Here is a 47,331-nt window from a genome sequence, read left to right on the forward strand (position 1 = left end):
CAATCTCGCCGACTTCCAGAACGCCGTGCCCGCGCTGCTGGAGCTGGCCATCGTCAACGAGGGCGATCTGCCGCTGCAGGCGCTGAGCCTGCATCTGGCCTCGGAGCCTGCCTTCATCAAGCCGCGCACCTGGCGCCTGGAGTCGGTGGCCGCGCACAGCACCTATGCGCTGACCGACCTGGATGTGGCGCTGGACGGCGCCTTGCTCTCGCGCCTGACCGAGGCCGAGCCCGCCGTGCTGCGGCTGGAGCTGCGCAGCGGCCAGCCGGCACAGACGGTGCTGGCCCGGCACGAACACCCGCTGGAACTGCTGGCCCGCAACCAGTGGGGCGGCCTGGGGCATTTGCCCGAGATGGTGGCGGCCTTCGTGCAACCCAACGATCCGGCCGTGGACCGCGTCCTCAAGGGCGCGGCGCAGGCGCTGGAGGCGGCGGGCAAGTCCGGCGCCATCAACGGCTATGAACAGGGGCCGCAGCGGGCCTGGGAACTGGCCTCGGCCATCTGGACCTCCGTGCTCCAGAAGAAACTCAACTACGCGCTGCCGCCGGCCAGCTTCGAGCATGCGGGCCAGAAGATACGCGGCGCGACCCAGGTGCTGGATGCGGGCCTGGCCACCTGCCTGGACCTGACGCTGCTGTTCGCCTCCTGCCTGGAGCAGGCGCACCTGAACCCGCTGCTGGTCTTCACGCGCGGCCATGCCTTCGTGGGCCTGTGGCTGGGCAGGCAGGAATTCTCGACCGCCGTGGTCGATGACATCACGGCCGTGCGCAAGCGGCTCAAGCTGCAGGAGCTGGTGGTCTTCGAGACCACGCTGGCCGCGCAAGGCCAGGCCGTGGCCTTCAGCCAGGCCATTGCCCAGGGCGCGCGCCAGCTGGCCGAAGAGCATGAGGACCAGTTCGAGCTGCTGGTGGACGTGCGGCGCGCACGCATGCAGCGCATCCGCCCGCTGGCGCTGGCCCAGCCGCAGGACGCCGCGCCCGAGGCCGGCGAAGGCCAGGCCGAGCCACGGCTCACCGTGGAGCCGCCGCCCGAACTCCTGGCGCAGGCGCAGGCACGCGAAGTGCCCACCTCCCAGCTCGATCCCAAGGACAGGCTGGCGCGCTGGCAGCGCCGGCTGCTGGACCTGTCGCTGCGCAATGCCCTGCTCAACTTCAAGCCCGGCAAGAAATCGCTGCTGCTGCAGGTGGCCGCGCCCGCGCTGGAGGACACGCTGGCCCGGGGCCAGGTGCTCAAGCTGCTGCCCAGCCCCGAGCTCATGCAGGGCAAGGACCCGCGCAGCCAGCCATTGCACGAGGCGCGCAGCCTGGAAGACCTGCGCGGCGCGCACGCCGAAGAGGCGCTGCAGCGGCGCGAGGTCTTCATCGACCTGGAGCCGCTGGAGCTGGACAGCCGCTTTGTGGAGCTGTTTCGCGGCGCGCGCAACGCGCTGCAGGAAGGCGGCGCCAACACCTTGTTCGTGGCCCTGGGCTTTCTGGTCTGGAGCCGGCCCGACAAGCCCGATGTGCGCGTGCGCGCGCCGCTGATCCTGCTGCCCGTCACGCTGGAGCGCAAGAGCGCGCGCTCGGGCTTCACGCTGCAGGCGCATGAGGACGAGCCGCGCTTCAACCCCACGCTGGTCGAGATGCTGCGCCAGGACTTCCAGCTGGAGCTGGGCGTGCCCGCAGGCGACCTGCCGCGCGACGAGGCCGGACTGGACATCACCGGCATCTGGGCCCGCGTGCGCGAGGCGATCAAGGACGTGCGCGGCTGGGAGGTCAGCGAGGACGTGGTGCTGTCCATGTTCTCCTTCGCCAAATACCTGATGTGGAAGGACCTGGCCGAGCGCGCCGAGCAGCTGCGCAGCTCGCCCGTGGTCGCCCACCTGATCGACACGCCGCGCGAGCCCTATCGCTCGGAGATCGCCTTTCCCGACACGCGGCGGCTGGACCAGGAGTTCGCGCCGCAGCAGGTCTTCAGCCCGCTGCCGGCCGATTCATCGCAGCTGTCGGCCGTGATGGCCGCTGCGCGCGGCAAGGACTTCGTGCTCATCGGCCCGCCGGGCACGGGCAAGAGCCAGACCATTGCCAACCTGATCGCGCAATGCCTGGCCGAGGACAAGCGCGTGCTCTTCGTGGCCGAGAAAATCGCCGCGCTGGACGTGGTCTACCGCCGCCTGCGCGAAGTGGGCCTGGGCGAGTTCTGCCTGGAGCTGCACTCCAACAAGAGCCGCAAGCTCGACGTGCTGGGCCAGTTGCAGAAATCCTGGGACTCGCATGGCCAGGTGGATGCCGAGGCCTGGGCCGCCAAGGCCAGCCAGCTCGGCCGCCTGCGCGAGCAGCTGTCGGCCTATGTGGAGCGCCTGCACCGGCGCCACGCCAACGGCTGGACCATCTACCGCGCCATTGGCGCCGTGGCCGGTGGCCAGGCGCTGCCGCGCCTGGGATTTCACTGGCCCACGCCCCAGGCCCATGACGAAGCGGGCCTGGCCCTTTTGCGCGAGACTGCGGGCCGCCTGCAGGCCAATGCCCAGGCCGTGGGCGCGCAGCATCTGAAGGACGGGCCGCTGGCCACGGTGCAGGCCAGCGACTGGTCCGTGCGCTGGCAGCAGCAGATGGTGGATGCCGCCCAGGCCCTGCACGATGCAGGCCAGGGCTTTGCCGAGGCGGCGCAGCAGCTGGGCCGGCTGCTGCGCATCGAGTGGCCGGCGCTGGGACGCCAGGCGCGCTCGGCGCTGGGCGTGATCGCGCGCGCGCTGCCTGCGGCCGCAGGCCGCAACCTGGCTTTCTGCGTGCTGCCTGACGGCGCGCGCATTGGCGAATCCCTGCAATCGGGCCTGCAGCTGCTGGCGCAGCACGGTGATCTGTCCGCACAGATGCTGGCGCCCTGGCCGGCCGAGCTGCAGGCGCGCCTGGCCCAGGCGCTGGACCTGCTGGCGCAGCGCCGGCGCCTGCAGGCCGGGCTGGGCACGCCCTGGCCCGTGGCCCTGGGCGACGAGCTGGAACGCGGCCTGCAGTGCATCGACGAGATCGCGGCGCTGCGCCAGGGCCTGTCCGTCAAGTACGGCGCGGGCGTGGGCCAGCTCAATGTCTCGCAGCTGCAGCGCGAATGGGCCAGGGCCGGCAAGTCCTTGTGGCCGCTGTCCTGGCTGGGCCGGCGCAAGGTGCGCGCGGCGCTGGAGGCCACCATCGAAGGCGCGGGCGAGCCGCGCGTGGCCGATGACCTGGCCGCCCTGGTGCGCATCCGGGGCCTGCGAGAGGAACTGGACCAGATCCAGCCCGGCGCCGCAGCCGACGGCCTGTGGGCCGGACACCGCACGCGCACCGACCATGCGCGCAGCGCCTTGAAGGCCAATGCGGCCCTGCTGGCCGCGCGCGCGCAGAAGTCCTTCTCGCTCGATGGACTGGAGGCCGTGGCCGAAGGCCATGGCGGCGAGCGCTGGGCTGCCGAAGTGCAGCGCCTGCAGGCCCTGTACCAGATCGACCGCCAGCTCGATGGCTACCTGCCGCTGGCCGATGCCAGCCACGGCCTGTGGCGCGGCCTGGAAACCGATGCCCAGGCCTTGCAGGACGCGCTGGCCTTCGAGCGCGAGCGCCTGCAACTGACGCGGCGCGGCAGCCTGATGGCATCGCACGCCGCCGTGGCCCAGGGCCGCTGTGGCGCGGCGCTGCAGCAGGCCCACGCGCAGCTGGCGGCCCGCAGCGCCATCGAGGAACAGCTGCTGGCGCTGGACGAGCTGCGCTTGCGCTGCCCCGGCGTCTGGGACGGCCTGGACACGCGCCCGCAAGCCGTGGAGCATGCGCTGCGCCTGCAGGGATCGCTGCAGGCAGGGCTGACCGGGCTGGGCTGGCAGGAGGCCGAGCTGGCCCAGGCACGCCAGGCGCTGCACCAGGTGCTGGCCTTGCGCAGCGCCGAGCTGGGCGAGGGCGCCGCGATCGGCATGGCCTGCCAGCAGTTGCTGGACAGCCTGGCCGGCCTGCACGCGGCCATAGACCCCTTCAGTGTGGCGGCAGCCCATGGCGAGCCGCAGCAGCGTGCCCTGGCCCAGCGCACCGCCGAGCAACTGGCGGCCACGGCGGGCGGCGTGCTGGCCGGGCAGGGCGGCCTGCATGCCTGGTGCGCCTGGCGCAATGCCCAGGCCGCGGCCCGCGCGGGCGGGCTGGGTGCGCTGGCCGACGCCATCGAGTCCGGCAGCCTGGAACCGGCCCAGGCGCCCCAGGCCTTCGAGGTCAACTACGCGCGCTGGTGGCTGGCGCTGGCCGTGGACGAGGACGAGGTGCTCAAGCGCTTCGTCTCTGCCGAGCATGAGCGGCGCATTGCCGACTTCCGCGCGCTGGACGATGAATTCACCTCCGTCACGCGCCAGTGGATACGTGCGCGGCTGTGCGCGGGCCTGCCGTCGGCCGACAGCATCCAGCGCAACAGCGAGTGGGGCATCCTGCGGCGCGAGATCACCAAGAAGCGCCAGCACCTGCCGCTGCGCCAGCTGCTGGAGCAGATCCCGTCGGCCGTGCTGCGCCTGACGCCCTGCCTGCTGATGAGCCCGCTGTCCATTGCCCAGTACCTGAGCGCCGAGACCAGCAACTTCGACATCGTCATCTTCGACGAGGCCTCGCAGATCCCCGTCTGGGACGCCATCGGCGCCATGGCGCGTGCCAGGCAGGTGGTCATGGTGGGCGACCCCAAGCAACTGCCGCCCACCAGCTTCTTCGGCCGCGCCGACACCTCCGACACCTTCGACGACGACACGCAGGGCGTGGAAAGCGACATGGAAAGCATCCTGGACGAATGCCTGGGCGCCAGCCTGCCCACGCGCAACCTGTCGTGGCACTACCGCTCGCGCCATGAAAGCCTGATCGCCTTCAGCAACCACCGCTACTACGGCGGCGGGCTGGTGACCTTTCCCTCGCCCGTCACCGATGACCGCGCCGTCAGCTTCCACGCCGTGCAGGGCCGCTATGAAAAAGGTGGCGCCCGCATCAACCAGCCCGAGGCCAAGGCCCTGGTGGCCGACCTGGTGGCGCGGCTGAAGTCGCCGGGGTTTGCGCAGTCGGGTGCCACCATCGGCGTGGTCACCTTCAACTCCGAGCAGCAAAGCCTGATCGAGGACCTGCTGGACGAAGAGCGGCGCAAGGACCCGGGGCTGGAGCCGTTTTTCTCCGATGCGCTGCTGGAGCCCGTCTTCGTCAAGAACCTGGAAAGCGTGCAGGGCGACGAGCGGGACATCATGTACTTTTCCATCACCTACGGGCCCGATATCTCGGGCGCGGTGTCCATGAACTTCGGCCCGCTCAACCGCGACGGCGGCGAGCGGCGGCTGAACGTGGCGGTGACGCGCGCGCGGCAGGAGCTGCGCATCTTCTCCAGCCTGCGCGGCGAGCAGATGGACCTGTCGCGCACCCAGGCGGCGGGCGTGCGCGATCTCAAGCACTTCCTGGAATTTGCCGAGCGCGGCCCGCGCGCGCTGGCCGAGTCGCACCATGGCAGCCAGGGCGATTTCGACAGCCCCTTCGAGGCCAGCGTGGCCCAGGCGCTGGAGCGCAAGGGCTGGCGCGTGCACACGCAGATCGGCGCATCCTCGTTCCGCGTGGACCTGGGCGTGGTGCACCCGGACCATGCGGGCAGCTACCTGGCGGGCGTGGAGTGCGACGGCGCCACCTACCACCGCTCGGCCACGGCGCGCGACCGCGACAAGCTGCGCGAGCAGGTGTTGCGCGGCCTGGGCTGGCAGATTCTGCGCATCTGGTCCACGGACTGGTGGGTCAACCCGGGCGGAACGCTGGAGCGCATCCACGCGGCGCTGACCGCGCTGCTGGAGCAGGACCGGCGCAAGCGTGCGGCCGAGGTTGTAGAGGTTGCCGAGGTGCCGCAGGCGGCTGCAGTCGCCAAGGCAGAGCCAGCGCCAGAGACGCCTGAGTCGTCCGAGTCCTCCGAGCCCTCCGCGTCCTCTGAGTGGCCCGAGGCATCCGTGGAGGACGGCGAGGCACATAAGGTCTGAAAGTCGGCCGTGCGCATGAAATGGGCACTTGCTGAAGCCAGAGACACCAAGGAAGGGCCGCCCCCGCACCGAGGGTGTCGTCCCCCTCCCCCGCAAAGCGGGTAGAGAGGGGGAAGGCGCGAAGCGCCTCAGGGGGTGTCAGTACTTGTCCGGAACGTACATGTGCTGGGGAACCGGGTTGCGCGTGTACTCCGGGTTGCGCGTGCGCTCGGGCAGCACGATGGCCGGGTGCTCTATCTCCTCGTAGGGCAGCTGCGTCAGCAGGTGGGAGATGCAGTTGAGCCGGGCCTTCTTCTTGTCCACGGCCTGCACCAGCCACCAGGGCGCCTCGGCGATGTGGGTGCGCTCCAGCATGGCTTCCTTGGCCTTGGTGTAGTCCTCCCAGCGGCGGCGGCTCTCGAAGTCCATGGGACTGAGCTTCCACTGCTTGAGCGGGTCGTGCACGCGGCCCAGAAAGCGCAGGTGCTGCTCCTCGTCGGTGATGGAGAACCAGTACTTCACCAGCGTGATGCCCGAGCGCACCAGCATCTTCTCGAACTCGGGCACGGAGCGGAAGAACTCCTCGTACTCCTCGTCGGAGCAAAAGCCCATCACGCGCTCCACGCCCGCGCGGTTGTACCAGCTGCGGTCAAAGAGAACGATCTCGCCACCCGCAGGCAGGTGGGAGACATAGCGCTGGAAATACCATTGCGTGCGCTCGCGGTCGTTGGGCGCGGGCAGGGCGGCCACGCGGCACACGCGAGGGTTCAGGCGCTGGGTGATGCGCTTGATCACGCCGCCCTTGCCGGCCGCATCGCGGCCCTCGAAGAGTATGACCACCTTTTTCCTGTGGTGCTGCACCCAGTCCTGCAGCTTGACCAGCTCGCCCTGCAGGCGCAGCAGCTCGCGGAAGTAGGTCTGGCGGCTCACGGTGTCGGCACCGTCCAGATCGTCGCCACCGCTGCCCAGGCGGGCGTCGTCTATCTCCATCTCCAGTTCTTCGTCGTAGCTGTCGAGCAGATCGCGTTCGATGCGCTGCATCAGCGAATCATGGTGGTCGGGCAGAAGTTCGTCGTACATGGTGGGGAATCCGGGCGTCCAGGAGTTGGCGCCTGGGATGGTGGCGTGGATGTGTGACGCGGCTGTGACGGTGCGGCTGGGTGAATACCCTGGCACCGCTCGCCTTCCCGCCGCCTACAGCCACCCCGCCTTGCGGAACTTGTAGTAGAGCAGGCCGCAAACACCCAGCACGAACAGCAGCGCGGCCGGATAGCCGTATTGCCACTTCAGTTCGGGCATGTTCTCGAAGTTCATGCCCCAGACGCCGAAGAAGGCCGTGCAGATGGCGAAGATACTGGCCCAGGCTGCCAGCCGCTTGGTGACTTCGTTTTCCTCGATGGACACCATGGACAGGTTCACCTGGATGGCCGTGCCCACGGTGTCGCGCATGGTGTCGATCTGGGCGTTGATGCGGCCCAGGTGATCCATCACATCGCGGAAGTAGTCCCTGGAGCCCACGCAGATCTGGGGGACGCGCCCGCCGTTGAGCTTGCCCACGGCTTCCAGCAGGGGGGCCACGGCGTGCTTGAGGTCCATGGCGCGGCCCTTGAGTTCATACAGCTGCTTGATGTTGTCGCGCGCCGCGCCCTTGGTGAAGATCTGCTGCTCGATCTGCTCCAGCTCCACCTCCAGCGCGTCGATGATGGGAAAGTAGCGGTCCACCACCGCATCCATCAGCGCATACAGCACAAAGCCCGAGCCATGGCGCAGCAGCTCGGGCTCGCTCTCGCAGCGCTCGCGCACGCCCAGGAAACCGCGCTTGCTGCGGTTGCGCACCGACAGCACGTAATTGGAGCCCACGAAGACATCGACCTCGCCGTGGTTGAAGTGGCCGGGCCGCTCGGGCTCGGGCTCCAGCAGGTGCATCACGGCAAACAGCGAGCTGCCGTACTCCTCCAGCTTGGGCCGCTGGTGGCCGTGCAGCGCATCCTCCACGGCCAGGGCGTGCAGGCCGAACTCCTGGCGCATCTCCTCCAGCTCGGCCGGCGTGGCGTCCGCCAGCGCCACCCAGACGAAGCAGCCGGGCCGCTCTATGTAGTTGCTGATGTCGGCGACAGGAATGTCCGCCAGCTTGGCCCCGTTTTCGTAGGCAACGCAGTTGATCAGCATGGGAGTTCCCTCGGTAATTCTGGTGCTGGTGATCCTGCCATAACGGGGGAGGGGGAAAAGCCAGTGCCCAAGCTGCCATCGAAACCGCCAGCAGCCCAGGTTTGCGCACCTGGTAACAATACGTGTATAACCTGTCACAACCTGCTGGGCGCCGCCCGGCGCTTGCGAGCCAAGGACTCAGATGATCTTTCGCCAGTGGGGAATTGCGTTGGGTGCGTTGGGCCTGTCGGCCTTGAGCGGTGTCTCTGCAGCCGGTGTGCTGGACAAGGTCCAGGCCGGTGGCGCGCTGGTGATTGCGCACCGGGAATCGTCTGTTCCCTTCTCCTACATCGACACCCGCAGCGGCAAGCCCGTCGGTTATGCGCTGGATCTGTGCCTTCGCCTGGCCGAGGCGGTGCGCAAGCAGACAGGCAGGAAGGACATGAAGGTGGAGTTCCTGATGGTCACGCCCGCCAATCGCATGGCCGTGATCGAGCAGGGCAAGGCCGACATGGAGTGCGGCTCGACCACGAACAACGCGCAGCGGCGCCAGACCGTGGCGTTCACGGTTCCCCATTTCATCACCGGCGCCCGGATGCTCGTGAAGGCCGACAGCACCATCAACGCGATGGAGGATCTCAAGGGCAAAAAGCTGGTTTCCACCAAGGGCACCAGCCCGATGGCCCTGGTGACGCAGGCCAACAGGCAGCGCCTGATGGGCATCACCATTGTGGAGGCCCCCGATCACGCGAGGGCCCTGGAGATGGTGGAGAAGGGCGAAGCCGACGCGTTCGTGATGGATGACGTGCTTCTCAACGGGCTGGCCGCTGCACGGCCCGATCCACGCGCCTTGAAGGTGGTGGGCAAGTTCCTGTCCACCGAACCCCTGGCGATCATGCTGCCGAAGGCCGATACCGCTTTCAAGAAACTGGTCGATGAAGAGATGAAGCGCATCATCACCAGCCGCGAAATCCACCCCATCTACGAGAAGTGGTTCCTGCAGCCGATTCCACCCAACTCCACGAATCTGAACCTGCCGATCAGCTACCTGCTGCGCGACTTCTGGAAGTACCCCACGGCGGACATTCTGCTGTAGGCCCGTGCAGGCGCGGCGCCGGATTTGTCGAGCCGCCAGCGCTTGCCCGCTTGCCCCGTTCGACGGGCGGCTGCGGCGCCGGGCAGATTCAGCCGAACACGGGGCGCATGAAGCTGCGCTCGTAGCTGAGGATGCAGCGCGTGTCCTCCGCGTAGCGGAAGGCCGCCTGGCATTCGGGGTCCTGCATGGACTTGATGCGGTACTCCTCGTACAGCGCCATGCTGGGAAAGCTGAACATGGCCAGCGCCACATTGTTGGCACCTTCGGACGGCAGGAAGTAGCCGTGGTGCTTGCCGCCGAACTTCTCGACCAGCGGAATCCAGGTCTTGCCGTAGTGCTCGAATTCCTTGGCCTTGAACGGGTCGATGATGTAGCGCAGGTAGCAGGTGATCATGGGGATGGAAGAAGGGGAGGAAAGGAAAGGGGAGGCAGGGAGGGCAGAGCCGGCTCTAGAGTTTGAACGAAGCCGTCAGGCGCGACAGCTTCTCCGATTCTTCCTGCAGCACCTGCGTGGCAGCCGAGGACTGCTCGACCAGGGCGGCGTTTTGCTGGGTCACGCGGTCCATGTCGGTCACGGCATGGCCCACCTGCTCGATGCCGCTGCTTTGCTCGCGGCTGGCCGAGGCGATTTCGGTCACGATGCCCGTGATGTTGCGCACCGTGGTGACCACCTCGCGCATGGTCTGGCCGGCCTGGTCCACCAGGGTGGCGCCGGCGTCCACGCTTTCCACCGAGGTCTGGATCAGCGTCTTGATCTCGCGCGCGGCCGAGGCGCTGCGCTGTGCCAGCGTGCGCACCTCGCCCGCCACCACGGCAAAGCCGCGCCCGTGCTCGCCCGCGCGCGCCGCTTCCACGGCCGCATTCAGCGCGAGGATATTGGTCTGGAAGGCAATGCCGTCGATCACGCCGATGATGTCCACCACGCGGCGCGAGGAGCTGTTGATCTCGCCCATGGTGGCCACCACCTGGTCCACCACGGAGCCGCCGCGCTCGGCCACGGAACAGGCGCCCGAGGCGATCTGGCTGGCGTGCTGGGCGTTCTCGGCGTTCTGGTGCACGGTGGCCGTGAGCTGCTCCATGGAGGCGGCGGTTTCTTCCAGCGAACTGGCCTGGCGCTCCGTGCGCTGCGACAGGTCCACGCTGCCCGTGGCGATCTCGCCGGCCGAGCGGTGGATGACGCCGGCCGTGTCATGGATGCGCGTCACCAGCTGGCGCAGCTGCTCGCTCATGCGCTGCACGGCGGCGATCACGCTGCCTTCGGGGGCCTGGGCTGCGCCCGCCAGCCCCGACTGCGACAGGTCGCCCGAGGCGATGCGGTTGGCAATCTCGGCCGCCACCGCCGGCTCGCCGCCAATGGCATTGAGCACGCTGCGCGTGGCCAGCCACGCGATCAGGGACAGCAGTGCGCCCAGCACGGCCAGCGCCGCCACCGACTTGGTGATGGTGGCGACAAAGGCCTGCTGGATGTCGTCCACATAGTCGCCAGCGATCAGGTCCCAGTTCCAGGCCGTGGAGCGCCTGGCATAGGCCAGCTTCTCGCTGGGCTCCTTGGCGCCGGGGCGGGGCCACCAGTACGTGAGGTAGCCGCTGCCCTGGGCCGACGCGCCCACGGCGGCAATGTTGCGGTACAGGTAGTTGCCCTTGGCATCCTGGAAGCCGCCCATGTTCTTGCCGTTGATGCCCGGGCTTGCGGGATTGTTCAGCACCACGGAATCCGTGGTGATGCTGGTGATGTAGCCTGCGCCGCCTGCATAGCGCAACTGGCCCACGCGGGCAATGGCGGTGGCCTTGGCTTCTTCCTCTGTCAGCTTGCCGGCCTTGGCCTCGGCGGCAATCGCCGCAATCAGGCTGTCGCCCGCATCGACGAAGTCGCGCAGCGCCTGCTGCCGGGCCTCGTAGGCCTTGTCGCGTGCCTGGTAGGCGTTGAAGAGGGTGAGCGCAAGCAGCGCGAGAAGGCAGAAAACCAGCGGTGCCAGCAGTTTCTGGCGAAGGGACAGGGCGGGCATGGTCGGGGAGTGCAGCAGAAGGCCAGGAACGCCACAATGCTACAGAAACTTACGGCGTGGTTGCATGTAATTACAAATAAAGCTGCGGTCCGCAGCACTGCAAAGGCGGGCGAAAATCGCGCCATGCAAGAAACCCCGCCTCCCGTCGCCCAGCCCCGCAATCCGCTGCACGGCGTCACGCTCGAAGCCATCGTCCTTGCCCTGGAGGCCCGCTACGGCTGGGCCGGGCTTGCGCGGCAGGTTCCGGTGCGCTGCTTTGCGCTGGACCCCAGCGTCAGCTCCAGCCTGAAGTTCCTGCGCAAGACGCCCTGGGCGCGCGAGAAGGTGGAGGCGCTCTATCTGGAGATGCTGCGCAAGGACAGGCCCAGGCCTGCTTCCCAAGACTGAAGGCGAAGCCGGTGGCCACCGGGCAGCCTGTCCGGTGCGCTGGCGCAGGTTCTGCCGATCATCGGCTCCCGCTGCATGCCTGCATCCCTGCCGCCGTGATTGCCGCCGCCCTGGACAAGCTCTGCATCACGCAGGCTCCGCGCCCAGCGCCTGGGCCAGGAACTCGGCCGTGACGCGCACCCGGGCCGTGCGCTGCAGGTCGGGGTGCATGACCTGCCAGACCTCGTAGTCGTCCGAGCGCTGGCGCTGCGGCCAGATGCGCAGCAGGCCTTCGCGCTCGCCCATGCTCACGGGCATTTCGCCCAGGCCTATGCCGGCCGCCACGGCCTTGCGCACCAGCAGGCTGGAGTTGGCGGCCATGGCGATCCTGGCCTGGCGTGCGGGCACGTCCACCATGGTGGGAACGGGCCGCTGCTCCAGGAAGGGACCGTAGACCACGAGGTGGTGGCCGCGCAGTTCGTCCTCGGCCACGGGCTCGCCAAAGCGCGCCACATAGGCGGCACTCGCAAACAGTCCTACCGGCCATGCCGCCACGCGGCGCACCACCAGCTCGGGCGCCTCGGGGCGGACGTTGCGAAACGCGATGTCGGCCTGGCGGCGGCCCAGGTTGAGCATCTGGGTGGACACCTCCAGGTCCACGCGGATGCCGGGCCAGCGCTGCTGCAGGCGCTCGATGGCGGGCAGCAGGAATTCGGTGGCAATCGAGTCGGTGCTGGTCACGCGCACCAAGCCGGCCGGGCTGTCGTCCAGGCCTTCGATGCGCGTGCGCAGGTCCAGCGCCGCGACCTCCATGCGTCGCGCCGCGCCCAGCGCTGCCTCGCCAGCGGCCGTGAGCAGGTAGCCATCCCTGGCGCGCAAAAACAGCTTGCTGCCCAACTCGGCCTCCAGCGCATTCAGGCGCCGGCCCACGGTGGCCTGGTCCACGCCCAGGGTGCGTGCGGCCGCGCGCAGGGAGGGGGCGCGTGTCAGGGCGAGAAAGATGCGGGTGTCATCCCAGTTCATGGCGGTTGGCGTGATGCAGATTTGCAGCACTGTAGAGCGAAATCGCTGCGTTCGAGCGGCTGGCGGCAGTCGTAAGCTCGGGGCATTCGTTTCTTCAACCTGTTTTTGGACACTCTTTCGCCATGAATGACGACGCCCGCATGCAAGCCATTGTTTTCGACGATTTCGGCGGCCCCGAAGTGCTCGTGGCCCGCGACGTGGCCCGGCCCGAAGTCCGGCCCCATGACCTTCTGGTGCGCAATGCCTCCATCGGCGTGAACCGTGCCGATGTCTCGCACCGCAAGGGCGCCTATGGCCGCGCCCACTTTGGCGAATCCGACCTCATGGGCCTGGAGATCGCCGGCACGGTGGTGCAAGTGGGCGCCGAGGTGCAGGGCTTCGCCGTGGGCGACCGCGTCATGGGCATCGTGGGCGGCGGCGCCTATGCCGAGCTGTCGCGCATCGACCACCGCATGGCCATGCATGTGCCCGAGGGCCTTTCGCTGACGGATGCCGGCGCGGTGGCCGAAGTCTTCGTGACGGCGCATGAGGCGCTGTTCCACCTGGCCCAACTGCAGCCTGGCGAAGCCGTGCTCATCCACGCGGCCGGCAGCGGCGTGGGCTCGGCGGCGGTGCAGCTGGCGCATGCGGCCGGGGCGCGCGTGTTCGCCACGGCCAGCGGCGACAAGCGGGCGGCTGTCATGGGCCTTGGCGCCGACGTGTTCATCGACTACCGCAGCGAAGACTTCCAGGCCGTGGTGGCCGAGCAGACCGGCGGCCAGGGTGTGGATGTGGTGGTGGACTTCATCGGCGCCCCGTATCTGGAGCGCAACCTGCGCTCGATGGCCATGGGCGGGCGCATGGTCTGCGTGGGCCTGCTGGGCGGCGCGCTGGCGGCGGCCGTGCCCATGGATGTGCTGCTGTACAGGCACCTGAGGATCTTCGGCACGGTGATGAAGTCGCGCCCGCCCGAAGTCAAGCAGGCCATGGTCCGGCGCTTTGCCCAGCGCTGGCTGCCCGCGCTGGCGGCCGGCACCATCCGCCCCGTGATCGACAGCACCTGGCCGCTGGCCGAGGCCGCGCAGGCGCACCGGCGCATGGAGTCGGGCCAGAGCGTGGGCAAGCTGCTGCTGATTCCCGGGCAGGGCGGTCAATAGGGCACTCAATAGGGCGCTCAATAGGGCGGCCAGGCCCCATCCCCCGCGTCCACGGTCGCGAACATGGTGCGCACGGTGTGCGTGAAATGCGGCCGCGTGATGTCGCTCCAGGCCGTGGCGCGCACCTGCAGCCAGGCCGGGCTGCCCAGCACGCCGGGGTTTTGCAGGTCATAGCAGGCCAGGGACAGCGGGCCGCCGTCGTGGTTCAGGTAGCGGCGTGAATGGATGTTGCCCTGCACGGCGGCCAGGCCCGGCATGTGTTCTTCGTCGTACCAGCGAAAGATCTCGGGCGCCCAGCCTTCGGCCGGGTCCATCTCCACCGTGTAGTGGGCATGGCGCTGCTGCCCGTGCGAGGCGCCGGGCCGGTCGAAGGCCAGCGTCAGCCTGGACGCCGCAAGGTTTGATGCGGCCGGCAGCATGGCCTGCGCCGCCGCCTGCACGGCAAGCACTGCAGGCCGCGAGACGCCCATGCGGCCCGGCAGCTCCACATAGACGTAGATGCGCCCCGTGCTGGCCGACCAGGCGAATCGCTGGGCGGTCAGGCGCACGCCCAGGCCTGCCGCCTGGGTGAGGGCGTCGCCAAACGCAGGACCGTAGGCGCTTCTTGCGAGTGCCTTGGCGCTTGCCAGGCAGGGCGCTGCCATCGTCCATCGCAGCAGCAGGCAGTCGGCAGGTATGCGGGAATCAGCCATGCCTTCAGTGCCCGATATGGAATGCGGTGAGAAAGCGCGAGACCATGTTGTAGGCCGCGATGGTGGCCACCAGGTCCACCTGCTCCTGCGCGCTGAAGCGGGCCTGCACCTGGGCGAACAGCGCGTCGGCGACGGTGATGTCGCGCGTCATGGCATCGGTCAGGCGGATGGCAAGGTGCTCTTGCTCGGTCCACGGCGCATCTGCGGCGCAGGGGATGCTGCGGGTCGCCTCGATGGCCGCATCGCTCTTGCCCGCCTTGTGGGCATGGGGCACATGGGCATTGAATTCATAGGGCGCGCCGTTGAGCACGGCCACGCGCAGGATGACCAGCTCGCGCAGCCCTGCATCCAGGCTGCTGCGATTGCGTACGGCCGACAGCATCTGCTCCCATCCGTGGGCGATGGGCGGGCTGTTGAGCAGCACCTGGTACAGCTCGGAAATGCGGCCGCGTTCGGCCAGGATGCGCGATTCCACAGCCGCCAGTTCGGGGCGGGTTCCGGGGAGTACGGGTTGGATTCTCATGGGGGCTCGCTTCAGTCGGGGGTGATGCCGTTGGCGCGTACCACGCGGCTCCATTTGAGGGTGTCGGCCTGCAGCGCCCTGGCCAGCTCGGCCGGCGTGCTGCCCACGACTTCGGTGCCAGAGGCTTCCAGGCGGCTTTTGACCGAGGGCGTGTTCAGCGCCCGCTGCACGGCCTGGCTCATTTTTTCGGTCTCGGCCGCTGGCGTGCCCTTGGGGGCGAACAGGGCGTACCAGTTGTCCGAATCCACGCCGGTGATGCCGATCTCGGCAAAGGTCCTGACCTCGGGAAAGCGCGGGTGGCGCCGGCTGGCGGCAATGGCAACGGGCTTGAGCTTGCCGGCGGAGATCTGTCCGATCAGCCCGGGAATGTCGCCAAAGAAACCATCGACATGGCCCGCCACCACATCCGTGATGGCGGGCGCGGCGCCCTTGTAGGGAATGTGGGCGAGCTGGATGCCCGCATGCTCTTTGAGCAATTCCATGGCCAGGTGCGGCACGCTGCCTGTGCCGGACGAGGCCATGGTCAGCGGTGTACGGGCCTGGCGTGCGGCTGCCACGAACTGCGCGCCGTTGCCGTAGGGCGCCTTGGCGTTGACCACCAGCATCTCCACGTTGCTGACCACCAGCGACACCGGTGCGAGGTCGGTGGCCGGCTTGTAGCCGAGCTTGGGGTACAGCGCCGGGTTGATGGCCACGGCGCCCACGCTGGTCAGCCACAGCGTGCGCGTGTCCGGCTGCGCGCGCGATACGTATTCGGCCGCAATGGCGCCGTTGGCACCGGCCTTGTTCTCGACCACGACGATGCTGCCCAGCTCCTTGCCCAACTGCTCGGCCAGCGTGCGCGCCACGAAGTCCACCGGGCCGCCCGGCGGAAAGGCCACGACGATGCGCGTCATCTGCGGCTGCGCGGGCGCAAGCGCGGGCCATGCGGCGCAAACCAGGGCAGCGAGGGGCGCCAGGGCCGCCAGCGCCATGGACAGGCAGCGCCTGCGGCGGGTGGAAGGGATGCTTGTCATGGATGTCTCCTTTTATGGGTATCTGTGGGCAGGGCGACCGGCGATGAGCCACAGGCGACAGGCGCCGTCTGCGGTCCTCAGAACCGGTACAGCCGCTGCGGGTTGTCCACCAGCAGGGCCTGCCGCAGCGCTGGCGTGGGCGCGATGTCGGCCAGCGCATCGACCAGCAGGCCGTCGTCGGGCACGTGCGTGTGGTTGGGGTGGGGCCAGTCCGTGCCCCACAGGCACTGCGTGGGAAAGCGCTCCACCAGCAGGCGCGCCAGCGGCTTGCCCTGGGCATAGGGCGGCTGGCTGTCTATGCGGTCCACGCCGCTGACCTTGACGTGGAACTGCGGCTGGTCGGCCAGCAGCTGCATCAGCGCCTGGAAATCTGCATGCCCTGCGCCCAGGCGCGCATCCACGCGCCCCATGTGGTCGATCACCACGGGCACGGCACTGGCCTGCAACTGCCGGCCCACCGTATGCACCAGGCTGCTTTCGAAATGCACCTGCAGATGCAGGCCGGCCGCGGCCAGGCGCGGGGTCAGTGCCAGAACGTCTTCAATGCGGGCGCCGGCCAGGTGCCGCATGAAGTTGAAGCGCACGCCCCGGAACCCCGCACCCGCCAGCCGCGCCAGCTCGCCATCGGACACATCGGCGGCCACCAGCGCCACGCCCAGGTAGTTGCCGCCACCGGCGGCAATCGCGTCCTGCACCGCACTGTTGTCCAGGCCGTGGCAGGCGGACTGCACGATCACGCAGCGCGACACGCCCAGGTGGCGGTGCAGTGCAAACAGCGTGTGCTTGCCCGCGTCCGCCGGGGTGAAGCTGCGCCCGGCCGCATAGGGAAACTGGGTGCCGGGACCGAACACATGCACATGGGTATCGCAGGCGCCCGCAGGCAGCTGCAGCGCGGGCTTGGAGGGGGACAGGGCGTAGGTGAGTTCAGGCATGGGGCTTTGCAACAAGGCAGCGACAGCGAAGGCTTGTGGCGATTGTGGGCGGGCTCGCCGCGAATGAGGCATAGACTTGGCTGATACCTGCTATCAGCCAAAAGCATGCTGAAAGCCCTTGCCAAGGAGAACCATGGACCTGACGCGCCTGAGCTATTTCGCTGCGGTGGCCGAGGCCGGCAGCTTCAGCCGCGCCGCCGCCGCCCTGCATTTGTCGCAACCGGCCCTCAGCCGACAGGTGCTGTTGTTGGAGGGGGAGCTGGGACAGCGGCTGCTGGAGCGCACCGGGCGCGGCGTGGTGCTGACCGAGCCGGGCCAGGCGCTGCTGCAGCATGCGGCCGGCATCTTTGCGCTGGCCGCGCAGGCCGAATCGGACATGCAGGACCGGCTGCGCAGCCCGCGCGGGCGCATCAGCATCGGCCTGCCGCCCTGGGTGGCGCGCTCCATCGCCGCAGACCTGGTGCAGGGCTTTTTGCAGCAGTACCCCGACGTCACCATCTCCATCGAGGAGAACCTGAGCATCAGCCTGCGCGAATGGCTGATCGCCGGGCGCGTGGACATGGCCCTGCTGTTCGATCCCCCGCACTCGCCGCAGATCACCACGGAGACCCTGCTGCGCGAGCCGCTGGTGCTGGTCAGCAGGCATGCGCTGCCCGCCAAGGTCCGCATGGCGGCGCTGTCCCAGCGCAAGCTCGTCATGGCGCGCGGCCCCAACGCGCTGCGCAAGCTGCTGGAGAGCTACACCGTGCCGCGCGGCTTGCCGCTGCACATGCTGGCCGAGGTCGATTCCGTGCACACCGTGCTCTCGCTGGTGGCCCGGGGCATGGGCGACTCCGTGCTGCCGCTGAGCGCCATCCAGGGCACGGCCTCGCCTTCGCAGCTGTCGATCGCGCAGATCATCTCGCCCGTCGTGCGCAACCGCCTGGTGCTGGCCATTCCGCGCGCACGCCCGTCCACCCGCGTCACGCGCTTTGCAGAGCAGCTGATCAAGCGGGTGGTGAGCGAGCGGCTGGGCTTGCCGGGTTGATACGACAGCTGTTGAACGGCCAGTGCGAAGCCCTGGCCCGCACTCAGCCCAGCTTGTGCCGCGTCCTGAGCAATCCCAGGCCCAGCGCGATGAAGGTGCCGCCCACGATGCGGTTGAACAGCCTGGCGTGCGCCAGCACGTGGCCCTTGATCATGGAGATCAGCAGCACATAGCAGGCGTGCGAGATCAGGGCGCAGACCGCGAACGTGGTGGTCAGCACCAGGTACTGCGTGAGCAGTGGCTCGCCCGGGATGACGAATTGCGGGAACAGCGCGGAGAAGAACAGGATGGCCTTGGGATTGGTCAGCGACACGCCCAGGCCCTGCGCCACCAACTGCCAGTTCCCGCGTTCACGCCGGTGGGCAGGCGCCAGGCCGGCGTCGCTGCCCAGCAGCGCGTCCTTGCTGCGCCAGCGCTTGACGCCCAGCCAGATCAGGTACATGGCGCCTGCCACCTTCATGACCAGAAATGCGTGGGCCGACATGCTGAGAATGGTGCCCATGCCGATCATGGCCAGCCCGGAAACCACGAAGATGCCCACCGAGCTGCCCAGCGAACTCAGGGCCGTTCGCCTGGCGCCCACGTCCACCGAGTTGGAGATGGCCAGCAGCACTGCCGGGCCGGGAGTGAAGCACATCAGCAGCGAGACGCCGCAGAAAACAAGCCAGTGGGCGATGGTCATGGTCGGTGCGAGGAGGCCGTGGGAAGACAGCCGGTATTCTCGTTCAATAACGCCCCCTGCGTGGCCCCGGGGTTGCCGGCCACCCCGGCCCGTGCAAACAGATGCATGGCCCAGCCCGCGCAGGCCGCCGCGCAGGCCCAGACCAGCCCCCAGCCCTGGGCCGACAGCAAGTGCGGAATGGCCAGCGGCACCAGGAAGCACACCGCGAACACCGAGGTATTGGCCATGCCCAGCGCCGTGCCCGCGCGGGCCGCGCCGGCCAGCCCGGCCAGCTGCGTGTAGGCAACGCCGTGCCAGGCGGACACGCAGATACCGCACACGCCCAGCATCACCATCAGCACCAGGCCCATGGCGGGCGACACTGCCGATGCGCCCGGATGGCTGCTCCAGCTCAGGGCCGCCATGCCCGCGAACAACGCCAGGGTGAGCTGGCAGCAGGCGCGCAGAAAGGCCGGGCGGTTCTGGCGCCTGTCGGTCCAGCGGCCGCTGCAGATGCGCAGGGCCATGGAGGCGAGCTGCACGGCCGACATGACAGCCGCCGCCACGCCCAGCCCCAGGTGGGCATGGTCATGCAGAAACACCGTTCCGAACGAGAGCACGGCGAACTGCGGGGCGCACAGGATGCCGATGCCGGCGGCCATGCGCCAGGCTTGCCGATCGCGCAGGGGCCCTGGCGCGGATGGCCCGGCCCGGCCTGGCGCAGCGGCCTTGCCTGAGGCCGGGGCATGCGATGGCTCCTGAATCCACAGCGCTGCAAACACCGCCGCCGCCAGGCACAGCGCCGCCAGCACGCCATAGACGGCGGCAAAGCCTGCATGCGTGGCCAGGCCGGTCAGCAAGGGGGCGCCAATGGCGCCGCCCAAGGGCACGGCGGTCTGGCGGATGCTCATGGCCAGGCCGCGCTCGCCTTCGGCAAACCAGCCCATGACGGCCCGGCCACTGGCACCGTTGACGCTGCCGCCCAGCAGCCCCACCAGCACCAGCCCGCCGGCCAGCAGGCCGAACGAAGGGATATGGTCCGGCGATGGCGAGGCCCAGAGCGCCATCGCCGCCAGGGCCAAGGCCGTGCCGCACAGGCCCAGCAGTAGCACTGGCCGGTCGCCCCAGCGGTCCGTCAGCAGGCCCCAGGGCAGTTCGCTGAGCGCAATGCCCAGGCCCATCAGCCCCAGCGCCAGGCCCAGCGTCTGCGTGTCCAGCTGGTAGCCCGAACGCATGAGGATGGCCGTCATGGGGATGCCGCTGAAAGCCACGGAAAACGCGGCGTTGGCGATGACGCCAGCGGCCAGCACCTTCCATCGGTGGCGGGGCGGGTGGGGGGAAGCCAAGGGGCTGGGATTGGCGCTGCGGCCGGCAGGAGAGGAGGTCATGGCCGGCAGTATGGTCAGCCCCAGCCATCCTGAAAATCACATAATTTCGTATCTACAATCCAGTTTTTCAGCACGATGAAGGCTTGGCAATGACACGTGTGCTCTATGACCTGGATGTGCTGCGCACGTTTTGCACCGGCGTCGAACTGGGCAGTTTCGCCCGCGCCGCGGACAAGCTCGGCCGCTCCACCTCGGCCGTCAGCGCCCAGCTCAAGAAGCTGGAATCCCAATGCGGCACGCCCTTGCTGCGCAAGTCCGGCCGGGGGCTGGTGCTGACGGAGGCCGGAGAAACCCTGCGCGGCTACGCGCTGCGCCTGCTCGAACTCAACGACCGCGCCGTGGCGGCCGTGCGCGGCAGCGAACTGCGCGGCCTGGTGCGCCTGGGCCTGCAGGAGGACCTGGGCGAAAGCGTGCTGCCCCATGTGCTGGGGCAGTTCGCGCGCGCCCATCCCCATGTGCACATCGAAGCCAGCGTGGCCCGCAGCGATGAACTGCGCGAGCGCATCGCCCTCGGGCAATTCGACCTGGCCCTGCTATGGGATGCGGGCGTGAACCACGCGTGCGTGCATGGGGAGCACATCATGCGGCTGCCGCTCCAGTGGATTGGCCCGGCATCCATGGACGCGGCCGACGCCGGCTGGGCACGCTGGCGCAGTGGTGCAGCGCAGGACGACGACGTGCTGCCCCTGGCCATGCTCGATGCGCCTTGCCCCTTGCGCGACATCGTGACGGCTGCGCTGGACAAGAAGGGCATGGCCTGGCGCCATGCCTTCAACAGTGCCAGCCTGTCCGCCGTCTGGGCCGCCACGGCTGCAGGCCTGGGCCTGTCCGTGCGCACGCCGTTCGGCCTGCCCGCGCACGTCAAGCCGCTGGATGCGCAGGCCCTGGGCCTGCCGGCCCTGCCGTCCATGGATCTGATCCTGGGCCGTGCCACGCTCGATGCGCCAGCGCCCGTGGACCGGCTGGCCAGCATCCTGGTCGATGCGGTGCGCGAGCATATGCGCGCGCAGAAACTCGATATATAGGGCTACTTCTTCGCAACCAGGCCACTGAAGTATTCATTGAGGTCGCGGAAATCCTTCACGGTCCAGGCATGGGGCGGCACCTTCACCCCGTTTTCCCGCAAGGTCCTGGGAATCAGGTCGCCATTGGGGCGAAGAATGACGGACGAGACGATCACGCCCGGATAGTCATGGAGCCTTTTTCTGAACGCGGCGGTCGCCAGGTCGGGGGTGGGTGGATTGCTCTTGTTGGCCAGCGGGCCCGTACCCTTGGCGTCTACCCCGTGGCACATGGCGCATCTGGACAGGTAGAGCTGCTTTCCATTGCTGTTGTCTGCAAGGCAGGGCAATGCCTGAACCAGCGCCACGGTGAGGAGACTGCCTACAGTCGTCCCGCCAATTGCCTGCGCCTGCGCCCGGCATGCCATGGGCAAGGCCCTTCATTTCCCCTGTGCGTATCGATTGCGCTCTTCGACGAATTTCCTGATTTCCGATGCCTCCATGGGCCTGCTGAAATAGTAGCCCTGTATCTCATCGAACCCCAGCGAAACCAGCAGATCGAAGACTTCGGCGCTGTCAACGCCTTCTGCCACAAGGCGGTAGCCAAGGTCCGAGGCCATGGTCATGATGGATTTGAGCACGGCCAGCGCCCGTTCATTGGTATCGACGTCGCAGACCATGGAGCGGTCTATCTTCAATATCTCGGCAGGCAGATTCTTGAGTGACGCAAGATTGGAGTAGGCGGCACCAAAATCATCCAGTGCGACCTGGATTCCGAGTTTTCTGATGTGCTGAAGCGCCTGGACCGTGCCATGGCCTGTCAGCACATCGCTTTCGGTGCACTCGATCACGATATTTTCCAGGGCAACGCCATATTGACTGCACATGGCGTTGAGGTAGTCCGGAAAATCGACCTCGTCCAGATTGCGCGGCGAGACATTGATGGAGACCTGGAGGTCGAGACTTTCCGCTTTCCAGGCCGCAACCTGCGCCAGCGCCGTTTTGATCACGAACCGCGTCAGGCCATGGATCAACGGCGTGGCTTCCACCAGGGGGATGAATTCGCTGGGCGGGATTTCCCCCATTTCCGGGTGCTTCCAGCGGATGAGAGCCTCCAGCCCCTTGCAGCTGAAACTGCGGTTGTCGAATTTGGGCTGGTACACCAGCCGCAGCTGCCCCTTGTCCAGCGCATGCCCAAAGTCCCGCAATAGCCGATAGGATCTTCGCTGGCGGCTGTCCTCGTTCTCCTCATAGCGGTGAAGTGACCGATGGTTGTGGCCAGCCTGCTGCACGGACACCATGGCCTTGCGAATGACATCATCGACCTCGGCCTGGGCCAGGCGGAACCGCACCACGCCTGCCCGGGGCTGAAGTTCGAACCGGAGATCGGCACTGGTGATGGGCTTTTGCAGGTGTTTCAGCAATTGCCTGACCAGGGCCTCTTCATCTTCTTGCCTGCCCGCGCTGATGATCCAGGCAAACCTGGCCAAGCCCACGTGGTACACGGTTGCGTGCGGCCCCGTCATGTCCGTGACGGCCTTCGCAATGTCACGCAGGAGCTGCTCGACATAGTTCAAGCCCAGCGCATTGCTCATTTCCAGCAGGCTGCAATGGTTGATCGCTTCCATCAATACCAGGCTGCGTGCCTCCTGCGGGGCCACAATGCAAAGGCTGTTCAGGTCGGACTGGAGCTGCGAGCGATTGTGCAAGCCCGTGACCTCGTCTACTTTTCCAATGCTGTGATGGTATTGGATCTGAGCCTGCACTATCGCAGCCATGGCGGCCAGTTGCCGGCCTTGCTCTTCAGAGAAGGTTCTGGGTCGGGTATCGATGATGCACAGGCTGCCGATGGCATGGCCGGATTTCATGATCAGGGGAACGCCGGCATAGAACCTGATGTTCGGTTGGCCGGTTACCAGCGCATTGCCTGAGAACCTGCGGTCAAGGTGCGTGTCAGGAATCACCATGATTCCTTCGTTTCTGATGGTGTGGTCGCAGAAGGCGTCCGTGCGCAGGCTGCCGTCCATGTCCACACCTACGGGCGCCTTGAACCATTGCCTGTGCTCGTCCAGAACCGTGATGATGGCAATCGGCACCATGAACATCTGGCTGGTCAGCTGGGTGATGCGCTGAAATTCCCGTCTGGCGGTCATGTCCAGGATTTCAGCGGTCTGAAGTCCGAGCAGTTGCTCTTTCTCGGATTCGGTAGTCCAACGGGTGAGCATCGATTTCCTGCCTCAGTGAACCCACATCATGAAAATCCCGCTCCGCTTTGGCCCAAGGAATTACTGAACATCCAGCAGCGGCAACAGCTCCTGCAATTTGGCCAGCGCACCAGGGCCTTCAAGCTTGGAAATCGTGCCCAGATGTTCTGTATCTTCCACAATCACATAGGCCATGGACCACTTGGCGAAACGCCTTTGATCAATGCGCGTTTGCGGGAACATCGGCGTGAAGTTGATATGTCTTTCGTCGCGCGAGATGGACTCCACCAGCAAACCCAATTGCCGTGCCGGCCCTTCGACATACTGAAAGAAACGTTCCCCGTCGAAAACCAGCATGCCCGTGATCCCGGCCGACCCGTTGAACGAGCGTGCGGTCTTGATGATGCCCGCGATGCAGGTGGTGTCGGCCCCTGGTGCCAACTGACTGTGATAGAGGAAGCACTCCAGAGAACTCTCCTGCATAACCTCGCGCCTTTCTGTGTTGTAGGCCGGCGATGGTATGGCCTGCGCGGGACGGTCCACGTAGGTGTGCAACCCGTTGTTGCATATGTAACCATCCCGGCCTCCAGCGCCTGCTGCATCTGGCGCTGGTTAGCCTTGGTCTGCTGATGGGCTGGCCCATCTGCATGGGTATCTGCATGGGTGCATGGGAGCGGCGATGGCAGCCCGCTGGCTGCGGGCGCTCATGGCGAATCAGCCTTTGCGCAAATCTCCCGTACGCACCCGCGCAGCCAGCGGTGCGCAGCATCGGCATGCAGCCTGGGATGCCAGAGCAATGAAACCGTGATCTGCGGCATGGAGACCGGAAGGGGGAAGCTGTGCATTTGCGCGCGCAGGTTGCCGGTGTGCCGTTCGGGAACGCTGGCGATCAGGTCGCTGGCGCGGGCCAGGGCCAGCGCGCTGGAAAAGCCGCCGACGGTCGCAACGATCTGCCGCTGCAGGCCGAGCGCATTCAAGGCTTCATCAATGGGCCCCTTTTCCTGCCCCCGCCGGGACACCAGGATATGCCTGCCGCTCGCATAGCGCGCGGGTGTGATCTCGCCCTGGCCCAGCGGATGGCCCTGGCGCACGACGCCGATGAAACGGTCTCGGAACAGCGCCTGCGCGCGCACCTCCGGACCTATCGTGCTTGCGACAACGCCGGTTTCCAGGTCGACCGTCCCGTCGCGAAGCGGGCCGCTGTCCTTGTTGGTCTTTTGCACGAAGCAAAGCCGTACGCCGGGCGCTTGCTGGCCCACGCGGGCAATGAGGTCCGGTCCGAAATTCTCCACGAAGCCTTCGCTGGTGCGCAGCGTGAACGTGCGCACCAGTTGTCCGAGGTCGGGCTGCCCGGCAGGGCGCAGAACAGCTTCCGTGTCCTGCACCAGCTGGCTGACCCGATCGCGCAGCTCAAGCGCTCGCGGTGTGGGAACGAGACCCCGCCCGGCCCTGACCAGCAGCGGATCGCCGGTGGTCTCACGCAGCCGCGCCAGCGCCCGGCTCATTGCCGACGGGCTCAGCCGCAACCGCTGGGCCGCGCGCGCAACGTTTCCCTCCGCAAGGAGCATATCCAGGGTGACAAGCAGGTTGAGATCGGGCTTCGGCATGGATTGACCGTAGCACAGCGGGTAGCGACATGGCGTCAAACGCATGAATAAAGTGAGAGCAGTGCGCCTTCCGCCATGCCAGGCACGGCACTAGGCTCCTGAGAACTTGAATATGGGAGTCGCCAAAGATGAAGTCCACGTCGAAACCGATCGGTGCCGGAACAGGTGGGGCAGGGGCCGGCAGTGCGCAACAGGGGCCGCCGGTCCGGTGGGTGCTGGCCAGCCTTTCGCTGTCCATGCTGCTGTCCTCGCTGGGCACCAGCATCGCCAACGTGGGATTGCCCACCTTCGCGCAGGCGTTCAACGCGTCCTTCCAGCAGGTCCAGTGGATCGTCCTGGCCTATCTGCTGGCCATCACCGCCCTGACCGTCAGCGCCGGCCGGCTTGGCGATGTCCTGGGCCGCCGACGGCTGCTGCTGGCCGGCATCGTCCTGTTCACGCTGGCCTCGGTCCTTTGCGGCCTGGCTCCCACTCTCTGGCTGCTGATTGCCGCCCGGGCGGTGCAGGGCCTGGGCGCGGCCATCATGATGGCCCTCTCCATGGCGCTGGTCGCCGAGACGGTTCCGAAGGCGAGGACCGGTAGCGCGATGGGCCTGCTCGGAACGATGTCCGCGATGGGCACCACCCTCGGTCCAGCACTCGGCGGATATCTGATCGCCGGACCCGGCTGGCGGGCCATCTTCCTCATCAACCTGCCGCTGGGCGTCCTGACATTCCTTCTCGCGCATCGATACCTGCCCGTGCATCGCCAAGGGGCGCAGGCGGATCGGGCGCGCTTCGACCACCTGGGCACCTTGCTGCTCGCTCTGACGCTTGTGGCCTATGCACTCGCCATGACGCTGGGGCGCGCAAGCTTCGGTTCGCTCAACGGGGCTTTGCTGTCGGCTGCGGCCTTCGGCGTCGTGCTCTTCGCGAGGGCCCAGGCGGCAGCCGCATCGCCATTGATCCGATTGGAGCGGTTCCGCGATCCGGGCTTCAGCGCGAGCCTGGCCATGAATGCGCTCGTCTCGACGGTGATGATGGCGACGCTGGTGGTCGGGCCGTTCTATCTGTCTCGCGGGCTCGGGCTTGACGAAACCACGGTCGGGCTCGTGATGTCGGTGGGCCCGTTCATCGCCATCCTGAGCGGTGTCCCGGCCGGCCGTGTCGTCGATCGCCTGGGCGCTGCCCCCATGGTCATCGCCGGACTCATCGCCATGGCGGCGGGCGCATTCGCCCTGTCCGTGCTTGCGGCGATGTTCGGTGTTGCGGGCTACGTTGCCGCCATCGCCGTCCTGACCCCTGGCTACCAGCTGTTCCAGGCCGCCAACAACACGGCCGTCATGGCCGATGTCGCTGCGGACCAGCGTGGCGTGATGTCGGGCATGCTCGGGCTGTCGCGCAACCTTGGGCTCGTCACCGGCGCATCCGTGATGGGGATGGTGTTCGCGTTCGCGTCAGGGACGGCCGACATCGCCGCGGCGCATCCCGGGGCCATTGCCCACGCGATGCGGATCACGTTCGCAGTCGCGGCAGTGCTGGTCGTGGCTGCGCTCGCGATTGCGATTGCGGCTGCGGCCGCAAGCCGCGCTCCCACGACCGGCGCGGCTACACCACGGCAGCGCTGAACGACTCCGGCAGCCGTGCAAGCAGATGGGACAGCCGTTGAAGACCGGCGTGCAGGCGTCCACGGTCCTTGATGCTGCCCAGGGAGATGCGGATGGCATTCACGGATTCGCTGCCGGTGGCGAATGCCTGCGCGGGCGTGACGGCGATGCCCTCGCTGTCGGCGGCACGTGCCAGCTGAGCGCAAGTCCAGTACCCCGGCAGCTCCAGCCATACATGCAGGCCGTCCCCGGCGCCGCTGTACCGCCCCGCCAGGATGTCCCTGGCCATCCGGTGGCGCAGGCGCGCCTCCTTGCGCACGCCGTCCATCAATTGCCCGGCCGAACCATCGAGGATCCACTGCGTGGCCAGCGCGGCCGTCACGGGGGTGGCCATCAGCGCAAAGGACCTGAGCGCCACCAGGAAGCGCTGGCGTTCATGCGGGTCGCGCATGAGCACGAAGGCCACGCGCAGGCCGGGCGTCAGGCATTTGGACAGGGTCGAGATGTAGTACACCTGCTGCGGGGCGAATGCGGCAATGGGCGGCGGCGGGGCGTCGGCCAGCAGCCAGTAGGGGTCGTCCTCGACGATGCGCACCTGGCAGCGCCTGGCCACGCTGGCCAGCTGCTTGCGCCGGTCTTCCGACATGGTGATGGCGGTCGGGTTCTGCAATGTCGGATTGAGATAGACCAGCGCCGGCCTGTGCTCGCGGCAGGCCTGCTCCAGCATCTCCGGCACCATCCCCTGCCTGTCCGCCTGCACCGCCAGGATGCGCCGGCCGAACTGGGCCGCTGCGGCACGCAGGCCGGGATAGCTGGCGGGCTCCGCCAGGATCACGTCGCCCGGCGCGGTCAGCGCAAGAATCAGGGCGGCGATCGCCGCCTGCGCCCCGGGGCAGACAACGATCTGCCGGTCATCCAGACTCCCAAACATCGGCTCCAGCCATTGGGCTGCGGCCTTGCGGTCGGAATCGCTGCCCCCGCCCAGGTGGTAGGTCATCAGCAGCTGGGCATCGGCCCTCATCAATACCTGCGACAAGCCCTGTTTGAGCATGTCGTCGAAGTCCACGCCCTCGGGCGGTGGCGGGGTGTTCATGCTCAGGTCGAGCACCGAGCTCCATTCGACCTTCGGCGCCGCGACATAGGTGCCTCGCGCGCCGCGTCCCTCCAGCAGGTGGCGCCGCCGGGCCTCGTCGTAGGCGCGGGTGATGGTCGTCAGGTCCACATCCAGCTGCGCTGCCAGCAGGCGCTGCGGAGGCAGGCGGTCACCCGGTTTCAGCGATCCGTCCGCCACCGCTGCCTGCAAGGCATCCGCAATCTGCAGAAAACGGGGGCCGCGCTGCACGGCCAGGCGCGGCAGCCAGCTTGGCAAAGAGTCATCTTGCATGGTTTTCAGCAGCGATGTTGGGGTCCATGTATGGAAATTGCTTTTGGGTAGTATGCGCCACAAGGTGTGGCAGCACCGTGCTTGCATGGCCGTTGCTGACGCTCTGCCTCTCATGTCCGGGAGGGGGGCTCCCCACCGTGGACAGTGCCAAGTCATTGGCTGGAAGTTCTCAAAATGATCGATTGGATCCCCGTAGTCTTCGTCACGTTCAAGGCGCTCGTGTTCGGCACGGCCATGTTCTTCGCCATCAAGTGGCATTACGACCAAGGCAAGAAGAAGGGGGCGGACAGGCGCGAGCTGCTCATTGCGGGCGGCAAGATCGCTGCCGTCTTCACGCTGCTGCTGCTGTGCGTGCTGGCCTTCACCTTCGGCCTTGCCAGGATGCTCGGCATGGATCTGAGCCTTCCCTGAGGGCAGGCACTGGCGGGCCTCAGTGCACGGGCCGGTTCAGCCGCCTGCTCGCCCTGGATATCGCGTAGTTCACAAGGCAGTAGAGCACCGCCACCACCAGGTACACGGGCACCAGCGCGTGGTAGTTGGCAATGAGCACCTTGGCGTTCTGCATGAGCTCGCCGTAGGTGACGATGTAGCCGAAGGTGGTGTCCTTGACCACGATGACCAGTTGCGCGACCAGCGCCGGCACGATGAAGCGCACCGCCTGGGGGAAGACGACGAGCCGGAAGACCTGTACCTCGGTCAGTCCCAGGCTTCGCGCGGCATCGGTCTGGCCGCGTGGCACGGCAAGCACGCCCGCGCGGTAGACCTCGGCCACCACGGCGGCGGTGCTCAGGCCTATGGGCAGGGTCAGCATCCAGTAGGTGCTCAGCTTGATGCCGGCGGCGGGCAGCACCAGAAAGCACACATAGATCAGCAGCAGCGTGGGCGTGCCGCGCAGGAATTCAATGACGGCGACGCTGGGCCAGCGCACGATGCGGGGCCGCGCCAGGCGCCCCGCCAGCAGCACCAGCCCCAGGGCCAGCGCAATCACGGCGGCCATGGCCGACGATGCCAGCGTGCCGAGCAGGCCCTTGGCCAGAAAGGCCCAGGTGGTGGGCCAGGCGAAGAATTCCCAGAACCGGGCCTCGAGCTGGCCTGCCGAATGAAAGCGCAGCGCGATGCCCGCGGCCAGCGCCAGCAGCAGGGCCGCCGCGATCAGGCTGGCCACCTGCGTGACCCGCCGGGCCTGCGGGCTGGGTGCGCCAAACAGAATGTCTTCCAGAGAACGGCTCATCGCAGTATCCGCAGCTTCTTTTCCAGGATGGCGCCCGCCCAGGCGATCAGCAATCCGGTGGCCACGTACATCGCGGCGGCCACGGCGAAGGCGGCCATGCCGGCAGCGGAGTCGTTGGCGATCTTGGACACGAGCGAGGTGAGTTCCCGGCCCGCCAGCGGCACCTGGGATGCCAGCGAGGTGGACAGCATCAGCGCAATGAGCAGCGACGTCATCGGCTGCACCACCGAGCGCAGCGCCTGCGGCAGCACCACGGCCGAGATGATCTGCATGGGCCGCATGCCCAGGCTGAGCGCGGCCTCGATCTGGCTGCCGGCAATGGTGTTGATGCCCGCGCGCAGATAGTCCGCCGTGAACGCGGAGCAGACCAGCGCCAGGGCCAGGACCGCGCTGGGCTCATAGTCGATCACGACGTTGAGATCGGGCAGCGCGAACACGATGAAGATCAGCAGCGCCACGCTGGGGATGTTGCGGAAGATCTCGACGTAGCCCGTCAGCACGAAGCGCAGCGGCGGCAGCGGAAGCAACCGGAGCACCGTGACGACCACGCCCAGCAGGAAGCCGGGCAGGAACGAGAACGCGGTGAGCTTCCAGGTCAGCAAGAGGGCCTGCCAGAAGGCAGGCCCGTGGTCGGCGAGGAGTCTGGAGACGTCACCCATCGCTCAGGGCAGGGCGGGCGGCGTGGGAACGGCCGTGCTGCCGGTGCGCTGGCCGATGGAGATGGTCCACAGCTTGGCCCAGGTGCCGTCGGCTTCGATTTTCTTCAGGAAGGCGTTGATGAAGGCCACGCCGTCCGAGCCCTTGGGCAGGCCGATGCCATAGGAATCCTGCGTGCCGAAGGGCGCGCCCGCCAGCCGCGCGTCGCCGGTGCCCAGGCTCAGGGTGTTGAGCAGCAGGGTGTAGTCGGTCACATAGGCGTCCACGCGGCCCTGGCGCAGGGAGTCCAGCGCTTCCTGGTGCGTCTGGAACTCCTGCACGACCGCCTTGGGCGCGTGCTGCGCCAGGATGGCAGGCCCCGTGGAGCCGGCCTGCGTGGCGACCTTCTTGCCGCCCAGATCGCTGTACGACTGCACGGTCTTGTTGCTTGCCTTGACCAGCACCCCGGCCTGCGAGGTGTAGTAGGGGCCGGCAAACGAGATCTTCTCGGCACGGGCAGGGGTGATGGAGTAGGTGGCAATCACCATGTCCGCCTGGTTGTTGATCAGCACCTGCTCGCGCGTGGACGAGGTGACCTGCGCGAACTGGTACTTGGACGCATCGCCCAGGATGTAGCGCGTGAGCAGCTGGGCCAGGCCTGCGTCGAAGCCGCGGATCTTGCCGTCCTTCTCGTTGAGCAGGGAAAACAGATTGGAGGTCTGGGTGCTGCCCAGGCGCAGCGTGCCGGCCTGCTTGATCTTGCTGGCCCAGGTGCTCGATGCGATGGTCGCGGCGTCGGCGACGGGGCCTTGCGCAATCAGGGCGTCGAACGCCGCTGTGTTCAGGGGCGCGCCCTGCGCAAAGAGCGAACCGCTGCCCACGATCGCCAGTGCCACCACGGTGGATTTCAGAATGGATTGGATCGGCATGGGGTCTTCCTGCTGGGTCTGTGATGTAAATCTGGGGATGGCTGCCAGGGGCAAGGGCCGATTATGGCGACTCGCGGCCCTTGCCGCCGCACAAGGGCTCAGGCCCCGGCCACGCGCTGCCCTGGCGCAATGGTGGGGGGCGCGGCGTTGAGCGTCTCGATCGCAAAGCCGGCAGCGGCCTTGTACCGGGCCATGAAGCCCTCGCGCTCCTCGCGTGGCAGCACCTCGTCGATGTCGTCGAAGACGCCGCCGCAGCGCTCGTCCACCAGCCCCAGCAGGCCGAAGGGGCCGGCCCCCCGGTTGCGCAGCACCAGCGCCGAGAGGTCCTTGCACAGCTTGTCGTCATAGGCGCGCAGCGCCTGCGGGCCCACGCCGTGGGCAAGGAACTGTGCACCCAGCACGCGCGCGTCCACGATGGCCTGGCTGGCGCCGTTGGAGCCCACCGGGTACATCACATGCGCCGCATCGCCCAGCAAGGCCACGCGGCCGTCCACCCAGGTGGGCACGGGGTCGCGGTCGATCATGGGGTACTCGAAGACATCCGTGGCGCCGCGCAGCATGGCCGGCACGTCCAGCCAGCCGTAGTCCCAGCCGTCGAAGTGGTGGATGAATTCCTCCAGCGCCACGCGCCGGTTCCAGTCGCCCTGCCGCCAGCCGCCCTGGTTGTCCACCGTGATCTCGGCGATCCAGTTGATGGTGGCCAGGCCCGTGACGGGGTCCGGCGGCGTGATGGGGTACAGCACCACGCGATGGCGCAGCGAGCCCACGCCCACGAAGGATGCGCCGGTGCGCACCGGCACCCCGGGCGTGGTGCCGCGCCACATGATGGCGCCGCCCCACTGTATGGGCGGCTGCGTGGGGTGCATCTGCGCGCGCACGGCCGAGTGCAGGCCATCGGCCGCCACCAGCAGCGAGCCCTGCACCTCCAGCCGCTGGCCATCGCGGGTGTCGATGAGGGCGGTCACGCCCTCGGCATCCTGCCGGTAGCCCACCACGCGCCGGCCCAGCTGCACGGCGTCGTCGCCCAGGCGCTGCCTGACGGCGTTGAACAGCATCATCTGCAGCTGCCCCCGGTGCACCGCGTACTGCGGCCAGCGGTAGCCGGCCTGCAGCCCGCGCGGCTCGGCATACACCTCGTTGCCGTTGCGGCCCACCAGCGCCCATTCCCGCGCCTGCAGGCCGATGGTGTCCAGCACATCGTTGCCGAAACCCAGGTCATGCAGTTCCCGCACGGCGTTCGGCTGCAGGTTGATGCCCACGCCCAGCGGCTGCAGCTGCGCCACCGACTCGAATACGATGCAGGGCACGCCGATCTGGTGCAGCGTGAGGGCAGTGGCCATGCCACCGATGCCGCCGCCGGCAATGAGCACGGGGCGGGATGGATTGTGGTGTGAAGCAGCAGCAGACATGCCGGGATTGTCCATGCAATGGCTGCGGGCGGATGTCCCATCTGCGGCGCGTGCATGGCGCAAACAATGTATGATGACCATCATGCGAAACACAAATTCCAGCGCCCGGGCTTCCGCCAAGGAGGCCACGCATGAGCGCATCGTCTCCGTGGCGGCGCGTGCCATCCGCCGCAGCGGCTATGGCGGCACCGGGGTGGCGGACATCATGAAGGAGGCGGGCCTGACGCATGGCGCCTTCTACGCCCATTTCGCCTCGCGCGATGCCATGCTGGCCGAAGCGGCGGGCAAGGCCTGCGCGGAGTCCTGCGCCGCCGTCGCCGACGTGGTGGCCAAGGCGCCGCCCGGCATGGCACTGCATGCCATGCTGGCCGCCTATCTTTCCAAGGAACATGTCCAGCGCGCCGAGGTGGGCTGCCCCCTGGCGGCCCTGGGTTCCGAGACCTCGCGCCAGGCGCCGGAGGTGCGCCGCGTGGCCACGGGCCACATCAAGGAAATGGTCGATCTCATCGCCCGCCAATCACCGGACTGGGGACTGCCCGGTGCCCACGAGCGCGCGCTCGTCACCTTGTCCACCATGGTCGGCAGCCTGCTGCTGGCACGGGCGGTGGACGATCCGGCCCTGTCCGACAGCCTGCGCGAGGCAGCACTCAAGCACCTGGCGCCGGCCAACCAGTGATGGCGCATGCCCAGTGCCTGTGCCAGGATTTTTTTTGCCGTTACATATGATGATCATCATATAAAGGAAGACCATGAAGGCATTTGTTCTGGAAAGCTATGGAGCGAACCGCGCCTTGCAGCTGGCAGAGGTGCCCGAGCCGCAGCTGCGTGACGACGAAGTCCTGGTCCAGGTCCATGCCGCAGGCGTGAACCAGCTGGACTCCAAGATCAGGGACGGGCAATTCAAGCTCATCCTGCCCTATCGCCTGCCCCTGATCCTGGGCCACGACGTGGCCGGCGTGGTGGTCAAGGCCGGCCCGCGCGTGCGGCAGTTCAAGCCCGGCGACGAGGTCTATGCACGCACGGACGATTTCCGGATCGGCACGTTCGCGGAGTTCGTGCCGGTCAGGGAATCATCGCTGGCGCCCAAGCCCAAGGGGCTCACGATGGAAGAGGCCGCCTCCATTCCCCTGGTGGGCCTGACGGCCTGGCAGGTCCTGGTCGAGACAGCCCGGCTGGCCAGGGGGCAGAAGGTCTTCATCCAGGCCGGCTCCGGCGGCGTGGGCACGTTCGCCATCCAGCTGGCCCGGCACCTGGGCGCCACTGTGGCCACCACGACGAGCGCGGCCAACTTCGATCTGGTCAGGGGCCTGGGCGCGGATGTCGTCATCGACTACCGCACGCAGGACTTCGAGGACGTCCTGCACGACTACGACGTGGTGCTCAACAGCCAGGACGGCAAGGCGCTTGGCAAATCCCTGCGCGTGCTCAAGGGCGGCGCCAAACTGGTCTCCATCTCCGGCCCGCCCGATCCCGCATTTGGCAGGGCAATCGCGGCGCCCGCATTCGTGCGCCTGGTGATGCGGCTGCTCAGCTCCGGCATCAGGCGCCGGGCGCGAAGCCGTGGCATCGACTACTCCTTTGTCTTCATGAAGGCCGACGGTGGCCAGCTGCGCGAGATCACCCGCCTCATCGAGGCGGGCGCCATCCGCCCGGTCGTGGACAAGGTCTTCGCATTCGAGTCCACCAACGAGGCCCTTGCCTATGCCGAAGCCGGCCACGCAAAGGGCAAGGTCGTCATCAAGATCCGTTGAATCTGTTTCCCCCCACCCCTGGAGTGCTCCATGAAAATTGAAAACGCTGTTGTTCTCGTCACCGGTGCCAATCGCGGCATCGGCCTGGCCTTCGCACGCGAGCTGCTTGCCCGTGGCGCCCGCAAGGTCTACGCCGGCGCGCGCGACCCCGCCACCGTCACCCAGCCCGGCGTGCATGCCCTGCAGCTGGACGTGAACCGCCCGCAGGACGTGGCCGCCGCCGCAGCGCAGGCGTCGGACGTCACGCTGGTGATCAACAACGCCGGCATCGCGCAGCCCGGCGGCTTTCTGGCGCCCGACAGCGAAGAGGTCGCCAGGCGCATCTTCGAGACCAACTTCTTCGCCGTGCTGCGCATGAGCCAGGCCTTTGCGCCGGTTCTCAAGGCCAACGGCGGCGGGGCCTTGCTCAATGTGCTGTCGGTGGCCTCCTGGGTCAATGGCGGCGAACTGGCCGCCTACTCGGCCAGCAAGTCGGCCGCCTGGTCGCTCACCAACGCCCTGCGCAGCGAGCTTGCAGGGCAGAAGACACAGGTGCTGGGCCTGCACATGGCCTATGTCGATACCGACCTCACGCGCGGGCTTGACGCACCGAAGTCCAGCCCCGAGGACATCGTCAGCCGCGCGCTGGACGGACTGGAGGCCGGGCTCGATGAAGTGCTGGCCGACGAGCTCACCCAGCAGGTCAAGCGCGGCATGACGGCGGCCCGGCCAAGCTATCTGCCGCAGGGCGCCTGAGCCTGGATGAGCGTCGCAGCCCGTGGCCGGACCATCAACACAGGCCGGGCCATGAAGTGCGCGCCATGGCAGATCCGCAGCCCATGGTCTGGGCCTCGGTGCCGGCGTAGTCGGCCAGCGTGTCGGCGCTGTCGCGGATGCTTTGCAGGGCGCGGGCCACCACGTCCAGGTGGCGATGGCCCTTGGGGGGCTCCAGCCATGCCAGGGCCAACTGGGCGATGGCGGAGATTTCTGCACAGCCTTGCTGCACGAGATGGTCCACCTGGGTGAGGGCGTTGGACAGCTGCCGGGTGCTGTGGCTGTCCGTGGTGGGGGAGGGCTGGGCGGGGTTCATGCCATGTCCCTCCGCAGTTGGCCGGGCACAAAGGCCTGGCATGAGGGAGGGGCTGCGCCAAAAGACGGCGCGCAGGCGAGAGAAACGGCGTTCATTGTTCCGTGCTCCATTGCGGATCGAATCCACAGGCCATCGCATCTGCGTTGACTGATGGATTCGGTGTACCAAGCCTCGCTTTCGGAGAGGCTGTGCCGCTATACGACGGATGTTTTGAAGCATCAGCCCCGGGACAGGGGGCCGGGGCGGATGATAGCGCGGGAGGGGAGGGGAACGCCCCTTTTTTTGGGGGGTGAGGCTTGCGAAACGTCCAGTCAAGCGCGGCACGAACGCACAGTCAAGCCGCCAGGGCTGCGCGCCCGCAAGATGGCCGGCAGTGCGCATCCACCCGTGCCACACGCTTGCATCAACATGGCTTTCAGCGCTTGATACATAAGCGCTGAAAGCATTTTTCATGGCTGATCGCGGCTGGGTGGAACACCGCTTCACCCACCCACCCCATCGCCATGAAAACCCTTGCCCTTCGAATTGCCATGCTGTTGCTGACGGCGGCGGCTTCAGTGTCTGCTGGTGCAGTCACGGTATTCGACAACCTGGCAGCCGCCAATGACCCGTGGCTCATCCAGCACAACTCCAGCTACCACACCAAACTGTGGGTGGCCAACCGCATCCCGATTGGCAGCCAGTCGCTGCGCATCACGCAGGTGAAGATGAATCTCACCCAGATCGACCAGTTCGAGCTGCAAGTGTGCGCAACCGACGCCAGCGCCGCCACGCCGTTCGTGGACATGACGGCCTGTGCCCCCTTCACCGCCGACGCGGCCACGCCGGGCATGCGCGTGTTCACGGGCGACCGCATCGTGGCGGCGGGCGACTTTGCCTGGGTGGTGGTGCGCAGCATCGGCCAGACCATGATCCGCCGCCAGATCACCACGGCCACCAACGACGGGCTGACCTGGTATTCAGGCGCGAGCCACAACCCGGCCTGGGTGGCCGAGCCGCAGACCTCCATCGGCATGACGGTCGAGGCCGGCTCCGTGCAGCTCGATGGCGTGTGCGGCAGTGCCAGCAGCACCACGCCTCGCCGTTATCCGCCAGACGCCTTGCTGTGCAGCGTGGGCACGACCAGCGGCGTGATGGGTGAAACCTACTCCTTCTCCTGGGTGTGCCAGAGCAGCTACGGCGGCAACCCTTCGCCGCAATGCTCCGTGCCTCGCGCCTACCTCGTTACCTCCCAGGCCACGGGCGGCGGCAGCATCGAGGCGGGGCGCGATGTAGCGGCGGGGCAGCAGGCCAGCTTCACGCTCACCACGCCACCGGGCTATACGGTGCAGGTCAGCGGCTGCGGCGGATCGCTGGCGGGCAACACCTACACCACTGCGACCATTACCGGCAATTGCACCATCAGCGCCACCTTCGCCCCGCCGCCCACCAATGGCGCGTGTGGCAGCACTGCGCCTTCGCTCACCTTGCCAACCCTCTTGTGCAGCGCCGGTTCGGCCACCAACCAGTCTGCCGCGTCCGATGCCTTCCGCTGGAATTGCGCGGGCATCAGCGGCGGCACCACGGCCGCTTGCCTGGCACCGCGCCAGTACATGGTGACAGTCAACACGGATGCGGGCATCGCCAGCGCACAGTGCACCCCGAACCCCGTGACCCATGGCTCCAGCGCCAGCTGCACGGCCACGGTGCACGACCCTGTCGCCCGCCCCTTCAGCGGCTGGGGCGGCGCCTGCAGCGGCACGGGGGCTTGCCAGCCCGTGGTTCTCGGGGCTACCACCGTCTCTGCCAACACCACGCTCATCACCTACGCCATCACTACCACTGCCACCACGGGCGGGAGCATGTCTTGCACGCCCAACCCCGTGCCCCACGGCCAGGCCGCTGGCTGCACTGCCACGCCGCAAACGGGCTTTCAGTTCACCGGCTGGACGGGCGATTGCGCGGGCACGGATGCATGCCAGTTCACCAACGTGACCAGCGCGCACAGCGTGGGAGCCACCTTCGCGCCGATTACCTACGCCATCGCCACCCCTGCAGTCACCGGCGGCAGCGTGAACTGCACGGCCAACCCCGTGCCCCATGGGCAAGACACCATCTGCGTCGCCTCGCCCGCGATGGGCTACCACTTCACCCATTGGTCGGGCGATTGCGCGGGCACTGCCAGCGCGTGCATTCTCTACAACGTGACCAGCCCGCGCAGCGTGGGTGCCACATTTGTACTCAACACCTATTCCATCGGCATCGTCCCCGCCCCGGCCAACGGCACAGTCACCTGCACGCCCAACCCCGTCACCCACGGCCAGGATGCAAGCTGCACCGCCACGCCCGATGCGGGCTACCACTTCACCAGTTGGTCGAGCGATTGCACGGGCACGGGTGCATGCCAGTTCACCAGCGTGACCGCGTCGCGCACCGTCTCGGCCACCTTCACGCCCAACACCCACTCCATCGCCACCCCCGCCGCCGTCAACGGCACGGTCACCTGCACGCCCAACCCCGTCACCCACGGCCAGGACGCAAGCTGCACCGCCACGCCCAATGCGGGCTATCACTTCACCAGTTGGTCGGGCGATTGCACGGGCACGGGGGCATGCCAGCTCACCAACGTGACCAGCCCGCGCAGCGTGGGTGCCACCTTCGCGCTGAACACCTATTCCATCAGCATCGCCCCCGCCACCACCAACGGCACGGTCACCTGCACGCCCAACCCCGTCACCCACGGCCAGGACGCAAGCTGCACCGCCACGCCCAATGCGGGCTATCACTTCACCAGTTGGTCGGGCGATTGCACGGGCACGGGGGCATGCCAGCTCACCAACGTGACCAGCCCGCGCAGCGTGGGTGCCACCTTCGCGCTGAACACCTATTCCATCAGCATCGCCCCCGCCACCACCAACGGCACGGTCACCTGCACGCCCAACCCCGTCACCCACGGCCAGGACGCAAGCTGCACCGCCACGCCCAATGCGGGCTATCACTTCACCAGTTGGTCGGGCGATTGCACGGGCACGGGGGCATGCCAGCTCACCAACGTGACCAGCCCGCGCAGCGTGGGTGCCACCTTCGCGCTGAACACCTATTCCATCAGCATCGCCCCCGCCACCACCAACGGCACGGTCACCTGCACGCCCAACCCCGTGACCCACGGCCAGGCCGCAAGCTGCACTGCCACGCCTGGTACGGGCTATCACTTCACCAGTTGGTCGGGCGATTGCGCGGGGGCGAGTGCATGCCAGCTCACCAACGTGACCAGTCCGCGCAGCGTTTCGGCCACGTTCACCCACGACCCGGTCGATGCCACCTGCGGCTCAGCGGCCAACGGCGCTGTGGCCTTCAAGCCCAGCGCGAATCTGTGCGCCACGGGTACGCCAGGGACCGTGCTATCCGCCGGCGGCCAACACAAATGGCAGTGCAACGGTGAATATGGAGGTGCAGCGCAGCAGTGCAGCGCACCGTGGCAGGGTGCGGGCGGCAACGGCAATCTGGGGGCGGTGGAGGTGGATGGAGCGAACGGCTGGGAGATCAGCAGCGCCGCCTTTGCCTCCACCTTGCCCGCGCCCTTGCCGTCCCATGTGCGTGCGGTGCACGCGCCGCTGGGCCTGGTGCTGGGGCGTGTCGCTGGCAATGCAGATGCACAGGTGACCGTGCACTTCACCACACCAGTGCCGCAGGGGGCCGTTTATTACAAATACGGCCCCAGCCCCGATGGGCTGGGCTGCACCGGCGCTGCCTGCGCGCAGCCGCACTGGTATGCGCTGCCCGGCGCGCAGTTTGCGCCCGACGGCCTGAGCGTGACCTTCACCCTGGCCGATGGCGGCGTGGGTGACAGCGATTCCGTGCCCAACCAGATCACCGACCCCGGCCTGCCCGTGCTGCTGGCCCCGCAGGCCATACCCGCGCTCGGCCCCTGGGCGCTGGCGTTGCTTTCGCTGCTGGCAGCGGGTCTGGTGGCGGTGCGTTGCCGAGCGCCGAGCAGTGGTTGCGCACCGCCGATCAGAAAGTGAAGCCTTGGCTTGCAGCGGCAGCAACCCCGCACTGTGGACTGCTGCCCCTTGGTTGACGCTCAGATAGACGGTCGGCAACCACCGTTTTGGTAGGCTTTGAATTTGATGGATAGACAACCAGATACAGGCATGAATTTGAAATTTAAGCGGCTCACTGAAGTTGATCCGGCTCACATTGTTTCGCTGAACAACAATCCAGATGTGCTGCGACAAATGCCGCTTGGAAGTGCGAATTTCGACCTGGCGAAAGCAAATGAATGGGCTCGGCAAAAGGATGCCCAGTGGCAGCAATACGGCTATGGGCCATGGGCGTTTGAAATTGACCAGCAATTTGCCGGCTGGGGCGGTTTGCAGTACGAGGAAGGTGATGCCGACCTCGCTTTGGTGCTTCACCCCAAATTCTGGGGAAGTGGCAAAGCCATCTATCAAGAGATAGTGAAACGTGCATTCACTGGCTTGGGGCTGAGCTCCATCACAATTTTGCTGCCACCTTCAAGAACCAGAATAAAAGGGATTCTCAAGCTGGGATTTCGGCCAGATGGCGCATTGGATATTCAGGGGACTCGCTTTTTGCGCTATCGCCTGCATGCACCCGGCAAACCCGCTTGACCAGATCTTTGGGCAGCGCGTCTTGATCCCGCGCGCTCATACCTTGGCGAGGAAGGCCGCTGCATCACCCGCTTCACACTTCCAGTCTGCGAAGACCCCAACCAGATTGCACTCCACGCAGCGGCAAGCGATGTAGTACCAGCGCACGTCGTGTGTGCCTTCGTACACGGAGACGCCGGACATCAGTTCGAACGTCTCGTTCTCGCACACGCACTCGTGTGCCTCAGGGGCGGCCTCTTCAACATGTTCCGCGCTGTCGCCCATCAGGTGTTCCTGCCCGCAGTCGGTGCAGGTGCGGATGGCCACGCCGGCTTCTTCATCCGTCTGCAGCGCAAAAGTCCGGCATCCGCAATCGCATTTGGACGAGGCAAACCGGACGGCCTCATGGCGATTCGCAACGCTGTAGCTGCGCAGCTCGGCTTGGGTGTCGCCGGACGTTGTCCCGTACCAGAACTCGCCCTTCTTCGTCAGTGCCATTGATACTGTTCCCTTCTTCAAGTTGGGCTTCCCGGCAGACCTGACGCCAAGCTTTCCCGATCGTCTGGATTTTGCCTGAAGGCACGGTGAATCTTCGTCAAGGGGCCGGGCAGCTCTCAGCCTCAAGCAGCCGCACCAAATGCCGGCTCTACAGCGATGGCAGATCCTGACCGGGCGCACCGCAATCCGTGCGGGGATGTGCGTGTCAGCGTTCCCTGCGCAGCTGTCTGGCACTGGCCAACAGGAATGCGCGCGTGCCCGGCGCGCCCAGCCCATCGAGTGCGCCACCATCTTGCGCGCCCATGGCCAGCCAGGCTTGCATTGCGGCCTGCGCCACCTCCAGATGAAACTCTTTCAGCAGCAGGCGGACAAGCGGTGCCCCCGCCGCAGGGTCTGCGATCTGCCCCAGCGCCATGGCCGCTGCCTGGCGGCGGCGCGCGTTGGGGCTGCTCAGTTGATCGATCAGTGCAGGCACAACCGCCTGGTCGCCCAGACTGCCCAGACGGCCCAAGGCTTCCAATATCTCTTCGGTGGCGAGGTCGGCCTGCAGCGCCCGTATCAGGTCGGGAATCGCCTCGCGCGTGGCTGCCTTCGCCAGCGTTTCGGTGATCAGCCGGGCATCAGCCGGCGATTCGGCTTGCAGCAATGCCGCAGCCAGCGCCGCGCTGGCCTCGGCGCTGGGCGTGGCTGACAGCGACAGCATGGCGGCGTCCCGCAACGGGTTGCGGCGGACCATCAGAGGCGCCAGCAAACCGGCCCCCTGGGGGTCGCGGAACTCGGCAAGCGCCATCACGTACCGGTGTCGCACGCTGTCGCCGGCTGCCTGGGCTGCAGCGATCAGCGCAGGCAATACGTCAGCCCCTTGCGCTGCCAGCGCTTTGCAGACGTGGTGGACGTATTCGTTGCGGATGCCGGGTATCAGCCCCAGGAGCAGGGCCTGCACCTGGGGGCCGCGAAGATTTTGGCAGGCGTACGCCACGGCGCTGGCATTCCAGTGGTGGGGGTCGTCCGCCAATGCCTTCGCGAAGCCTTCGAAACCCTCTGCTGAGCCCATCAAGGCCAGCGTTTCGGCCACGCCCACGGCGTCGCCGCCGCACAGCTGGGGCAGCATGGCGCGCAGATGCTGGGCCGCTTCCTGGGGCGCGGTGCGCGCCAGCTGCAGCGCGGCGGCTCGCCGTACCTGCAGCGACGCCGTGCGCAACCCTGCGCGGGGCCACTGCGACTCGCCAGGCCCTTGCAGCTGGGCCAACACCTCGGCCAGCTCGTCGGCATCGCGCGGTGTCCTTGCCTGCTCCAGCGCGGCCATCAGTTCAGGCACGGCTTCCTGCGCCTTCAGCGGGCCCAGCGCCGGTGCTGCAACGGTCACTCCGGCACGCAGCAGTGGCGCGATCGCACGCGCGTCGCCCAATTCGCCAAGCACCTTGACCAGTGCCGTCCTCAGCTCCCGCGGCATCCCGCGGCGCGGGTGTTCAAGCGTCTCGATCAGCGGGACCACGGCTGCCGTATCGCCCAGGCGCCCCAGTGCGCTGATGCAGGCCCCGCGGACTCTGGCGTCCGCATCGTGGAGTCCTTCCATCAGCAGGTCCAGGCAGGCGTGTGTGGATTTCTGGACCACCGCGCTGCACAGCGTGTTGATCACCTCGCCAAAGTCTTTCTTTTTGTCGGTCTCCTCACGCCGCAGCGTGCGGATGGCCTCCAGCAGGTCGGCGATCCAGTGTTCGTCGGCGTGGCTGTGAATGGATGTCGCCGCATACTCGCGCACCGCTGCGCTGCGGTGACCCAAGGCCTTGAACAAAGGCGCCCGGGCCTGTGGCGAGGAGATACGGCCCAGGTACATGCAGCCCGAGCAGGCTTCGTCAACGCTCTTGGACTTGGCCATGCGCAGGTACAGGGGCAGTGCCTCATTGGAGGGACGGATCAACAAGGCCTGCCTGGCCGCGTCAGCCACCTTTGCGTCTTCGTCCAGCGTCGCGCTCACCAGGAGCGCGGGAGCGCGGTCCGCCAGCTCCAGCAGTGCATTTCGGGCCAGGGGCAGCTGATTTGCCGGCGCGGACCTCATGAATGTCGTGATGGCCTCGAAAGCCACTGCGGGGGCAGCGCAGGACAGCGCTTGCAGCGCCAAGAACACATCGACGTTTTTTGTGGAGCTCTGCAGCTGCTCTGCGAGTGCCTGGCTTGGGTTGTCGTTCATAAGTACTGGAAGGGCCGGTCCGGATTGCCCTGGTTCTGCTTGTCCGAGAAGACCACCAGCACAGGCTCGTCTGGCGCGCCCTGCATCATAGGTGCCGCCCCAGGGCCGCCACTGGACAAGTCGTCCACCGGTCGACCGGCCGGGCAGGCCTTGGCATCCGGCCGCTTTTGGCCGACCCCATCCGCCCGATCACCTTGTCCCACCATCCACCCACGCCATCCCCGCCCCCCGGTTCACATGCCGCTGCCTGCCCACGACAAACTCCGAATCCAGCGTGGCCAGTGCGACGGAGATCCATGCGCCTTCTTCGTAATGCTGGCTGTGCCATGACAGCGATGAGCCGCATTGCTGGCAAAAGCAGCGCGTGATGCCGGGCGATGAGGCAAAGGAGCGCAATTGCTCCTGGCCCCGGGTGAAGACAAGGTCCTTTGCCGGCACGCTGCCGTAGGTGGCGAATGCGGCACCGTGGGCCTTCTGGCAGATGCGGCAGTGGCAGTGCGAGACGGCCTGGGGCGTGGAGCGCAGTGCATAGGCGATGGCGCCGCACAGGCAGCTGCCGGTCAGGGCAAGAGGGGGGCTATCCGGGGCGTTGCTCATGGTCGGGCGGGCACGAAAAAAGGCGCATGCCATTGTGCATGCGCCCCAATGCCGCGACAGGGATGCGCGGCAACCCCAGGAGTCATCCGTTTCGTCAGTCGCCGATGACCTGCAGCCCGCTGCCGTCCCCATGCGCCTGCAGGCACATTCTTCCGAGGTCGTTGAGAAAACGCAGCACCGGCATCTCGCCCACGCAGGCGGGGATGGCGGCCATGATGTCGTTGTGCAGTTCCAGCAGCTGGTCCGAGGCCACGAACATGGCGGCGGATTCGCCGTAGTAGTGCCGCCAGAAGTCCTGCAGCAGGCCGTGGCGGGCCTTGCCGACGACCAGGGGATAGCCGTTTTCCCAGACCTGTGCGTCCATGGAAAGGCTGGCCAGGCCAGGGTCAACGGGCCGCGCGCTGGCGGGGATCAACAGTACACGTCGCATGTCCATGCTCATTTGCGGTTTCCAGGTGCGCCAGTGGACTCGGGCAACCCGGTCCGGGAGGAGGGTGAGAGGTCCTTGCCGCAGGCGGCAGGAACCGGTTCCCACTTTATTGACGTGTGCACAACAAGAAAATTACAGCTGATTACATACGGCGAGCGATGCGCCGTGTGCCTGCCGTTCTCCGTTCCAGTTCGCCGTTCAGGCGCTGCGCGCGCCGCCCTCGATCTCGAACGCAAAGTCCCCGAAGCGCAGGCTGCCGCGCCGCCGCTCCACCAGGGCCGGCAAGGCCGCGCATTCGGGCAGGGCGCTGAGGATCTGGTGCTTGGCGCGGAAGATCTGGATGTTCACGTACGACGAATCCACGCCCAGCATGCGCGAGAGCGCATCGAGCTCTATCCAGCCCTGGCTTGCGGGGGCCAGGCCCTTGTGGGCGTCCTGCTGGCGCACGCGGGCCAGGGTGACCAGGGTGTAGTGGTGTATGCGTTCACCCAGCGCGATGGGCTTGCCGTCGCTCATGACGGTCAGGCTGGCGTGCTCCTCGTTCTGGCTGACGTGGAAGCGAAAGGACACGTCCGGCGGCTTGGGCGCATGCGGGTCGAAGCTGCTTTCCCGCGTGGATTCCAGGTCGTCGCATTGCACGAATTCCCAGCTGCCTGCGGAGGTGTGGACCATGGCGCCGTCCACCAGGGGCTCGGTGCCGTCGCCGGACTCCAGCAGCCAGCGGCCGTCTTCGAAGAAGACGTTGGCTTCGGGCTCCTGGGCGTCGGGCAGCAGGGTGCCGCGCGGGTTCAGGGCCAGGGGGGCGTCCTGGGGCAGGCCCGGGCCGGGGCTCAGGCAGGTGACGGGCGGCCCCAGGTCTTGCACGGTCCAGGCCGCTTCTGCGCCTTCGCCCATGCTGAGCCTGGCGCCCACGGTCAGTACGGTCCAGCGGCCGGCGACCAGGCGCACGCCGTTGAGCATGGTGCCGTTGCGGCTCTGGTCAACGATTTCCCAGGTCTGCCGGTTCCAGCGGAACAGGGCGTGGACCTGGGAGACGTCGGGCGCCTTCATGACGGTCTGGCAGACCGAGGGGTGGCGGCCGAAGGTATGCAGGGGCCGCAGCACGACGATGCTGCCGTCGAGTTGGTTACGAAAGAGGGCCATCGCCTCGAATTCTCCTTGGGGCTTGTGTGAACAGGGGGTGGGCTGGGGGCGCATTGGCCCGGAGCCGGCAGCCTGTTGCCAAGCCGAGAGAGTACATGCCCGCTGCGCGTTTCAGTTTGTCAAACGTACAGCGCCTGCGGATTGAACTCGGATTCCTGCAGCGGCCGGCTGCGCCAGCCCAGGGCCACGGGCACGTCGCGCAGCCGTGGATTGCCCAGTTCCGGCCAGATATGGCACAGGCCCGGAACCACGACCTTGACGGTGTACAGAGGGATGTCGGGGCGCGAGTGGTCGTAGACGATGGTTTCCAGGCCCAGGCCCCGTGCGATGTCCACGCAGTGCGCAATGGCCCGGGCAATGTCCGGCGGCGCGGTGTCCGCCTGCTGCGCAGGCTGTTGCGGCGGCGCATCGGTGCCGTCCAGCGGATGCAGAAAGGCCTGCACCTGCTGCGGCACGGCAAAGCCCTTGCCCGCCGCAATCAGCTGGCTGATTTCGGTGAGGGCGCGTTCGCAGGCCAGGGCGCGGTCCAGGCTGCAGCCAAAGCCCACGGCCCAATGGCCGGTATCCGCGTGGCGGCCCACGCAGACCACGACCGGTATGCCGAAGTCATGGGTGATGTCCAGCAGCCAGTACGACCATTGCGGGCCGCAGCTGCGCGCCAGGCGCTGGCGCGTGGCTGCGGCGATGCCGTCCAGCGCGATGGCGGGCCTGCGGATCTGGCCGTACCACCAGATGGCGGCGGCGTCGCGCTCCACCAGTTCCATGAAGCCTTGGAGGATGGCCTCTTCCCGCGTGTTGCCGGCCGCGCAGCCGTTGGAGGTCCAGCCCACGTGGTGCTGGCTTTGCGCGGGCGCATGGGCCAGGCAAAAGCCCAGCGGCAGGTAGCGGCGCGCATCGGCGGTCAGGGACCAGGCGGGCGCCCACCACAGGGGTTCGCCCTGGCCGGCGCCGGGGGCCACGGCATGCGGCGGCCTGTCGGTGGCAAAGCGGGCGGTCTGCCGGTCGCTGAAGCGGGCCAGCGCTGTGGGAGGAATGCAGGGCGCATCCAGCTGCGCGGCGGGGGCGACGACCACGGCTTCATCGCCCTGGTGGAAGGCGGCGTAGCGCTCCACGGCTTCGCACATGGTGCTGGCGCGGGCCTGCATGGCCGACAGGCCCTTGCCCAGGCACAGCTGTGTCGGGGGGGCTGCCAGGAAGCCGCTGCCAGGCGCGGGCGTTCTGAAGATTTCGCTGCGGTAGACGGTGAGCGCTTCGTCGGTCTCGGCCGTCAGCGGCGTGACCCGGGCAATCACGCCGGTCAGCGGGCTGACGTGCCGGGACAGGCGCTGCACCGTGGTCTCGGCCGGCACGCTGCGCCAGCCGCCGTCGGCGCGCGCGGCATGCGTGCCGGGAACTGGCGCAATGGGTTCGCGTTGGCGCAGTGCCATCAGCCCCGGTGTGCCGCAGTGCGGGCATTGCGGGCGGGCGGCCACGGGGTGGGCCTGGAGGGGCTCCAGCGTCCACACGGTTTGCGCTGCATCGGTGTGCGCCAGCAGGCGCTGCACCGTGGGCAGCAGGGCCTGCAGCCGCGTGGCGATGAGGTCGGCGCCGGCGCGCACGGGCGGGCAGCGGCCGCTGTCGTGCGGCGGGCCGCCTTGCGCGGCGCGTGCGGGATGGTTGCGTTGCCAGCGGTGCGCCAGGCAATGCCAGCAGGCCGATGCGGTGCCGGCATGGGGCGTGAACAAGGGCCCGGCCATGGCCTGCTCGCCCGCGGGCCGGACCAGCAGCCAGGGCCGGCCTGCGGCACGCTGGCCGGCGTCGATGGCGCCCAGGCGCGGGTCCAGGTAGTCGTCGCAGAAAACGATGGTGAGCGGGGTGGGGGCTGGTGCCTGCGTGGCCACGGCCGCAGCCCAGTGGCAGGCGGCTGTACTGTCCAGCGCTGCAGTCAGCAGGACGATGTCGATCTGCTCCGATGCCTGCAGGCGCACGGGCGGGGCCGAGAAATCCGGTTGCAGATAACCGTGGCCGTTCAAGTCGCTGTGCAGCACCGGCTGGACCAGGCCCTGGCGCAGCAGGGCGCCCAGGGCGTGCAGCATCTGCGCAAGCGGCGCATCGGGCGCTGTGGCGCAGTGCTGCATGAGGCTGGTGCCGGCCTGCAGCGGGGCGTTGAGCGCCAGGACGGCGGCGGAGCCCAGGGCCAGGGTGTCGCGTTCGCTGGTCAGCAAGAGGCGGTCGCCCTGCTGCACGGGGGACAGGAATTTCTCGTGCCAGCGGAAGGCGTTGGCAAACAGGTCCGGGGCCGCAGGCTCAGGCAAGGGACGGGGCTCCCAGTTCAAGGCGGACGACGGCATACGGGTGCTGGCCGGTGGTGGCGTGGAAGGCGGTCTCGAACAGCTGGTGCTGCTGCGAGAACCGGGCATACAGGTGCTCCTGCAGGCTGATGCGGATGGCGGGGTGGATGCGCTCCATCTGGGCGCCGTCCGCAAAGCCGGAGACGACGGGCAGCCGCATGCCGCCCACCTGCATGGGCAGCCGTGCAAGGGCCGGGTGCACATGGTCGAGCACCACGGTACACGGCGGGCTGCCGGGCGCGGCAAAACGCTGGGCCAGCTGCTGCAGCATGGCCTCCAGCGGCGCCTGGGGAAGGTAGGGGCAGACGCCTTCGAGCAGCACCAGAACGGGCTGGTTGCCGGGCAGGGCGGCGGCGTCCAGCCAGGAGGTGTCGAGGATGGAGCAGGCAAGGCGGGTTTCGTCGCCGTCCATGTATTGATCGCGCAGCGCAATGGCGTCGGGCAGGTCCACGTTCAGCCAGCGTGCGGTGCCGGCCAGGGCCGCCAGGCGGCTGCGCCGCGTGCACAGGCCCGCGCCCAGCGCAATGCACAGGCCGGACGGATGCGCGCTCAGGAATTGCGTGGTGAGCCGGTCGAACAGCTGCGTGCGCAGCACCACGCTGCGCACAAAGGCGGGGTCGGCGGCGTGCGCCTCGCTGGCCTGGGGCAGCGCCGCCGCGATGCGGCACGCCTCGGGGTCGGCAAAGGGCTGCAGGTCGTGCCCCGCCCGGGGAGCGGCACCACCTGCAGCGCGGGCCCGTGCCGCCCGCCTCAGCAGCAAGGTGGCCGTGGCCCCA

41 protein-coding genes (1 of these 41 cut by a window edge) are annotated in these 47,331 nt (G+C 67.6%); 13 read left to right on the plus strand and 28 right to left on the minus strand.

Annotation, left to right across the window (positions count from 1 at the left end):
• Positions 1–5,974, plus strand: partial view of an anti-phage protein ProA gene (gene proA / locus AC5I49_RS11070; protein ID WP_495789315.1) — the 3' portion only. Its footprint begins 104 nt before the window's first position; 5,974 of the gene's 6,078 nt are visible here — the last part of the coding sequence; the start codon falls outside the window, past its left edge; the stop codon is at positions 5,972–5,974.
• Positions 5,975–6,112: 138 nt separating this feature from the next.
• Here proA and ppk2 read toward each other — a convergent pair whose 3' ends face one another.
• Positions 6,113–7,033 (minus strand): polyphosphate kinase 2, encoded by a 921-nt coding sequence (gene ppk2, locus AC5I49_RS11075; RefSeq protein ID WP_017404332.1) that lies wholly within the window; start codon positions 7,031–7,033, stop codon positions 6,113–6,115.
• 114 nt (positions 7,034–7,147) lie between these two features.
• Positions 7,148–8,122, minus strand: a complete 975-nt coding sequence (gene corA, locus AC5I49_RS11080; RefSeq protein WP_012206223.1) for a magnesium/cobalt transporter CorA — start codon at positions 8,120–8,122, stop codon at positions 7,148–7,150.
• 181 nt (positions 8,123–8,303) lie between these two features.
• Here corA and AC5I49_RS11085 point away from each other — a divergent pair, with 181 nt between their 5' ends.
• Positions 8,304–9,197: an amino acid ABC transporter substrate-binding protein gene (locus AC5I49_RS11085; protein WP_026062116.1), complete on the plus strand. Its 894-nt coding sequence runs from the start codon at positions 8,304–8,306 to the stop codon at positions 9,195–9,197.
• Between the two features lie 88 nt (positions 9,198–9,285).
• Here the strand turns inward: AC5I49_RS11085 and AC5I49_RS11090 are convergent, their stop codons facing one another.
• Positions 9,286–9,591 (minus strand): NIPSNAP family protein, encoded by a 306-nt coding sequence (locus AC5I49_RS11090; protein ID WP_016446410.1) that lies wholly within the window; start codon positions 9,589–9,591, stop codon positions 9,286–9,288.
• A gap of 55 nt (positions 9,592–9,646) precedes the next feature.
• The gene (locus AC5I49_RS11095) at positions 9,647–11,203 is read right to left on the minus strand and encodes a methyl-accepting chemotaxis protein (RefSeq protein WP_016446409.1); all 1,557 of its coding nucleotides are present in this window, start codon (positions 11,201–11,203) and stop codon (positions 9,647–9,649) included.
• 123 nt (positions 11,204–11,326) lie between these two features.
• Between AC5I49_RS11095 and AC5I49_RS11100 the strand changes: the two genes are divergently transcribed.
• Positions 11,327–11,590: a VF530 family protein gene (locus tag AC5I49_RS11100; RefSeq protein ID WP_310043904.1), complete on the plus strand. Its 264-nt coding sequence runs from the start codon at positions 11,327–11,329 to the stop codon at positions 11,588–11,590.
• A gap of 126 nt (positions 11,591–11,716) precedes the next feature.
• Here AC5I49_RS11100 and AC5I49_RS11105 read toward each other — a convergent pair whose 3' ends face one another.
• Positions 11,717–12,592, minus strand: coding sequence for a LysR family transcriptional regulator (locus AC5I49_RS11105; RefSeq protein ID WP_061289469.1), 876 nt, complete (start codon positions 12,590–12,592; stop codon positions 11,717–11,719).
• Between the two features lie 122 nt (positions 12,593–12,714).
• On the opposite strand from AC5I49_RS11105, the gene AC5I49_RS11110 reads away from it, so the two are divergent.
• On the plus strand, positions 12,715–13,728 hold the full coding sequence (locus AC5I49_RS11110; protein WP_133073925.1) for an NAD(P)H-quinone oxidoreductase: 1,014 nt from the start codon (positions 12,715–12,717) through the stop codon (positions 13,726–13,728).
• A gap of 17 nt (positions 13,729–13,745) precedes the next feature.
• Here AC5I49_RS11110 and AC5I49_RS11115 read toward each other — a convergent pair whose 3' ends face one another.
• The 4 genes from AC5I49_RS11115 to AC5I49_RS11130 form a co-directional block, all read right to left on the minus strand.
• On the minus strand, positions 13,746–14,420 hold the full coding sequence (locus AC5I49_RS11115; protein ID WP_495789316.1) for a hypothetical protein: 675 nt from the start codon (positions 14,418–14,420) through the stop codon (positions 13,746–13,748).
• 4 nt (positions 14,421–14,424) lie between these two features.
• Positions 14,425–14,943: a carboxymuconolactone decarboxylase family protein gene (locus AC5I49_RS11120; protein ID WP_016451460.1), complete on the minus strand. Its 519-nt coding sequence runs from the start codon at positions 14,941–14,943 to the stop codon at positions 14,425–14,427.
• 11 nt (positions 14,944–14,954) lie between these two features.
• Positions 14,955–15,959 carry a Bug family tripartite tricarboxylate transporter substrate binding protein gene (locus AC5I49_RS11125; protein ID WP_046238354.1) on the minus strand — a complete coding sequence of 335 codons (1,005 nt, stop codon included), beginning with the start codon at positions 15,957–15,959 and terminating at the stop codon, positions 14,955–14,957.
• A 77-nt stretch (positions 15,960–16,036) separates the two neighbouring features.
• On the minus strand, positions 16,037–16,891 hold the full coding sequence (locus tag AC5I49_RS11130) for an amidohydrolase family protein (RefSeq protein ID WP_061289477.1): 855 nt from the start codon (positions 16,889–16,891) through the stop codon (positions 16,037–16,039).
• A gap of 133 nt (positions 16,892–17,024) precedes the next feature.
• Here AC5I49_RS11130 and AC5I49_RS11135 point away from each other — a divergent pair, with 133 nt between their 5' ends.
• On the plus strand, positions 17,025–17,918 hold the full coding sequence (locus tag AC5I49_RS11135) for a LysR family transcriptional regulator (protein WP_495789317.1): 894 nt from the start codon (positions 17,025–17,027) through the stop codon (positions 17,916–17,918).
• 43 nt (positions 17,919–17,961) lie between these two features.
• Here AC5I49_RS11135 and AC5I49_RS11140 read toward each other — a convergent pair whose 3' ends face one another.
• Positions 17,962–18,600, minus strand: coding sequence for a LysE family translocator (locus AC5I49_RS11140; protein ID WP_016451462.1), 639 nt, complete (start codon positions 18,598–18,600; stop codon positions 17,962–17,964).
• Positions 18,597–19,967: an MFS transporter gene (locus tag AC5I49_RS11145; protein WP_495789318.1), complete on the minus strand. Its 1,371-nt coding sequence runs from the start codon at positions 19,965–19,967 to the stop codon at positions 18,597–18,599. Before AC5I49_RS11145 ends, AC5I49_RS11140 begins: the two co-directional genes overlap by 4 nt.
• A gap of 89 nt (positions 19,968–20,056) precedes the next feature.
• Between AC5I49_RS11145 and AC5I49_RS11150 the strand changes: the two genes are divergently transcribed.
• On the plus strand, positions 20,057–20,992 hold the full coding sequence (locus AC5I49_RS11150) for a LysR substrate-binding domain-containing protein (protein WP_495789436.1): 936 nt from the start codon (positions 20,057–20,059) through the stop codon (positions 20,990–20,992).
• 2 nt (positions 20,993–20,994) lie between these two features.
• On the opposite strand, the gene AC5I49_RS11155 is transcribed toward AC5I49_RS11150, so the two are convergent.
• From AC5I49_RS11155 to AC5I49_RS11170, 4 genes are all read right to left on the minus strand, one after another.
• A complete protein-coding gene (locus AC5I49_RS11155) occupies positions 20,995–21,336 on the minus strand; it encodes a c-type cytochrome (protein WP_313282542.1) in 342 nt (113 codons plus the stop codon).
• A gap of 72 nt (positions 21,337–21,408) precedes the next feature.
• Positions 21,409–23,193: a putative bifunctional diguanylate cyclase/phosphodiesterase gene (locus AC5I49_RS11160; protein WP_047327516.1), complete on the minus strand. Its 1,785-nt coding sequence runs from the start codon at positions 23,191–23,193 to the stop codon at positions 21,409–21,411.
• A 60-nt stretch (positions 23,194–23,253) separates the two neighbouring features.
• Positions 23,254–23,727: a BLUF domain-containing protein gene (locus AC5I49_RS11165; RefSeq protein ID WP_223275322.1), complete on the minus strand. Its 474-nt coding sequence runs from the start codon at positions 23,725–23,727 to the stop codon at positions 23,254–23,256.
• 149 nt (positions 23,728–23,876) lie between these two features.
• Positions 23,877–24,779, minus strand: coding sequence for a LysR family transcriptional regulator (locus AC5I49_RS11170; protein ID WP_343740097.1), 903 nt, complete (start codon positions 24,777–24,779; stop codon positions 23,877–23,879).
• 128 nt (positions 24,780–24,907) lie between these two features.
• Between AC5I49_RS11170 and AC5I49_RS11175 the strand changes: the two genes are divergently transcribed.
• Positions 24,908–26,386 (plus strand): MFS transporter, encoded by a 1,479-nt coding sequence (locus AC5I49_RS11175; RefSeq protein ID WP_343740098.1) that lies wholly within the window; start codon positions 24,908–24,910, stop codon positions 26,384–26,386.
• On the opposite strand, the gene AC5I49_RS11180 is transcribed toward AC5I49_RS11175, so the two are convergent.
• Complete coding sequence (locus AC5I49_RS11180) at positions 26,367–27,749, minus strand: aminotransferase-like domain-containing protein (protein WP_473043161.1); 1,383 nt, start codon at positions 27,747–27,749, stop codon at positions 26,367–26,369. The two genes, AC5I49_RS11175 and AC5I49_RS11180, sit on opposite strands and share 20 nt — an antisense overlap.
• A gap of 174 nt (positions 27,750–27,923) precedes the next feature.
• On the opposite strand from AC5I49_RS11180, the gene AC5I49_RS11185 reads away from it, so the two are divergent.
• On the plus strand, positions 27,924–28,160 hold the full coding sequence (locus AC5I49_RS11185; protein ID WP_016446390.1) for a hypothetical protein: 237 nt from the start codon (positions 27,924–27,926) through the stop codon (positions 28,158–28,160).
• A 19-nt stretch (positions 28,161–28,179) separates the two neighbouring features.
• On the opposite strand, the gene AC5I49_RS11190 is transcribed toward AC5I49_RS11185, so the two are convergent.
• The 4 genes from AC5I49_RS11190 to AC5I49_RS11205 all read right to left on the minus strand — a co-directional run bounded on the left by AC5I49_RS11190 (position 28,180) and on the right by AC5I49_RS11205 (position 31,954).
• Positions 28,180–28,980, minus strand: a complete 801-nt coding sequence (locus AC5I49_RS11190; protein ID WP_016446389.1) for an amino acid ABC transporter permease — start codon at positions 28,978–28,980, stop codon at positions 28,180–28,182.
• Complete coding sequence (locus AC5I49_RS11195; protein ID WP_495789319.1) at positions 28,977–29,639, minus strand: amino acid ABC transporter permease; 663 nt, start codon at positions 29,637–29,639, stop codon at positions 28,977–28,979. Before AC5I49_RS11195 ends, AC5I49_RS11190 begins: the two co-directional genes overlap by 4 nt.
• A gap of 3 nt (positions 29,640–29,642) precedes the next feature.
• Positions 29,643–30,545, minus strand: coding sequence for a glutamate ABC transporter substrate-binding protein (locus tag AC5I49_RS11200; RefSeq protein WP_016446387.1), 903 nt, complete (start codon positions 30,543–30,545; stop codon positions 29,643–29,645).
• 98 nt (positions 30,546–30,643) lie between these two features.
• The gene (locus tag AC5I49_RS11205) at positions 30,644–31,954 is read right to left on the minus strand and encodes a flavin-dependent oxidoreductase (RefSeq protein ID WP_047327558.1); all 1,311 of its coding nucleotides are present in this window, start codon (positions 31,952–31,954) and stop codon (positions 30,644–30,646) included.
• A 70-nt stretch (positions 31,955–32,024) separates the two neighbouring features.
• Here AC5I49_RS11205 and AC5I49_RS11210 point away from each other — a divergent pair, with 70 nt between their 5' ends.
• The 3 genes from AC5I49_RS11210 (at position 32,025) to AC5I49_RS11220 (ending at position 34,440) form a co-directional block, all read left to right on the plus strand.
• The gene (locus AC5I49_RS11210) at positions 32,025–32,630 is read left to right on the plus strand and encodes a TetR/AcrR family transcriptional regulator (RefSeq protein WP_252653417.1); all 606 of its coding nucleotides are present in this window, start codon (positions 32,025–32,027) and stop codon (positions 32,628–32,630) included.
• Between the two features lie 73 nt (positions 32,631–32,703).
• Positions 32,704–33,705, plus strand: a complete 1,002-nt coding sequence (locus AC5I49_RS11215; protein ID WP_252653418.1) for an NADP-dependent oxidoreductase — start codon at positions 32,704–32,706, stop codon at positions 33,703–33,705.
• 30 nt (positions 33,706–33,735) lie between these two features.
• Positions 33,736–34,440 carry an SDR family oxidoreductase gene (locus tag AC5I49_RS11220; protein ID WP_016446383.1) on the plus strand — a complete coding sequence of 235 codons (705 nt, stop codon included), beginning with the start codon at positions 33,736–33,738 and terminating at the stop codon, positions 34,438–34,440.
• Between the two features lie 34 nt (positions 34,441–34,474).
• On the opposite strand, the gene AC5I49_RS11225 is transcribed toward AC5I49_RS11220, so the two are convergent.
• A complete protein-coding gene (locus AC5I49_RS11225) occupies positions 34,475–34,774 on the minus strand; it encodes a hypothetical protein (RefSeq protein ID WP_252653419.1) in 300 nt (99 codons plus the stop codon).
• 530 nt (positions 34,775–35,304) lie between these two features.
• Here AC5I49_RS11225 and AC5I49_RS11230 point away from each other — a divergent pair.
• Positions 35,305–38,778: an IPTL-CTERM sorting domain-containing protein gene (locus AC5I49_RS11230; protein ID WP_495789320.1), complete on the plus strand. Its 3,474-nt coding sequence runs from the start codon at positions 35,305–35,307 to the stop codon at positions 38,776–38,778.
• A gap of 129 nt (positions 38,779–38,907) precedes the next feature.
• Entirely contained in the window at positions 38,908–39,387 is a 480-nt protein-coding gene (locus tag AC5I49_RS11235; protein ID WP_074922909.1) for a GNAT family N-acetyltransferase, read from the plus strand.
• A 36-nt stretch (positions 39,388–39,423) separates the two neighbouring features.
• Here AC5I49_RS11235 and AC5I49_RS11240 read toward each other — a convergent pair whose 3' ends face one another.
• The 7 genes from AC5I49_RS11240 to AC5I49_RS11270 all read right to left on the minus strand — a co-directional run.
• Positions 39,424–39,864 carry a hypothetical protein gene (locus AC5I49_RS11240; protein ID WP_034366122.1) on the minus strand — a complete coding sequence of 147 codons (441 nt, stop codon included), beginning with the start codon at positions 39,862–39,864 and terminating at the stop codon, positions 39,424–39,426.
• A 205-nt stretch (positions 39,865–40,069) separates the two neighbouring features.
• Positions 40,070–42,055: a HEAT repeat domain-containing protein gene (locus AC5I49_RS11245; protein ID WP_313282525.1), complete on the minus strand. Its 1,986-nt coding sequence runs from the start codon at positions 42,053–42,055 to the stop codon at positions 40,070–40,072.
• A gap of 189 nt (positions 42,056–42,244) precedes the next feature.
• Positions 42,245–42,652 carry a GFA family protein gene (locus tag AC5I49_RS11250; RefSeq protein ID WP_016446377.1) on the minus strand — a complete coding sequence of 136 codons (408 nt, stop codon included), beginning with the start codon at positions 42,650–42,652 and terminating at the stop codon, positions 42,245–42,247.
• 94 nt (positions 42,653–42,746) lie between these two features.
• A complete protein-coding gene (locus tag AC5I49_RS11255; RefSeq protein ID WP_223275358.1) occupies positions 42,747–43,082 on the minus strand; it encodes a hypothetical protein in 336 nt (111 codons plus the stop codon).
• A gap of 198 nt (positions 43,083–43,280) precedes the next feature.
• Positions 43,281–44,225 (minus strand): FHA domain-containing protein, encoded by a 945-nt coding sequence (locus AC5I49_RS11260; protein ID WP_016446376.1) that lies wholly within the window; start codon positions 44,223–44,225, stop codon positions 43,281–43,283.
• Between the two features lie 119 nt (positions 44,226–44,344).
• The gene (locus tag AC5I49_RS11265) at positions 44,345–46,555 is read right to left on the minus strand and encodes a TOMM precursor leader peptide-binding protein (RefSeq protein ID WP_313282522.1); all 2,211 of its coding nucleotides are present in this window, start codon (positions 46,553–46,555) and stop codon (positions 44,345–44,347) included.
• Positions 46,512–47,331 (minus strand): class I SAM-dependent methyltransferase (locus AC5I49_RS11270; protein ID WP_495789321.1); only part of this gene is annotated, 820 nt, incomplete at its 5' end. The genes AC5I49_RS11265 and AC5I49_RS11270, both read right to left, overlap by 44 nt.

This window comes from Delftia sp., assembly GCF_059499305.1.

What these genes read in the sequence shown, in the direction of transcription:
- ppk2 (WP_017404332.1), bottom strand. Translation starts at nt 7,033, where the DNA reads ATGTACGACGAACTTCTGCCCGACCACCATGATTCGCTGATGCAGCGC.
- corA (WP_012206223.1), bottom strand. Translation starts at nt 8,122, where the DNA reads ATGCTGATCAACTGCGTTGCCTACGAAAACGGGGCCAAGCTGGCGGAC.
- AC5I49_RS11085 (WP_026062116.1), top strand. Translation starts at nt 8,304, where the DNA reads ATGATCTTTCGCCAGTGGGGAATTGCGTTGGGTGCGTTGGGCCTGTCG.
- AC5I49_RS11090 (WP_016446410.1), bottom strand. Translation starts at nt 9,591, where the DNA reads ATGATCACCTGCTACCTGCGCTACATCATCGACCCGTTCAAGGCCAAG.
- AC5I49_RS11095 (WP_016446409.1), bottom strand. Translation starts at nt 11,203, where the DNA reads ATGCCCGCCCTGTCCCTTCGCCAGAAACTGCTGGCACCGCTGGTTTTC.
- AC5I49_RS11100 (WP_310043904.1), top strand. Translation starts at nt 11,327, where the DNA reads ATGCAAGAAACCCCGCCTCCCGTCGCCCAGCCCCGCAATCCGCTGCAC.
- AC5I49_RS11105 (WP_061289469.1), bottom strand. Translation starts at nt 12,592, where the DNA reads ATGAACTGGGATGACACCCGCATCTTTCTCGCCCTGACACGCGCCCCC.
- AC5I49_RS11110 (WP_133073925.1), top strand. Translation starts at nt 12,715, where the DNA reads ATGAATGACGACGCCCGCATGCAAGCCATTGTTTTCGACGATTTCGGC.
- AC5I49_RS11115 (WP_495789316.1), bottom strand. Translation starts at nt 14,420, where the DNA reads ATGGCTGATTCCCGCATACCTGCCGACTGCCTGCTGCTGCGATGGACG.
- AC5I49_RS11120 (WP_016451460.1), bottom strand. Translation starts at nt 14,943, where the DNA reads ATGAGAATCCAACCCGTACTCCCCGGAACCCGCCCCGAACTGGCGGCT.
- AC5I49_RS11125 (WP_046238354.1), bottom strand. Translation starts at nt 15,959, where the DNA reads ATGACAAGCATCCCTTCCACCCGCCGCAGGCGCTGCCTGTCCATGGCG.
- AC5I49_RS11130 (WP_061289477.1), bottom strand. Translation starts at nt 16,891, where the DNA reads ATGCCTGAACTCACCTACGCCCTGTCCCCCTCCAAGCCCGCGCTGCAG.
- AC5I49_RS11135 (WP_495789317.1), top strand. Translation starts at nt 17,025, where the DNA reads ATGGACCTGACGCGCCTGAGCTATTTCGCTGCGGTGGCCGAGGCCGGC.
- AC5I49_RS11140 (WP_016451462.1), bottom strand. Translation starts at nt 18,600, where the DNA reads ATGACCATCGCCCACTGGCTTGTTTTCTGCGGCGTCTCGCTGCTGATG.
- AC5I49_RS11145 (WP_495789318.1), bottom strand. Translation starts at nt 19,967, where the DNA reads ATGACCTCCTCTCCTGCCGGCCGCAGCGCCAATCCCAGCCCCTTGGCT.
- AC5I49_RS11150 (WP_495789436.1), top strand. Translation starts at nt 20,057, where the DNA reads ATGACACGTGTGCTCTATGACCTGGATGTGCTGCGCACGTTTTGCACC.
- AC5I49_RS11160 (WP_047327516.1), bottom strand. Translation starts at nt 23,193, where the DNA reads ATGCTCACCCGTTGGACTACCGAATCCGAGAAAGAGCAACTGCTCGGA.
- AC5I49_RS11170 (WP_343740097.1), bottom strand. Translation starts at nt 24,779, where the DNA reads ATGCCGAAGCCCGATCTCAACCTGCTTGTCACCCTGGATATGCTCCTT.
- AC5I49_RS11175 (WP_343740098.1), top strand. Translation starts at nt 24,908, where the DNA reads ATGAAGTCCACGTCGAAACCGATCGGTGCCGGAACAGGTGGGGCAGGG.
- AC5I49_RS11180 (WP_473043161.1), bottom strand. Translation starts at nt 27,749, where the DNA reads ATGCAAGATGACTCTTTGCCAAGCTGGCTGCCGCGCCTGGCCGTGCAG.
- AC5I49_RS11185 (WP_016446390.1), top strand. Translation starts at nt 27,924, where the DNA reads ATGATCGATTGGATCCCCGTAGTCTTCGTCACGTTCAAGGCGCTCGTG.
- AC5I49_RS11190 (WP_016446389.1), bottom strand. Translation starts at nt 28,980, where the DNA reads ATGAGCCGTTCTCTGGAAGACATTCTGTTTGGCGCACCCAGCCCGCAG.
- AC5I49_RS11195 (WP_495789319.1), bottom strand. Translation starts at nt 29,639, where the DNA reads ATGGGTGACGTCTCCAGACTCCTCGCCGACCACGGGCCTGCCTTCTGG.
- AC5I49_RS11200 (WP_016446387.1), bottom strand. Translation starts at nt 30,545, where the DNA reads ATGCCGATCCAATCCATTCTGAAATCCACCGTGGTGGCACTGGCGATC.
- AC5I49_RS11205 (WP_047327558.1), bottom strand. Translation starts at nt 31,954, where the DNA reads ATGTCTGCTGCTGCTTCACACCACAATCCATCCCGCCCCGTGCTCATT.
- AC5I49_RS11210 (WP_252653417.1), top strand. Translation starts at nt 32,025, where the DNA reads ATGATGACCATCATGCGAAACACAAATTCCAGCGCCCGGGCTTCCGCC.
- AC5I49_RS11215 (WP_252653418.1), top strand. Translation starts at nt 32,704, where the DNA reads ATGAAGGCATTTGTTCTGGAAAGCTATGGAGCGAACCGCGCCTTGCAG.
- AC5I49_RS11220 (WP_016446383.1), top strand. Translation starts at nt 33,736, where the DNA reads ATGAAAATTGAAAACGCTGTTGTTCTCGTCACCGGTGCCAATCGCGGC.
- AC5I49_RS11225 (WP_252653419.1), bottom strand. Translation starts at nt 34,774, where the DNA reads ATGAACCCCGCCCAGCCCTCCCCCACCACGGACAGCCACAGCACCCGG.
- AC5I49_RS11230 (WP_495789320.1), top strand. Translation starts at nt 35,305, where the DNA reads ATGCTGTTGCTGACGGCGGCGGCTTCAGTGTCTGCTGGTGCAGTCACG.
- AC5I49_RS11235 (WP_074922909.1), top strand. Translation starts at nt 38,908, where the DNA reads ATGAATTTGAAATTTAAGCGGCTCACTGAAGTTGATCCGGCTCACATT.
- AC5I49_RS11240 (WP_034366122.1), bottom strand. Translation starts at nt 39,864, where the DNA reads ATGGCACTGACGAAGAAGGGCGAGTTCTGGTACGGGACAACGTCCGGC.
- AC5I49_RS11245 (WP_313282525.1), bottom strand. Translation starts at nt 42,055, where the DNA reads ATGAACGACAACCCAAGCCAGGCACTCGCAGAGCAGCTGCAGAGCTCC.
- AC5I49_RS11250 (WP_016446377.1), bottom strand. Translation starts at nt 42,652, where the DNA reads ATGAGCAACGCCCCGGATAGCCCCCCTCTTGCCCTGACCGGCAGCTGC.
- AC5I49_RS11255 (WP_223275358.1), bottom strand. Translation starts at nt 43,082, where the DNA reads ATGCGACGTGTACTGTTGATCCCCGCCAGCGCGCGGCCCGTTGACCCT.
- AC5I49_RS11260 (WP_016446376.1), bottom strand. Translation starts at nt 44,225, where the DNA reads ATGGCCCTCTTTCGTAACCAACTCGACGGCAGCATCGTCGTGCTGCGG.
- AC5I49_RS11265 (WP_313282522.1), bottom strand. Translation starts at nt 46,555, where the DNA reads ATGCCGTCGTCCGCCTTGAACTGGGAGCCCCGTCCCTTGCCTGAGCCT.